We start from the raw sequence: 53,279 nt of genomic DNA, 5'->3' as shown, positions 1-53,279 counted from the left end.
CGGCCTCGCCGAAGCGGCGATGGCGGTTGACCCACTTGGAGGCGCACTGGCGCGAGATGCCCATCTCGGCCGCGACGTGGGCGATCGGACGGGTGCGGCAACGTTGGACGAGGCGGTGGCGGCCTTCGACGGACAGCGGGGCGTTACGGTGGAGCACGGACGGGTCTTTCTGTTCGGCGGATGCGTTGGTCGCACTTCCATCCTGCCGCCGAAAGACCCGTCCCCTCGTCTCAGCCCCTGCCGGCTGTCACCAACGTCATGACCCGCAACAACTAGTCCCGGCCGCCGAACTGCCAGCGGTGTACCTCGACTTCGGAGTATTCGCCGGTGAGGACTGTGCGTGCTGCTTGTGCGTCCGGTGCTCGCACGAGGGCAGCGGTGCCCAGCCAGGTGTCGCCGTCGTCGGCGAGGAGTGGGCCGTAGGCGATCAGGTCGTGCGGTGGCGGGGTGAGGTCCGCGGGTTCGCCGTGGCCGAGGCCCAGGACGAGGTACCGGGTTCCTTCGTCGGGGCCGCCGGGGAACTCCCACATGGTCCGGTCGAGGGTGTTGCGCCAGCGGCGAAGCATGACGTCCCGGTAGACGCCTGCTTGGTAGTAGGTCTCGTTGAGGGCGAATGCCTGTGCGGCTGCCGGTGTGGGTAGGTCGAGGATGTGAATGCTGCCGGTGGGAGTTTTGCCGTCTTCGGTAAGAGTCGGGCCTCGGGCGATCATCTCGGTGGCGTAGGTGTCCATGTAGGACCAGTGTTGTTCCATCAGGGTGTCGCGTAGGTCTTCGGAGTCCGAGCGGTCGCGGTGGTAGCAGAAGAATTCCATGGGGGACAGTCTTCCGGATGCCGTCGGTCGCGGGGTGATGTCGGTGGTGCGCGGCGGCCGGTCGCGTTGGTGGTTGCCAGGGGGCGGGGGGAGAAGTTGATCATCGGTCCGCTACCGTTGTCCGGCGCTACAGGGAGGGTGGGTCGGAGTGGTGGACGACGTCGACTACTACGAGTTGCTCGGGGTGCGGCGGGATGCCTCGGCGGCCGAGGTCAAGTCGGCCTTTCGGGCGTTGGCCAAGGTCATGCATCCGGACGCGGGCGGGACCGCGGGGACGTTTCGGCTGCTCAAGGCGGCCTACGAGACGCTTGCCGACAGTGCGCGGCGGGCCGAGTACGACCGGGGTGTCGCGACCGCCGCGCCCGCGCCCGGACCGGCGGCTCGGGCGCCACGGCCGCGGCGGCGGATGTATCGGGACGAGCCCGTGTTCGTGCCGCCCGCGTGTGATGTGCCGCCTGCCTCGTTGCCGTGGTGGCACCTGACCAAGCATCAGCCGCGCATCGGGTATGTCCGGACGCCTGGGCACGCGCCTGCCGTCGGGATGGGTGTTGCCGCGGTGGTGCTCACGGTTCCGTTACTGGTGCCGGACTCGCTTCCGCCCGTTCTCCTGGTGACCTGGCTGGCCTTGATCGTCGCCGCATTGGCCGTCGCGGTGCGTTTGGCAAGGCGGTATATGTCGGCGGCGCGGGCGCAGCGGGCGGCGCAAGCGGAGTTCGGCGAGCGGACGGTATTCGGGGTCGCCGACACCGAGCCGGTGGGGGAGCGACTGACCGCGGGCCTTCTCGTCGACTATCTAGGCCGCCTTCCCGGCGCCCGTGTTTTCCACGGATTGTCCCGCCCCGGCTCGGTATTCGCCGACATCGACCACGCTGTCCTGTGTGGACGTAGGCTCGTCCTGGTCGAATCCAAACTCTGGCTCCCCGGCCACTACGAAATCGACGACGACGGTTCCCTCTGGCGCAACGGCCACCCGTTCCGTGGCGGCACCACCGACCTGTCCGCCGCCGTCGCCGCCTTCGCCGACCACCTCCCCGACGTCGACGTCCGCGGCGTCCTCCTGCTGTACCCGGCCCGCGCGGGCGAACTCACCACCGACCCCACCCCCGGCCTCGGCGTCTCCGCGATGGTCCCCGCCGACTTCGTCGACACCATCGGCACCTGGCTCGCCGCCGACTGCGCCACCGTCGACCACCACATCCTCCGCGCGGTCCGCGCCCGCGTCGTCCGCGAACCCGCCGCCTAGCCCTTTCGCACGGGACGGGTGATGAGCCGGATATCCGGCCCGACCCGCGAAACGTCGATGAGGTCCAGGCGGAGGATGTCGGACATGGTGTGGATCCCGGCATTCTCCAATCCACTCTTGCCGGAACCGAGAAGCGCGGGCGCGACGTAGTTCACCACCCGATCGACCAAACCGGCGGCGATGAAACTCCCCGCCAGGGTCGGCCCGCCTTCCAGGAACACCCCATTGATGCCACGCGCGAACAGCCCCCGCAGAACGGCATGCAGGTCAAGTCCTCGATCGGCTCTCCCGACACGCAACACATCGACGGTGCCATCGAGGTGCGCGGCGTCGGCGTCCTCCGCCACCACGATCAACGTAGGCGCGGCCCCATTGCAGACTTTCGCGTCGGCAGGAGTCTTCGCGTTGCTGTCGATGACGACCCGCCACGGTTGGCGGCCGGGGTCGGTGACCATTGACAGATCGAGCCGGGGATCGTCATTGCCACGAACGGCGAGATTGGGATTGTCCGCCTGCTGCGTTCCCGATCCGACCACGGTCGCCTGACATCCGGCGCGGAGAAGATGGACCTCGGCGCGGCTCTCCGCACTCGTGATCCACTGACTGCTCCCATCCTCGGCCGCGATCCGCCCATCCAACGTCGCGGCGAACTTGTAGACCACGAACGGCCGCCCCCACCCGCGATTGACCGCCGCCCACTCGCCCCGCCCGACCAACTCCCCAACACTCAACGCCACTGGGTGCCCTTTCCCTGCGCCACGGACTCCAGAAACTCGGCAACCGCCGCGTGCGATCGCCACGGTTCGAGATGGATGGCACTCGCGGCGAGCTCGCTCATCGTCCGCCGAGACCGAGTGCCACGCGCGATGCCGAGCGCGGCCACCCCACTCTCCACCGCCGCGTCCGGCAGACCGGCCAAGGCCGCCACCGAGGTGCGCCGGGCGAGATGGAGCCCCTTCTCCCGGTGGTACTCCTGAGGCCATTCGCCCAGGACGCGGTCGTATTCGTCGAGCGCACGACGGTGCAGGCCGAGCGTGCTCAACACAGCCGCGCGCTGTGCGGTGACATAGGCGGGCACGCAATAGCATGCGAGCGAGTACGGGTCCGCCTCCACTGGTTTCCGCTCACTCAAAGCGAAAGCGGTGTCGACATGCTGGAGCGCCGTGATTTCGTCACCGTCCAACGCGGACGCGTGAGCGGCTTGTTGATGGAGCGCGGCCCGCACGGATGTGCTCCGGACGGAGTGCTCGTGCTGGATGGCCGAGAACGCCAACGCGCTCGCTTGGGCGCGGTCGTCCGTGAGGTGGGCTTGCTGGCTCATCCGCATCACCACGAACGCCACGACATCCGCGTTCCCCGACGCGTGCGCCCACTCCAGTGCTCGCCGTGACCACGACTTGCCCTCGTCGAACCCGCCGAGATCGTCAGCCAACCAGCCGCACAGCTCCGCGAACAGCGCGCCGATCTCGAACAGCCGCCCCCGCGTGACACGATCGGCCCGACCGTACAGGCGCGACACGTTGTCGACCTGCTCGGTGGCGGAACGCACCAGGTTGCCGGGGCCGAGCAGGCTGTCCGCCGCGACGAGGGAGTCCCTCAGGTCGACGAAGGTATCGACGACACGGGGGTCGATCGCGCTGCCCTGTTCCCCGATCGCCAGGAGCACACCCACGCTGATACCGGATTGCAGCACACTGCGCCGGTCGACCTCGCACCCTTCCTCGGGCGATTCTCCGCGCAATAGGTCGCGGAGCCGGGCCGGGGTCGTGTCGAGCAGCTTTGCCAGCCTCGGCCAGAGATAGGGCTGCGGTCGCGACTTACCGGACTCCCAACGGTGAACCGTGCTGCGCTCGACGTGTAGCGCCTCGGCCAACCCCTCCTGCGTAAACCCGGCCATCCGCCGCGCGTCGGCCAACCCTGGTCGTCGTCCCGCCATGTTCTTAGTGTCTCATCTGTCGTCAGCGCTGCAAGAAGGACGTTTGTGCTGGTCAAGGCAACCAATGCGGCATTCTTGCCACAGGTCTGCGTTGAACTCGCATACCCGGCAACACCATCCACGCCCGAGAAGTCGGGCCAACCCCGCCCAGCGGAAGTCGGCGCTGCGAGGCGAGGGCAGGTATAGGGGAGGCGTGTGCGGGTGATCAGGAGTAGCGGGAGAGGAGGATTGAGTCCAAAGAAGACAGATAGTCGCGGCCGTATGGGCCGTTTTCCAGGTTTGAGAGCAAGTGTTTCGGCAGGTCCTGGGCCACCTGCCGCGACCGGGAAGCCGCGCCGAGCGCAATGGTGGCGACAGTGTCCACGTCCCCGGTGTAAGCGATCGAGGCCCGGAGGATGGCAGCCAGTCCGTTCTCCGCCTGTGTCACCAGCGAAGTCAACGCCGCCCGCACACTCATCCACCCCTTGGCGCCCACCGGTTCCCGCCACGGCAGGCCCCAATCACCTTCCAGCAGGCCCGAGATCCAGCGGGCAGTATCCGCAACGGGACCCAACTCATAGTGGCAGTAGTGCACGGCCAATGCGGCAGCCTGCGCCGCAAGCACACCATCACGCGTGTCGTGGGTGATCCGGGCCTGTATCTCCGCATGGTCGAGCACGTCGGCAACGCTCGGCAGGAGACCGACAGGGCAGACACGCATTGCCGCGCCGCTCTTGTCGCTATCAGGACGGAGGCGGGCGAGAAGGTCGGCTCCACTGTCGACTGTGGACAGCAAAGCGTGGAAGCGGCTGGCGTACCCGGGCCGGGGGTCGCGGTGGAAGACCTCGACGAACTTGTCGGACAGGGTGGTTCGGGTCCAGGGGGCGTCCGTGGCCAGTAGTTCCGCGAGGGCCAGGGTCATCTGGGTGTCGTCGGTGTAGTGGCCGGGGGGTAGGTCGTGTCGGGGGTGTCGGGTGTAGCCGCCGAGAGTGTTGTGGGTGGCCACGAAAGCGGGGTCGGCGTATTCGAAGCCTGCGCCGTATGCGTCGCCGATTGCCAGTTCCAGGAGCATGGGGTGTCTCAGAGGAGTGTGTAGTTGAGTTCGTCGCACACCCGGGCCAGCGGCAGGTCCAGGCCGGGATAGTCCAGGGGTAACAGGACGTCCGGCGTGTGTGGCAGGGCGCCGCTGGCCGGTGGGTCCCACAGGCATACCGCGGGTTCGCCGCTGTCCATCGAGGAGCGGTACCAGACACCGTCCAGGTCGGGGTACGCGGTTCGGATGGTGCGGGCCCAGGCCTGGGTGGTGGATTTGGCGCCGTTGTTGATTTCCTGGGACGCGCCTGCGCGGGTGGGCCAGAGGCCGCAGAGGTCCAGTAGGCGGAGGGTGCGGCGGGGGCGGAAGACGACCAGGTGGGGTTTTCTGGTGATGCGGTCGACCATCGACGTCTGCTGGAAGACCTCGGCCACGCAGGTGCGCACGCTCAGGCCGAAGTAGAGGACGCCGTGGCCCGGCGCGGTGGCCGGGCCCGCCTCCGGGCCCAGCGGCTGCGGGTCGAAGCGGGCGTGCGGGAGTGGGCCCGTGTAGCGGAACGAGTTCCACCGCTGGCGGTGTGCGCCCGCGGCCGCGAAGATGCGGACCAGGTGGGTGCCGCTGTGCAGGGCGACGATGTCCTCGTCGACGCGCAGCAGCGGTTTCAGTTCTGCGGGTTCGGGCGGCTGGGGGAGCCGGGACATCTCAGGCGGGTGTGCCCAGCGCCGAGGCCAGGGCGGCCACACGGGTGGGGGAGCCGCCCGCGAGCAGCCACTGGCGGGGGGTGGCGGGCTGGTCGTCGATGCGCAGGTCCGGCTGCGGGGTGGTCATGAACGCGGCCACCACCAGTGGGGGCTGGTCGTCCGGCACCGCGGCCAGCACGATCTCCAGGCCGGGCAGCACACCGGACGGCGCGAACTGCCAGGCGGGCAGCCGCCAGCCGCCGCGGTCCTTCCAGCCTGCCAGCCGACCCGCGGCGAGGCGGTGCCGGATGCGGCTGGAGTCCACCCCGACGGCCTCCGCGGCGGCGGCCACGGTGAGCGCGGAGTCGCGCAGCACGGCCTGGGCGGCCACGGCGCGCGCCCGCGAGTCGACCTCGTCCGGGCGGCGCGGGGTCAGGTCCAGGCCCACGTCGGTGAGCGCCTCGCGCTGGTCGGGGGAGAAGTAGTCGGCCGGGTCCGGGTTGGCCGGGGACAACCGGCGTGCCGCTTCCTCGACGAGCTCCAGGAACTCGACCGGGTTGACCCGCAGGCCCGCTTTGGCGAGCACGTGTTCGAGCGCCACTGTCATGCGCCCAGAGTATCTCGGATGTGCGGGTTCGTGCGCCTTTGTGGGAAAACTCACCTAGATCGACACGCACCGCACACACTCAAACACCGACAGTGGTTCCACTGTAGTGCAACGTCCGGGCGGCGCCGGTACGTCCATCCGGGTATGAGCGGTGAGAGACGCGGATTCCCGCACGCCCGGGTGGCGACTGCGGTGCTGGTGGCCGGGGCCTGCGCGATCGGGGGCGCTTACTGGGCAGGTACCCAGGAACCGGTCCGGTCGGACAACCGACTCGGCGCCGCCCCCGCGACGCCGGGGGGCGGCGTGCGACTGGTCGCCTACCAAACGTGCGATGAAGTGCTGGGTGACCTCCGTCGGGCGGCCCTCGAACGGGTGGGGCCGTTCGGCCTGGACGGGATGACGACGATGATCAGGGACGCGGTCCCGACCGCCGGATCGCTGCCCGCCGAGGCCGGGCGGGCGGCGGACGACCAGGCGCCCGCCCACTCGACCACCAACAACCACGAGGCCGCGGCGGACGAACCCGACCTGGTCAAGAACGACGGCAAGCGGATCGTCACCGCGACCGACGGCGTCCTGCGCGTCCTCGACGTCGCCACCCGCCGCTACACCGCCACCCTCGCCCTGCCCGGCGGCCGCCCGACCGCGCTGCTGCTCGACGGCGACCACGTCCTGGTCACCGCCGCGGGCACCGACCCCACCGGCTACGAGTCCCGGCCCTTCCAGCCGCGCACCGTCATCCACCAGGTCGACCTGAACGGCGGCGCGCGGATCACCGGCACCCTGGAGGTGGACGGCGACTACCTCGACGGCCGCCAGGTCGGTTCGGTCGTGCGACTGGTCGTCCGCTCCTGGCCCCGGATGGACTTCGTCTATCCGGACATGAAGCTGGACGTCGAGGGCGCGACCAAGCTGAACCGCACGCGGGTGGAGCAGGCGCCGATCGAGGATTGGTTACCGCGCTACCACCTCAAGCAGCAGGACGGTCAGCAGAAGTCGGGCACGCTGGTCGACTGCGCCGGGATCAGCCGTCCCACCGACCACACCGGCTCCTCGTTGCTGACCGTGCTCACCGTCGACCTGCGCGCGGCACTCGGCCAAGGCGACGCGATCTCCATCGCCGCGGACGGCGACACCGTGTACGGCACGGGCACCAGCCTCTACGTCGCGGACGACAAGTCGAGCCGCTACCTCACGCCGATGCCGGTAATCCCGCCGACCGAAGAGCCCGGGATGTCGCAACCGGGTTCGGCGCCCACCAAACCGCCCGCCCCGCCGGTCATCAAGTCGCCACCGATCACCGACTCGTCCCCGATATCGGTCACCCAGGTCCCTGTGCCGACGGCCACCAAACGCGTGCCCCTCAGCACACCCGTCCCGCCGCCGCCCCCCGTGCCGCCGGGAGACGACGGGACGGCGACCCCGTCGGACGCGGAGCGGCCGAACCTCGTGCCGTTGCCGGACGCGCCGAGCTTCGCGCCCACGCTCGTACCGGAGTCGCCGATCACCTCGACCGCGCCCATCCCCACCCCCGCGCCACAGCCGTTCGTCCAGCGGACGGACATCCATCAGTTCGACATCGGCGGTCCAGGCAAGCCGACCTACCTCGCGTCCGGATCGGTCGACGGCACGCTGGTCAACCAGTACGCCCTGTCCGAACGCAACGGAAACCTCCGGGTCGCCACCACGATCGACAACCCGACGGCGGGCCGATCGGACAGCTCCGTGCACGTCCTCACCCGCCGGGGCTCGACGCTCGCGCAGATCGGCCGGGTGGACGGACTCGGTCCCGGTGAACGGATCCAGTCCGTCCGCTACGTCGACGACACCGCCTACGTCGTCACCTTCCGCCGGACCGACCCGCTCTACACCGTCGATCTCGCCGACCCGGCGCACCCGCGCGTCGTGGGCGCGTTGAAGATCACCGGCTTCTCCGCCTACCTGCACCCGGTCGCGCCCGGACGTCTGCTCGGTGTCGGCCAGGAGGCCACGAAGTCGGGCCGGACCACCGGGACGCAGGTGTCGTTGTTCGACATCACCAAGCCGGAGGCGCAGCGGCTCGCCCAGATCCAGGTGCCGGGCGCGAGTTCCGCGGTCGAGTACGACGCACACGCATTCCTGTACTGGCCGGAGCGCGCGCTGGTCGTCGTCCCGTACAACGACTTCGACGGCAGCGGCGCGATGCTCCTGCACGTGACCCCGGACAACCTCACCACGATCGGCCGCGTGCAACCGCCCATGCAGACGGCGGTGCAACGCACGCTCGTCGCCGGGGACGCGTTGTGGTGTGTGACCGAGCGCGGGGTGGTGGTGTCGGGTCTGGATGGTGCTCAGCCGAACTGGCTGCCATTCGCCTGAACGGCGCGGAAACGGGACCACAGCGGTGGGACCGGACAGGTGCCGGTGGGCATCGGCGGGGGCGTGCCGTGCAGGGCGGCACGCACCGCCGCGTCGTCGCTGACGTACTCCGGGCGCAGGTGGTCGGTGTCGTAGTAGCGGTGGAAGACCGGGGTCGCCGAGCCCGACATCGGCGGCACGATCCAGCTCCAGTCCGCCGGGCACCGCCTGCCCGCCCGCTCCTCGCGGTCGAGGTGCCGCAGGAACCGCGCGGACTCGGTGTGGTGGTCGGTGATCGTGACCCCGGCCGCCTCGTACGAGTGCAGCACGGCCACGTTCAGCTCCAGCAGCGCCCGGTCCCGCCACAGCGTGGTCTCCCGGCCGGTGTCCAGGCCGAGCAGGCGCGCCACCACCGGCAGCAGGTCGTACCGGTCGGTGTCGGCGAGGTTGCGGGCGCCGATCTCCGTGCCCAGATACCAGCCGTTGAACGGGGCGGCCGGATAGTCGACGCCGCCGACGCGCAGCCGCATCGAGCTGATCGCGGGGACCGCGTGCCAGCGCAGGCCAAGCTCGGCGAACCACGGGTGCTCGGGGTGGCGCAGCGGCACCTCCAGCACCGCGTCGGCGGGCACCGGGAACAACCGCGCCGGTTCGTCGACCGTGGAGACGACCAGGGGTAACACGTCGAAGGCCGACCGGCGGGCGGGCGGTCGCCAGCCCAGTTCGGTGACGGCGGCGGTGAAGTCGGTGTACCGGGGGTCGCCCAGCGGGCGGCCGCCCGGCCCGTCCGGGTAGCCCGCGTACCGGATGAGCTGCTCGTTCCAGATCCGCGGGGCGGGCCTGCCGGGCGCGTCCGGGGCGAACACCGTGATCATGGGCAGCACCTTGCCGCCGTTGGTGGCCAGGCGCAGGTGCCGCACGCACTGCGCGGCGACGCCCTCCGCCGTGTGCACCGCGCGCATGTCCCGCACCCGCAGACCGCGCCAGTACAGCCTGCCAACGCAGCGCGCGTTGTTGCGCCAGGCGACGCGCGCGCCGAACGCCAGCTCGGCGGTGGTGTGCTGGTAGGTGCCGGTGAGCTCGATCTCCGCGCGCACCCAGGCGATCCGCGGCGCCGCCGGGCCCGCTTCCGGGTTCTCCGCGTGGAACAACGCCAGGAACTCCGCCGCCTCCTCCGGGTCGGCGTACCCGGGCGCGGCGGCGGGTGGTTGGGTGGGAGCGCTGCCGGTGGCGGCGCGGGGCGGGTGGGGGTCAAGATGCGGGGGGAGTGTCCATATCTCGCCGGTCACCCGCGAGAACCTACCCCGGGGAGTGCGGTACGACCACGCACTCTCACTCGATCGGGGCATGCACGAATGCGGTAAGGGAACGGGATGGTGAATCGCGCGCGGACCGGTGGGGCCGGGGCCCGGCAATGGTGTTCATCCACTCGCGTCGGGTGCGGATCGCGTCCGGTAACGGGTACCGACCGCGATTCGGGGTGGCCCGGTCAGCTGTCGGGCCGGGGGTGGCGCGAGTCACGCGGGCGTTTATGCGTGAACGGACAGTGCGTTTTCTCGGTGCGTTCTTCGATCGAACGCCACCCGATTAGGTGAGGGATGTGACGGTAAGTGGAAGGCGTCGTGAACTACTCATCGGTTCGACCGCCCGGTCAGAGCTTGAACACCACACCGGTCGCCGCCTCCAGCTGACAGCGGTTGCCGTACGTGTGGCGGAACTGGACGAACCGGTAGCCCCAGATGCCGTGCGCGGTGGCGGTGACCGGCGCGTACTCCATAGTGCACAGCTGCCCGGGATTGCCCGGGAGTCTGGAGAAGTCGCCGTTCACCTGCGACAGCGCGGCGCAGGTGCCGCCCGCGTCCGGGTGCGTGCCGCCGTCCGGGGCGCATTCCAGCAGCGCTGCGTCCAGGTTCCCCTGGCGGTCGGAGACGCTGAGCACGAACAGCGCGTGCACCGGCGCGATCCCGGGCGGCGGTTCGGCCGCCGCGGTGGCCGAGGGCAGCAGCGCCGCGAGGACCGCGCAGGCGGCCGCGGCGGCGAGGGACTTCGTGGACATGGCGCATCACTCCTTCTCGGCGGTGTGCTTTCCCGCCGAATCGGTGTAGTACGAAAACGGGGCCGGGCCGTCGGTGGACGGGCGGCGAATCCGAGCGTAGGTCTTCCGGAATTGTCTCGCGGTCCGGGGCCTCTGGCGCGCGCCCCGGCACCGATGCTATTCATGTCGCCGCACTCGTCGGCAAGATCGACAAGGCGTACTTCCTTAAGTTGGCATCGGGTGAAAGGTCCTCCTGTGGGCGGAATTACACGTGCGGCGAAGGCGTCGCGGGACCGTTTGTCCGACCGGGTCGCGATCGGGATGCTGATCAGGGCCTTCCCCCCGGAGGAGGTCGACGCCGCCATCGACGCCGCGGGCGCGCGCGAACAGCGCTCCCGCGCCCTGCCCGCGCGCACGATGGTCTACTTCACCCTCGCCTTATGGTTGTTCGGCGGCGCGGGCTACGACGCGGTGCTGGCCCGGCTCACCGCGGGCATGCGCTGGGCCGGGGTGGCCACCGGCACCCGGTCCGCGCCGAGCACCGGATCGATCACTAAGGCGCGCAAGCGGCTGGGGCCGGAGGTGATGCGCAGGCTGTTCCAGCGCCGCGCCGCCGCCGACCGGGCGGAGACCGCGCGCTGGCGCGGACTGCGCGTCTGCACGCTCGACGGCGGCGTGGTCGACATCCCGGACACCGCCGCCAACCTGGCCGCGTTCACCCGCTCCCAAGTGCGGGTTTCGGTGCTGGCGGGGCACGACACCGGCTCCCTGCTCGACGTCGCGGTGGACGCCGCGCGGGTCAGACCCGGCGAGGACCCCGGCCCGGCCGATCTGGCCGACCTCGGCGCGCAGGTGCTCGACACGCTCAGTCCCGGCACCCTCGTGGTGTCGCACCGCGCGGGCGGCCAGCGGCTCTGGCAGGCCGCCGCCGCCCGCGGTGCCGATCTGCTCTGGCGGGTGCGCGCGCCGGTCGCGCTGCCCCGGTTGCACGCGCTGCCCGACGGCACCTTCCTGTCCCGGCTGCTGCCCGAGGGCAACCCGGTGGCCGAGTCGCTCGCGGTGCGCGTGCTGCACGCCGCCGACGCCGTCCTGGTGACCACCCTGCTCGACCCCGACCAGGCGCCTGCCGCCGAGCTGGCGGCGCTGCACCGCACCCGGTGGCGGTTCGAGTCGTTGTTCGAGTCTCTCGAAGCCGGACCGGTTGCCCTCCGTTCGCAGGACCCGCATGGCGTCGCACAGGAGCTGTGGGCGATGCTCTGTGTGTACCAAGCGGTGCATCCGTGGCGCCGTAAGGAAGCACCCGGTCGCGCACTGCCCGGCCTTGGCGCGCCGGGCGGGGTGCAACACCGCCGGGCGCTGCGCGGCTGATCTTCCCGTCCGGGGTGGACATTCACCCGAATCGGGCGGCCCGCCCGGGAAATCGTGACGCTCGGCGCTCCATGCTGCGTTCCGTCCCCGGAGAGGGTAGGACCATGGGGTGAACGATCGTCCGCCACCCGATACCCCGGACCCGCGACGCTGGCGCGCCCTCGCGGTCACCCAGGCGGCGGGCTTCATGAGCCTGCTCGACGTCAGCATCGTCAACGTCGCGCTGCCGTCCATCCGCGCCGACCTCGCCGCCGCCCCGGCGGGCATCCAGTGGGTCGTCTCCGGCTACGCCCTCACCTTCGGTCTCTCGCTGGTCGCGGGCGGTCGTCTCGGCGACGCGCTGGGCAGGCGGCGGATGTTCCTGATCGCCCTCACCGGCTTCATCCTCACCAGCGCCCTGGCGGGCGCCGCGCCGTCCCTGCTGTGGCTGGTGGTCGCGCGGCTGTTGCAGGGCCTCACCGGCGGCCTGCTCACCCCGCAGAACTCCGGCCTGATCCAGGACCTCTTCCGCGGCGCCGAACGCGGCCGCGCCTTCGGCATCTTCGGCGCGACCGTCGGCGTCTCCACGGCGGTCGGGCCCATCGTGGGCGGCCTGATCCTGGCCACCTTCGGCGACCCGGAGGGCTGGCGGTGGGTGTTCTACGTGAACCTGCCGATCGGGGTCATCGCCCTCGGCCTCGCCGCGCGGTTGCTGCCCCGGGTGGAACGGCACGCACGGCCGGACATCGACGTGGTCGGGGCGTTGTTGTTGGGCGCGGCGGTGCTGGCCGTGCTGCTTCCCTTGGTGCAGGCCGAGAGCGGGGGTCTGCGGGAGCTGTGGTGGTTGTTCGGTGTGGCCGTCGTGTTCGGATGGTCGTTTGTCCGGTGGGAGCGCCGGACGGTGCGGCGTGGGCGTATGCCGTTGCTGGACACGCGGTTGTTCACGGAGACACCGGGCTATCTGGCCGGTGCCGGGGTAGGGCTCGCGTACTTCTGCGGGTTCACCGGGATCTGGTTGGTGTTCGCGCTGTTCTTCCAGAACGGGTTGGGGTACACGCCGTTGGAGTCCGGGCTCGCGGTGACGCCGTTCGCGATCGGGGGAGCGGTGTCGTCGGCGGTCGCGGGACGGCTGGTCTCCCGGTGGGGACGGCTGATCACCGTGGTGGGACTCGGCCTCGTTGGCGTGGGGATCGCGGCTGTCGCGGTGGTCGTCCTGTCGGTGTCCGGCACGGATATCGGGTGGTGGATCGCGGTGCCGATGCTGATCGCCGGTGTCGGCGGCGGAGCGGTGATCTCACCGAACACCACGATGACCCTGGCGTGTGTCCCGAACCGGATGGCGGGGGTGGCGGGCGGTGTGTTGCAGACAGGGCAACGCATCGGCACGGCCGTCGGGACCGCCACGCTGGCCGCCGTGTTCCAGGCGGTGGTCGGTGGTGGCGGCGGCTATGTGCCCGCCCTCGCCGCGGCGTTGGGGACCGCGGTGGCCTTGGTGCTGGTGGCCTTGGGGTTGGCGGTCTGGGACTGGCGATCGGACCGGGTGCCGTCGCGGGTTCCCTGAAGTATGCGTGCCTGACGGGATAACCGGCACCCACCAACAGGAAACCGACCCTTCGCGCCCGGAAAGGACACCGGACCGCACGCGGTTGTGTCGGCGGGACGGGTTGGGGAAGATCTCGGGGTGAGTGGAACCCAGGTGCCGGTGTTGGTGCTGTTGCATGGTCTGGCAGGCGACTCGACCGTCTGGGACGGGCTGGATCCCGGCAGCTGCTGGGACGGGCCGTGCGTGGCACCCGACCTGCCCGGCCACGGGCGAGCCGATCCCCTGCGCCGCTACACCTTCGGTGCGCTCGCCGCCGGGATCGCCGGTGCTCTCGAACCCGGCCGCCCCGCGGTCGTCCTGGGACACTCGCTGGGCGGGGTCGTCGCGCTCGCTTTGGCGTCCGGGTGGTTCGGGGTCGACGTCCTCGCCGTCGGTGCCCTGGGGGTGAAGGTGAGCTGGACGCCGGAGGAACTGGCCAAGGCCGGGGCGCTCGCCGCGAAGCCCGCCAAGGTGTTCGGCAGTCGCGAAGAGGCGCGCGGGTGGGCGGGGAAGCTGGCGGGGCTACCGGCAGGCGCGGTCACCGAGCGGGATGGTGGGTGGCGGGCGGCGGTGGATCCGCGCGCGTTCGGGGTGGGTCGCCCGGATGTGGCGGGGATGATCGGTGCCGCGCGGTGTCCGGTGATCCTGGCGGCGGGGGAGGACGACCCCATGTCCGGGATCGGGCAGCTCCGCGCGCTCGTCCCGGACCCGGTGGCGCTCGCGGGCGGGCACAACGTCCATGTCGAGGCGCCGGAAGCCGTGCGGCCGCTGGTCAGGCGGTTGGCGGAGGTGTGGAACCCCGCCCGGCACCGGGGTTGACGCGGTGCCGGGCGGGGGCTTTCAGTTCACCCCGAGCAGGTCCACGACGAAGATCAGGGTCTCGCCCGGCTTGATCGCGCCGCCCGCGCCGCGGTCGCCGTAGCCCAGGTGCGGCGGGATGACGAGGCGACGGCGGCCGCCGACGCGCATGCCTGCGACACCGCGGTCCCAGCCCGCGATCACCCGGCCGCCGCCCAGCGGGAAGGTGAAGGCCTCATCGCGGTTCCAGGAGGCGTCGAACTCCTCGCCGGTGGAGTGGGCGACGCCGACGTAGTGCACCGACACCAGCTGGCCGGGGGTGGCCTCGGGGCCGTCGCCGAGCGCCAGGTCCTTGATCTCCAGGTCGGCGGGCGGGGCGCCCTCGATCGGGTCGACCTCGGGCTTCTGCAGCGCCATGCGTAACTCCTCGTTCCTTCGACGGATCTGTCCCGGCCATCCTCTCCCGGCGCCCGATCGGCGGCGCGGCGGCCCTCAACCGGGGGTGTGCAGCAGGGCGCTGCGCACGACCTCCTCGGCCACCTGGGCGATCTTCAGGTTGTGGTCGCGGGCCAGCCTGCGCAGCTCCCGGAACCCGTCCGCGACGCGCACCCCGCGCCGTTCGGCCAGCACGCCCTTGGCCTGCTCGATCACGACCCGGCTGTCCAGCGCCGCCTGCAGCTGGTCGGCCAGGGCCTGCCGATGGCGCACCGTCCGTTCCGCGCTCAGGCCGACGGCGGCCATGTCGGCCAGGGCGCGGGCGGCGGCGATCTCCTCGCCGGTGAACGGGCGCTCGTCGGCCCGGTACAGGCAGACCGCGCCGACGGCCGTGCCGCGCAGGCGCATCGGGATGGCGTGGACGTGGCGGAAGCCCGCGGCGGTGGCGGTCGGGGCGAAGCCCGGCCAGCGGGTGACCGGGCCGGACTCGTCGGCCGCCGTGACGTACGCGCGCACGGCCGGGCCCTGGGCGGCCTGCTGGTCGCGGAGCGCGGTGGGCGCGGGCAGGCCGGGCGCGTGCAGGACGCCGTCGCCGTCGGCGAGCAGGACCCCGACCGCGTCGGCGTCGGCGAAGGCGGCGCAGTGCCCGGCCAGCGCGCGCAGGTAGTCGCCCGGGTCGAAACCGGGGGCGAGCGTGTCCGAAAGCCCGATCAACACATCCGCCAGTCCCGCTCGCGTCGGCATGTGCCGCCACCTCGTTCCGGAAAAGTTTCGTATTCGTCCCCGAATGGCCCTGCTCGACCACTGCCGGAACGTTCTCCCACAGTGATACCGTTCCGTCTTGGCCGCGCCGTCCCAGTGGAATCAACGTTTCGTCAACGAGGCCGGAGTTTGGACGCCGAGAGAGAAACCGTCAGCACGGACCGCCCGGTGGTGGTCCTCGTCGAGGACGAACCGGATCTCGCCGCGATGTCGCGCGACTACCTCACCCGCGACGGCTTCCGCGTCCTGCCCGCCGCCGACGTGCGCGCCGCGCTGCGCCTGCTCGGCGCCGAGGAGGTCGACCTCGTGGTACTCGACCTCGGCCTGCCCGACGGCAACGGCCTTGACCTCTTACGCGAGCTGCGCGGCAAGGACAACCCGCTGCCGGTGATCGTGGTGACCGGGCGCGGCGAGGAGGCCGACCGGGTCGTCGGGCTGGAGCTGGGCGCCGACGACTACGTGGTCAAGCCCTACTCCCAGCGCGAGCTGGCGGCCCGCGTACGCGCGGTGTTACGTCGCGCCCGGCCCGCGCCCGCGCCGGTCACGGCCATCCGGGTGGGCGGGCTGGAGATCGACACCAACGCCCGCGAGGTGCGCCGGGCGGGCACCCCGATCGCGCTCACCCCGCGCGAGTACGGGCTGATCGAGTTCCTGGCCGCCGCCCCCGGCCAGACCTTCTCCCGAGAGCAGCTGCTCGACCACGTGTGGGGCTCGTCCTCGCGCTGGCAGGCGGCCACCACAGTGGACGAACACGTGTACCGCATCCGGCGCAAGCTGGTGGCCGCGGGCGTGACCGAGCCGCGGATCACCACCGTGCGCGGGTTCGGATACCGATTGGACTCGTGATGGACTTCCGCCTGCTGTTCGAGTCCACCCCGTCGCCCTATCTGGTGCTCGCCCCGGACCTCACCATTGTCGAGGTCAATGCCGCCTATCTGGCCGCGACCGGGCGAGAACGTGAAGAACTTCTCGGAAAACATCTGTTCACCGCGTTTCCGGACAATCCCGAGAACACGGACGCGGACGGGGAGCGGAATCTGCGCGGCTCGCTGGACACCGTGCTGGCCACCCGACGCCCGGACACCATGCCGATGCAGCGCTACGACATCCCGCTCGGCCCGGAGGGCCGGTTCGAGGAGCGGTACTGGAGCCCGGTCAACACGCCGGTGCTGGACGCCGACGGCGGGATCGCCTACCTGCTGCACCGGGTGGAGGACGTGACGGAGCTGGTCACCGCCGCGCCGGACGAGCGGCTGCGGGTGCGGGCGGAGCGGATGGAGGTCGACCTGTTCGTCCGCTCCCGCGAGCTGAAGGCGGCCAACGACCGGCTGGCCGAGGCGGGGGCCGCGCTGCGTGCCGAGCACGAGGCGAAGGACCGGTTCTTCGCGGCGGTCTCGCACGAGCTGCGCACCCCGCTGGGCGCGTTGCGCGCGGCGGCGGAGCTGCTGGGGCTGGACTTCGACGCCGGGCACCCGGCGTTGGGGGTGCTGGACCGGCAGATCGACGCGCTGACCCGGATCACCGGCGACCTGCTGGACGCGGGCCGGGTGATGAACGGACGGCTGTTCGTGGACCGCTTCCCGGTGGACCTGCGCGATGTCGTGCGGGATGGGGTGACGGCCATCCCGTTGGGGGAGCGGCGGGTCTCGCTGTCGGTGCCCGAGGCGCCGGTGCGGCTGCTCGGCGACCGGGTGCGGCTCGACCAGGCGATGGCGAACCTGCTGGTCAACGCCGGTAAGTACAGCCCACCGGAGGCCGAGGTGGCGGTGTCGCTTGAGGTCAGGGACGAGGTCGCGGAGCTGGCGGTGCGGGACACCGGGATCGGGTTCGACCCGGCCGTCGCCGAGTCGCTGTTCGAGGCGTTCACCCGGGCGGCGGACACCCGGGCGAGCGGGCTGGGACTGGGGTTGCTGGTGGTGCGCGGTGTGATCACGCTGCACGGCGGCACGGTGACCGCGCACAGCGATGGGCCGGGCACCGGTGCCTGCTTCCGGGTGACGCTCCCGCTGCAGTATTGAGTCCGTCCACAGTGTCGGGAAATCCGGTCGGTAACACCGAGCGAGGTGTGGCGATACCTGGAGTGCGGCCCTGTCACCCCCCGACGGCAGGGCCGCTTCTTCGTCTCCGGGGTCCGGCACGAGCGGTGCGGTGCGCCCGCTCACCCGCCCGCCATCGGAAAGCTCTCCCGCGTTCACTCGGTAGTGGGTTACTTCATGGCAGTGTCTTCACTCGATAGTGAAGCCGAGGTCACGTTGTGTCGACTTTGGTCTCGATCGGGGAAAGGACGCCGCCGTGCAAGCCCGCCACCGCTGGACCCTGTTAGCCGTCCTCGCCTGTCTGGCCACCGTCGTGGTCGCGCTGCAGGGCAGGCCCACCGCCGCGGCCGCCACGCCGCTCACCGTCGCCCAGGCTGTCGCCACCCAGAACGGCTCCACCGCCACGGTCCGCGGCTATGTCGTCGGCCAGCCCACCGCCACGACCACCGTGGTGCGCGCGAACTACCCCAACGACTACGCCCTCGCGCTGGCCGACTCCGCCGCCGAGACCAACACCTCCCGCATGGTCTACGTGCAGATCACGACGTCGTTCCGGGCGGGCTACGGCCTCAGGTCCAACCCGTCGCTTCTCGGCGCCCAGTTGGACGTGACCGGTTCGCTCACGGCGTACTTCGCCCACCCGGGCCTGACATCCACCACCGCGTTCGCGCGCACGGGCACGCCCCCCACCAGCACGACGACCACAACGACCACGACCACGACCACGCAGCCCGGTGGCGGCAACGACGACTACTACCGTGCCGCGCTCGGGAAGACCGGTCCGATGCTGAAGACCGCGCTCAACCAGATCATCCGCACCAACTCGAAGCTCAGCTACGACCAGGTGTGGGACGCGCTGAAGGCCACCGACGAGGACCCGGCGAACCCGAACAACGTCATCCTCGTCTACAGCGGCCGCTCGCAGAGCAAGTCGTCCAACGGCGGCGGCGTCAACGACTGGAACCGCGAACACGTCTGGGCCAAGTCGCACGGCGACTTCGGCACCGCCACCGGTCCCGGCACCGATCTGCACCACCTGCGCCCCGAGGACGTCTCGGTGAACTCCGACCGCGGCAACAAGGACTTCGACGAGGGCGGCTCCCCGGTCGCCGAGGCACCGGGCAACTACACCGACGCCGACTCGTGGGAGCCCCGGGACGCGGTCAAGGGCGACGTGGCCCGGATGATCTTCTACATGGACGTCCGCTACGAGGGCGGTGACGGCTACGTCGACCTGGATGTCAACGACAGCGTCAACAACGGGACCCGGCCCAACATCGGCAGGCTGTCCACGCTGCTGCGCTGGAACGCCGAGGACCCGCCGGACGCGTTCGAGCGGCACCGCAACGACGTGATCTTCGACCGGTACCAGCACAACCGCAACCCGTTCGTCGACCACCCGGAGTGGGCCGCGTCGATCTGGGGCTGAGCAAGCGATCGGGGGCCGGGTCCGCGCCCGGCCCCCTCGGTCAACGCAGCTTCGTGTGCAGGTCGTCGAGGCTGTCCAGCAGCCAGAACTGCCTACCCCGGTTGGTCTCGTAGGTGAACGCGCGCAGCGACTCGCTCGCGGCCAGGTGCGCGCCGAAGTCGCCGACCACGGCCAGCGGCACCTGGTAGTTGACGAACTTCGCGATGAACGCGCCCAACACCCGGGTGCGCAGCTCGAAGAACTCCGGCGCCATCCGCCCCGCGGGCAATGCCACGACGGTCGCCCGCGCACCCCAGGCCGCCCCGATCACGTCCAGCGCGTCCTGCTCGGTGGACAGCGCGGGCCCGTCGACGGGGTAGTAGAGCACGGTCTGCCCGGCCACCTCCGCCACCAGGTCCTCGGCAGCCGGGAACTGTCCCGGCGCGATCGTGTGTTGGTCGGTCATCGGCCCTCCTCGGCCTCGGTGAGCACGCGCACGAGCCCGAGCAGCTCGGTCGTGGCGGCCAGGCCACCGAGCAACATGACTGTCAGGCTCGCGCGTTCTTCGTCGTAGGAGAGCTGCACGCGCAGCGGCACCGGGTCGTCCGCACCTGACTGCGCGGCCGCGGTGAGGGCGGTGGCCAGCCGGTCCAGATCACCCCGACCGATGCCCTCGATCCGTACCGTGGCCGCGACGTCGGTGTGGCGGACCCGTGGTGCGGGAACGCCGGTCAACGCTTCCAGATCGGCTCGGGCGATCCGGTACTGCTTCCCTATCCGGACCGCCTTGAGCCTGCCGTCCCGCACGTAGCCGCGCACGGTGCGGACGTGCAGGCCCAGCTCGTCGGCGACCTGTTCGACGGACAGCATCTCCATGTGTCACCAAACTACCGTATCGTTCCCTATGTGGCTAGCGGTTAGGGAAGTATAGGGCTACTGGGTGAGCTTCTCGATGCACTTGGTGATCCGGCGCTGGCGGGTCGCCTCGGCCTTGGCCTCCTCGATGGCGCGGACGTGCTCCTTGCGGTGGGTGTACGAGAGCTTGTCGAAGGCCGCGCGTGCGCCCGGGGTGGCGTCCAGGGCCGCTGCCAGGTCGGCGGGGATCTCCACCTCGCGTGGGGCGGTGTCGAGTTCGATGTCGACTTCTACTTCGTCGCCCGCTTGGACGCCTGCGGCGGTCCGGTGTTCGGCGGACAGGGGGACCATGAAGGCGCCGTTGTAGGGGGCGACCGTGGTGCGGTAGGTGTGGTTGTTGATGGTGATGGTCACCGGGGCGCGTTTCATTGCGGTGAGAGCGGTGATGATGTCCGGGGGGACGCGGAGGCCGGTGGCGGTCTTGCCGCCCAGTTCTATGGTGGTGTGGAACTTCATGGGCGCAGTATGCCGCGCTGGTGGGCTGGGAGCTTGTGATGCGTGGGATCGGGTTCGAGCTGGGGTCAGGCTCGGATGGAAAGGCGGGATTCGATTTCGGCGCGTTGGGTTGGGTCGTTCGAGGTTGCGCCCAGCCAGGTTCGTGCGTGCGACACCGCCTTTGTGGAGTGTGCTCCTGGTACGTCCAGTAGTGGGATCAGGACGAACCAGGCCTTGGGGTACTTCTCATTGACGTCCAGCCACTGCAACGCATGTGTCACGGCCTCGGGTGTCAGGGAGCCCAGGTCCGGCCGGGCCAGCAGGCGGCCGATGACGAAGCGGGTTTTGGTGGCGGTGCCCATGTCGGCGATCCAGGTGCAGGCGTAGGACATGGCCCGGGTTGCCCAGGCGCCCAGGTCTTTGCGGGTCAGCAGTTTGCTCAGGACAGCCGACGCGCCTGCGTGGGCGGGGTTTGCGCGGACCCAGGCCAGGGCGCGCACGATCACCGGTTCCGTGCAGCAGCCGAGGTCGGGGCGGTCGACTACGAGGTTGAGTATCTGGGCTGATCCGGCAGCCCCGTCATGGTCGTCCAGCCAACGCACCGCTGCCGCGTGCGCGCGCTTGTCCAGGTCCGGTAGTTCCAGCAGGCACTTCAGAACCGCGAGATGCGGTTCTCGGACGATGTCCTCTTCTTCGGCCAGCCAGTCCATTGTTCGGTCCACGGCGGTTGCCTTGTGTGGGCCGAGGTCGGGGTGGGTCAGTACTGCGCGCAAGATGGCCGCGCGGCCGGGCAAGTGGTGTTCTGCCAACCAAGCCAATGCGTGCTCCACGGCGTTCACGCGCGGTAGTACCGCCTCGATCAACGGACCCGCGTGTGGGTCGAGACCGTGGTGGTGTAGCCAGGTCATCGCATGGCCGGTGACAGTGGGATCGTTGTCGGCGAGGTCTTCGTGGCGCAGAAGGTGGCGTAGCAGGACTTCTGCGTGTTGTGCGTCGGCGTGGTTGTCCAGCCATGCCAGTATGAAGTCGAGATCGGGGACGTCGATCGCCAGGGCTGTTCGGAGTTCCGCTGTGGCAACGTGATCGCGGTGGGAGACCAGCCAGCGCAGGCTGTGTGCGGTGACGGTGGTCAGGTGGGGGCCGAGATCGGGGTGGCGCAGCAGTAGTGTCGCGATTGGACCGGTGAGTGGGTGTTTACGGTTGGCCGTCAGCCACACCACGCCGTGTTCCAACACACCCCCCGCGTCAGGCCGTGCCAACAGCGACGCCAGCAGTGGGCCTGCCGTGTGTGTGGAGTGATGTACGCCCAACCACGTGCGCGCGGCGTGCAGGACGACCGGGCCGCCCGCACCTAGGTCGGAGCGGTCGACGAGGCGGCCGAGTACTGCGCCTGCTACCGGTTCCTCGGCGTGTTCTCGTAGCCATGCGACCGCGAGTAGCAATGCATCCGTGGTGTGTGGGGTGAGATCGCGGCCGTCGAACAGGGCGTTGAGGAGGAAGCCGCCTGCGAAGCGGTCGAGATTGTCCACCAACCATCGCAGTGACAGGCGTATTACGCGGTCGGAGCTGTCCGGGGTGAGGGTGCGTTCGCCGAGCAGGGGCTCCAGGACGTACTGGGCGTTCGGTTCCACACCGTGTTCGCCCAGCCAGGTCAGTGCGTACGGGACCGCGCTGTCGGTGCGGCCGAGTAGGACGCTCAGGACCATGGCGCTCTCCGGGCCGGGGTGGTGGTCCAGCCAACCCAGCGCGAGTCCGATGATCTCTCGGGCGGCGCGGCCCAGGTCGTGGCGTTCGTCCAGGAGCGCGTTCAGCACATACCGTGCGTCGTCGCGGGCCCGGTGGACCACCAGCCAGCGGCGGGCGTATTCGACGACGACCGTGGTGCGGGAGCCTGGGCCGCGTCGGGTCAGGAGGCCGGTGAGGACGTACTGGGCGTCGACCCGGCGCCAGTGTCTGCGGACCCAGTCGACGGCGGTGGTGACGACGGTGTCGGCGTCGGTGCCCAGTTCGGCCTTGGCCAGCAGGGCGCTGAGCACGAAACCGGCGCCCGCGCGGGCGCCGTGGTCACGCAGCCAGCCGATGGCGCCCTCGGAGAGGTGGGCGGCGCGCTCGGCGGGGGCGACGTGCAGGCCCTTGAAATACAGGTGGCGGGCCTGGGGGGTGCGGCCGTGGCGGGTCAGCCAGGGGCCGATGAGATCGGCCCAGCAGGTCAGGGCGGCGTCGGCCCATGGCTCGCCGTCCAGCAGGGTGCCCAGGGTGAAGCCGCCGGACTCGGGATCGTCCAGGAGGGTGCGGCCGACGGTGGTCGCGTTGTCCCGCAACCATTCCGCGCAGAACGCGGTGAGGTCGTCGGCGCGGCCCTTGGCGGCGAGCTCGCGGACCAGGCGGGCCAGGTTGAGCGCGTAGCGGCCGGTGGTGCGGGCGTCGGTGACGGCCGGGGTCAGCAGGGACTCGGCAACGGACCGGCGGACGCGGTCGCCGGGGGCGGTCAGCATCGCCTGCTCCAGCAGCTGGTCGACGACGATGTCGTGCACCACGGCCAGGTTCGGGCCGTCCTCCTCGATCCAGCTCATGCCCAGCAGCGTGTCCACGTACTGGCGGGCGTCCTCGATGGTCGCCGACCCGCCCAGCACCGCCTCGGCCACCCGGTCCAGCTCGGCCCTGGGGCGCGGGCACGCCGCCACCACCGCGGCCGAGACCAGCAGGCCGGTGTCCGGCTCGACGCGTTCGAACGCGCGCTTCGGCCGGGGCAGCACCAGGCCGTCCTCCCGCAACCGGCTCAGCAGCCAGCCCGCCAGGCCGCGTCGGGGGTCCGCGGGTCGGACGCCGGTGCGTGCCCAGGCCTCCACCTCGCGGGCGATCAGCATGGCGATCACCGGGCGCCTGCCGCAGGCGCGTTCCACCCAGTCCCGGCCGTACAGGTGGGTCGCGGAGGGGGCCTCCAGGTCCAGGATGGCGCCGCGCACCGCGTCCTGGTGCGCGGTGTCCGCGCGCAGTGCCACCACGTCGAACGAGGTGTGCACCGGGTCGGCCTCGTCGAGCAGCATCCAGCCCGCGCGCGCGGTCGCCAGCACGGCCACGGTCACGCCCGCTGCGCGCGCCTCGGTGAACAGCCAGGTGGGCAGGTCGGCGCGGTCCAGGCCGCGGTACTCGCTGAGGTAGTCGACCAGCACCAGGGCCGGGGCTGGCTCGGCGACCACCGCCGACACGATCGGCTCCACCGAGTCGGCGCCGGGCAGCACGTGCAGCACCCGCCAGCCCGCCGCCCGCGCCAGCTCGGCGACCTCCAGACAGGTGCGGGTCTTGCCGGACCCCGCGGGCCCGACCAGCACCACGCCCCGGTCGTCGAGGCCGTCGCGCAGCCGGGCGAACAGCCGCGCCGGGTCGGACGGGTGGTCGGGGCCCGGCGGCACGAACGGCAGCCGGTCGTCGGTGAGGTTGCGCAGCGCGGACAGCCGGGCCAGCCGCTCCTCGTGGGACAGCACCGCGCGGGAGCCCCGGGGCTCGGCCACGAGGTGGATGTCCCCGTAGTTGTCCCGGAACTGCGCGACCGTCCCCGAGTTGCCCCGCAGCGAGTTGCTGGTGGGACCCTCGGACGCCCGATCCGTCACGGTAGGAAATCGGCCGTGTGCGCGCCGTCGTTACCCCTGGCGTGCTCGCGGAACACTGGCACCATCTCCCCACTCTGGCGCACCGGCCCGATCACCGCATCCCGCCCCGGGAATCGTGGGCGCGATATCGGGCGGGCGATGTCGAGGAACCGACCGCGGCTCCGACCTCTCCTCGCCCGGGTACCACCATGGTGCCCGAACAGAGGAGGACCGGCCGTGAAGTACATGCTGTTGATGACCGCCCAGGTCACGGGTATCCAGCCGATGACCGAGTGGACCCCGGCGGAGATCCGTGCGCACGTGGAGTTCCAGTTGGCGCTGAACGCGGAACTGACCGCCACCGGCGAGCTCGTCGACGCCCAGGGCCTCGCCGGGCCGGAGACGGCGGTGGTGGTCACCGCCGACGGGACCGGCGCACCGGTGGTCACCGACGGGCCGTTCCCCGAGTACAAGGAGTTCCTCGCGGGCTTCCGGATCGTCGAGGTGGACAGCCGGGAGCGGGCCATCGAGATCGCCGCGCGCAACTCCGCCGCCCCCGGGCCGGATGGGCGGCCGATCAGGCAGTCGATCGAGGTCCGCGAGGTGGTGGACGCACCGCGGTTCGACCGCTGACCGGCCCTGGCCCGGCTCACCGGGCGGCGGCGATGCCGTCGATCAGTACCCCTAGGCCGACGGTGAACGCGGCGCGCGCGTCCCGCTCCAGATAGGGCTCGCCCTCCGACGGCGTGTGGTCCGCCTCCAGGCGGGTGAGCAGCGGGAAGCGGGTCCCGAAGTCGCCCGCCAGCTCCATCAGGTGCGGGGCGCGCGCGGCCCACCACTCGTCGTCGGACTGTCCGGTGTCCTGGGCGGCGGCGCGCGCGTCGGCCATCGCGCGCGCGTTGCCCTGCACGAAGAAGATCACCGCGCTGGTCACCCCGCGCAGGGTCGGCGACGGCAGGTCCAGGGGCTGGAGCACGCGCAGCAGCCGTTCGGTCATGGCGGTCTCGTGCGGGCCGAGAATGGGGCGCGCGGGCGAGATCGACAATACCCAGGGGTGCCGCAGGTAGAACTCCCACAACTCCTCGGCCCACGCGGTCAACGCGCCGCGCCAGTCCGCCGGGTCGGCGTCCGCGGTGAGCTCCGCGTGCACGTGGTCGTACATCAGGTCGAGCAGTTCGTGCTTGTCCGCGACATACGTGTACAGCGCCATCGCGGTCCGCCCCAGGCGTTTCCCGACCGTGCGCATCGACATCCCGGCCGTGCCCGCGGCGTCCGCGACGCTCACCGCGGTGGCGATGATCTCGTCCACGGTGAGCGTCGGCCGGGGTCCTGGCCGGGACTCCGGCGGGTCGTCGCCGCGCCACAACAACGACAGCGTCCGGCGCGGGTCGCCCTGGGCGGCGTAGACCACATCCACTCCTTATGGCGTAAAGTGTCGGTGTCGGTCGTCATCCTGAACCGTGAGGACAGCCCACTGATGCAGCGCGCCACCGTGCACCCCGCGGACAGCCACGACACCATCCAGGTCCGGGGTGCCCGGGAGAACAACCTGGCCGACGTCTCCCTCGACATCCCGAAACGCAGGCTCACCGTGTTCACCGGGGTGTCCGGTTCCGGCAAGTCCTCGCTGGTGTTCGGCACCATCGCGGCCGAGTCCCAGCGCATGATCAACGAAACCTACACCGCCTTCGTCCAGTCCTTCATGCCCAGCCAGAGCAGACCGGATGTGGACGCCCTGCACAACCTGAGCGCGGCGATCATCGTCGACCAGGAGCGGATGGGCGCCAACTCCCGGTCCACCGTGGGCACCGCGACCGACGCGTTCACCATGCTGCGCATCCTGTTCAGCCGACTGGGCAGCCCGCACGTGGGCGGCGCGGGCGCGTTCAGCTTCAACCTGCCCGAGGGCATGTGCACCGGGTGTGAGGGCCTGGGCCGGGTGTCCACCCTCGACATCGACCGGCTGGTCGACCGCGGGCTCTCGCTCAACGAGGGCGCCATCACCGTGCCCAACTTCACCGTCGACACCTGGTACTGGCAGGGCTACGCGCGCAGCGGCCTGCTGGACCCGGACAAGAAGGTCAAGGACTACACCGAACAGGAGCTGGACGACTTCCTCTACAAGCCCGCCACCAAGGTCCGGGTCGGCAACAACAACATGACCTACGAGGGCCTGGTCGTGAAGGTGCAGCGGCAGATCCTGTCCAAGGACCGGGAATCCATGCAGGCGGGCACCCGCGCGTTCGTCGACCGGGTGGCCACCTTCGGCACCTGCTCGGCCTGCCGGGGCACCCGGCTCAACCCGGCCGCGCTGTCCGCGCGGATCGACGGGCGCGACATCGCCGAGTGCGCGGCCCTGCAGATCAGCGACCTGGCCGAGTTCGTCGGCAAGATCGAGGACCCGGAGGTGGGGCCGCTGCTGGCGGTGCTGCGCGGCACCCTCGACTCGCTGGTGGACATCGGCCTCGGCTACCTGAGCCTGGACCGGGAGACCTCGACGCTGTCCGGCGGCGAGTCGCAGCGGGTGAAGCTGGTGCGGCATCTGGGATCCAGCCTCACCGACGTCACCTACGTCTTCGACGAGCCGACCACCGGACTGCACCCGCACGACATCGCCAGGATGAACGACCTGCTGCGGCTGTTGCGGGACAAGGGGAACACGGTCCTGGTCGTCGAGCACAAACCGGAGGTCATCCGGATCGCCGACCACGTCGTCGACCTCGGCCCCGGCGCGGGCACCGACGGCGGCAGGCTCTGCTACTCCGGCGACTTCCCCGGCCTGGCCGCCTCCGACACGCTGACCGGCCGCCACCTCGGCTACCGCGCCCGGCTGCGCCCGGAACCGCGCCAGGCCACCGGGTGGGTGGCGATCCGCGGCGCGAACACGCACAACCTGCGCGATGTCGATGTGGACGTTCCGCTGGGCGTGCTGACCGTGGTCACCGGCGTCGCCGGGTCGGGCAAGAGCTCGCTGATCCACGGCTCGCTGTCCACACGGGACGATGTGGTGGTGGTCGACCAGTCCGCGATCCGCGGCTCCCGACGCAGCAACCCGGCCACCTACACCGGACTGCTCGACCCGATCCGCGCCGCGTTCGCCAAGGCCAACGACGTCAAACCGGCCCTGTTCAGCGCCAACTCCGCGGGCGCCTGCCCGACCTGCAAGGGCATCGGCCTCGTCTACACCGACCTGGCCATGATGGCCGGTGTCGCCTCGGTCTGCGAGGACTGCGAGGGTAGGCGGTTCACCCCGGAGGTGTTGGCGCACAAGCTGAACGGTCGCAACATCAGCGAGGTGCTTGGCATGTCGGTCACCGAGGCGCACGGGTTCCTCGCCGTGCCAGCGGCCCGCCGGATCCTGGACCGGCTGGTGGACGTCGGCCTCGGCTACCTGACCCTGGGACAGCCGCTGGCCACCCTGTCCGGCGGCGAGCGGCAGCGGCTCAAGCTGGCCATCCGGATGGCCGAGCGCGGCTCAACCTACCTGCTCGACGAGCCGACCACCGGCCTGCACCTGGCCGACGTCGAACAGCTGCTCGGCCTGCTCGACCGGCTGGTGGACGCGGGCAACACGGTCGTGGTGATCGAGCACCACCAGGCGGTCATGGCGCACGCCGACTGGCTGATCGACCTCGGCCCCGGCGCGGGCCACGACGGCGGCCGGGTCGTGTTCACCGGCACGCCCACCGACCTGGTCGAGCACGGCGACACGCTCACCGCCCGCCACCTGCGGGAGTACGTGCGCGACCAGACGGACTACCCGGTGTCCTGACCTGGACCCGCTGCGTAACATCGGTCACACGGTGGCGCGGCGCGGGACGGGAGCGGGCTCGTGGACGGGATCGGCATATCCGTGGCCTTGGCGGAGGGGCGACTGTCGGTCACCCCGACCAACGCGGTCGGCAGGCTGGCGCTCGGCGGCGGCCCGCTGACCGTGGCCGTCCGCGACATCGCCGCGGTGACAGTGCACGACGCGGGCCCGCTCCGCAACGGCCGTCTCGATCTCCGCCTGCGCGACGGCCGTCGCTACCAACTCGCGTTCACCCGTGCGCACCAAGCGGAGTTCACCCGCCTGCGCGGCATCCTCGTCGCGCAGCGGGCACCGGAAGTGCCCCGACCGCGCGCGGCGGACGTCCCGCCCCCGTTGCGCGGGCGCGGCCACTTCGCCCAGGCGGTGCTGGAGGAGCTGACGGCCGTGCGCGCGTTGGCGCCCGGCAGGCCGAGCACGGGGGAGCGGGTGGCCACGGCGGAGCTGCGCGCGGTCGGGGACACGGCGGTACGGGTGCTGATCGAGGGCCGGGATGTCGGCGGGCTGCCGCTCGACGCGGCCGACGCGTACCGGGTGCCACTGTCCCGGATCGGCGGGGCGGGCTCGTGCCGGGCGCGGATCTGGTGGACCCGGGACCGGCCGGAGTTCGCCGCCGCGGTCGCGCTCGACCTCGCCGAGCCGGAGTTCGCGCTGCCGGTCAACGATGTGGACGAGGACCTGCCGCACTTACCGCCGGGCCGCCCCTTTCAGCTGACCCACGAGCGCGAACACCTCGATGTGTTGGTACCGCTGGTGGAACGCGCGTACACGCCCGGCCGCTGCCTGGCGGTCGCGAGCCTGCACATGGTGGAACGACCCGGCCCGCGCTCGACGGCGATGGTGGTCGAACTACGCGTCGACGGCGCGCCCATCGGCGAGCTGGGCAAGCAGACTTCGGCGCGGCTGCGGGCGTTGGTGGGTCCGTTGGAGGAGGCAGGCGTGCCGTGCCACGCGGACGTCCGCCTGGTGGGCAACGCGTTCGCGGTCGAGGGGCGGGTGCTGATCACGCCACCGGAGGAGCTGCCCGAGGAGTTCGTCCGCCGGATCCAGGCCGTTCTCCGGGCCTGATCACCCGTCCAGCCCGCCTGCCACCTGCCAGGCCTTCTCAGCCGCCGCCCGCTCGTCCTCGCTCCGCTCCCGCCCGACCCACGCGTCACCGTCGAGTGCCGCCGCTGCCCCGTCCGCCACGTCGCCCGCGCCCGCGAGGACCGGGTGTGCGCGCACGACCTCGCCCAGGTAGGCCAACACCAGGTCATCGGCGTCGTAGCCGCGCTCGTCCAGCACGTCGTAGGCCCGTTCCTCCCGGACCAGCAGGACCGGGGTCCGCTTGCCGTCCATAATGGACTGTGTGGTGAGGGTCCAGGAGTCCGGGCTGGCGGGGAAGGGGAACCCGGGTGTCAACTCGCCCACCAGGCGCCAGGTCCCTTCCGGGTGCTCCTCGATCGGCAACCACGCGTGCGGCTGCGCCAACCGGCAGTCCTCGTCCACGCCTTCTTCCCACGGCCACCGCCCTTCGGCATCCGGCCAGACCAGTTGCAGCACGGGCGGGGGAGTGCCGAGGTAGAAGTGGGTCGACGCGGCGAAGAGGGAGTTGCCCCAGGACGGGTCCACCTGGCGGAGCCTGGTGGGGACACCGTCGATGACGCCGGTGAAGTCCTGGTCGAGCTCGGGCCAGCCGTTGTCCCGGGACAGCTCGACGACGTGGTTGAGCCAGTGCTGCATGTCCTCCACGTCGAGACCGAACATGGAGACCTCTGGGCGGTCGAGAGTGTGGCCGAGGCCCACGGTGTAGGCGAACTCGTCTTGACCGCCGTCGACGCCCAGCACGCACCAGCCGTGGCCGACGACAGCTTCGTTGATCGAGACAAACGCCTCGTCCTGGGTACCGGCGCAAACCTGGCAGGTGCAGCTCACGCGGGGCACTGTACTCAGGGCTGGACGTGATTCCCGAGCAGGCTGGTGAGTCCGTGAGCGTGTGACATCCACAGTTACCAGTTCCCGGTGCGGGCCGCCCTGTTCCCGGCAGCGTCCGAAAACCGCGTGCAGACCGAAAGGCGACAGCCCCCGACGAACCGGACCCACCACAGTAGACTCGCCCGATGGACACGCGCGAGGGTACGGACTGGGCAGGCCTGGAGCACGCCTACGGCGGCGCCGAGGACACGCCCGCCCTGCTCGACCGCCTGCGCGAGGACGACTGGTCCGACGCGGTCGGCGAACTCCACGCCTCGATCCTGCACCAGGGCAGCGTCTATCCCGCCACCGTAGCCGCCGTCCCGATCCTCGTCGACATCGCCCAAGACCCCACCGCGCCAGGCCGGACCGGCGCCCTCTGGCTGCTGACAGCCTACGCCGAGTCGATCGCCCAAGGCGCCGGTCGCGATCCGCAATACCTCCCCGATGACACAGACCTGACCACCTTCGACCACGACACACGCACAGCCCTCGCCGAGGCCACCAGCGCGCTACTCCCGCTGATGGATGACCCGAATCCCGAGACACGCCAAGCGGTCTACGGTTTCGTCGCCAACCTCACCGACGACCCGGGTGACATCCTGCGGGCCCGTTTCGAGGCCGAAGTGGACACCCAGGCATCGGTCGCCCTCATGGAACCGTTGCTGCGACACGGGCAACTCGCCCCGGCAGACCTCGACGTACTCATCGAACGAGGCAACGATCAGGTCACCTTCGCCGCACTCTGGTCGGCCGTCGCGACTGGAGTGGAAGCCCCGGCCGACCAGCTCGTCCGGCTCTGGCCCGATCACGCCGAGACCTACCCCGGCAACGGATCCTCGATCGAGACCCTGCTCCGGCACGCGGGCGCACGAGCGGTCCCGGTGTTGCGGCAACTCCGGACTTTGACCATCAGTGAGACGGCACGCGCATGGACCGTCGCCGCTGAGGTCTCCCGTTCGGCGGTCGGGTCTGCGGTGGAAGGATTGCTCACGCTCGCCCCGCACACGCCGGAGGAGAACCGGGCCGTAGTGGCCGCGCTGGCTTTGGTCCTACCCGGCGCTCCCGAGCACGCCAGTCGAATCTGCGATGCCGTGGCCCGATGGGGATCCGCCGCCTCCGCTGCCGCGATCCTCTTCGCTGCCCGTGACCCCCGATGGGCAGGCTTCGCGACAACCGCTGTCTCGGAGCCGGAGGAGCCGCGCGTCGCGTTCGGGACAACCCGGATGCCGCTGTCCTACGCCATGGTCGGCTTCCCGGCACGCCGCCGCCCGGCCGAATGGGCGACAGACGACCTGATCACCGTCGCCACCGCCGCAATCACCAGGTGGCGCGCGAGCGGCTGGGTGGAGGCCATGGAAACGCTGCCGCCCAACGAATCCATCGCACTTGCTGCGTTACCCGCCTGGAAGACAGCCCCGAAGGCCGTGGCGACCCTCGTCGCGCGATCGTCGCTCACGCCGACATTACGCGCGGCTCTCCGCGAGCTGGATCCGGAAGAACCCTGGCACACCGTCATCGAGGCGATCACCACCGACTCGGACGCCGCGTTCACCCAGGCCTGGACCACCCTCGGCCCCGACACCGACCTCCTCGACATCTGGCGGCGCTTCCCCACCCCCGGCCTGCCTGCCGCCTGCCTGGACCTGCTCGACGGCACCGCGCACACGTCCTTCCCCGCCCGCCAGTGCCAACTCACCGCCGCTCGCGTCATCGCCGACACCCGCGCCTGGCCCACCGTCCGCGCGATCGTCGACGAAGCAGGCGCACCGCTACCGGACGCGATCACCGTCGCGTTCGAGGTGGGGTCGCGGGCCGAGTTGGTGGACCTGTTGTGGGACATCGCCCGCGAGGGCCGCCGAACCTGGTCCGGCCCAGACCACTGGGCGGCCGCCGTGGCCCTCCAAGCCCTGGCCGACCTGGCGGAGATCACCCCGGACGACCTCGTCACCCGCGCGCTGGCCACCTTCGAGGCAGCGATCACGCACCACCACACCACCCGGATCGCCCCGGTGGTCGCCGAGCTTCTCCGTACCGCACTCACCGCCGAACCCGCCCTGCGCGACCGCATCGCCACAACCCTGGGCCCCCTGCTCGACGACGACCACCGATTCCCGACGTCGGGCAACCCGATCGAGGAGGACACACTCGCCTGCCAGGCCCTGCGCGCGGTCCTTGAACCGGCAACCTGAACCTCGCGCCTGCCCGCTCGCACAGGTCCGCGCCGGGGTGACATGGGCGCGGTGCGATCACGCGAATGTCCAAATGGTGCTGTTGGAGCGTATTCCTCGCACCGGGACCGATTCCGGAATCATGCTCACCTTCGTCGAGTCCGTCATGCCCAGAGATGCAGTGGCCGCGTTGTGTGGTCTCGGTGAAGAGGCCGGTCGTGCCATCGCCGTACGACCTGAGGAACGGACCTGCTGTGAACAAGGCGGTGTGGACCGTTCCGTCGGGCGGGGCCGTTGGCGGCCCCGCCCGAGCGGGTCACCAGCCGCGGGTGTGCCATTCGGCCAGGTGGGGGCGTTCGGCGCCGAGGGTGGAGTCGTCGCCGTGGCCGGGGTAGAAGTGGGTGGCGTCGGGGAGAACGTCGAAGATGCGGGATTTCACATCGTTGAGCAGGGATGTGAAGTTTTCCGGGGATGCCGTTTTTCCCACTCCGCCGGGGAACAGCGAGTCCCCGGTGAACAGGTGGCCGTCGCCGGTCGGGTCACGGTAGAGCAGGGCGATGGAGCCGGGGGTGTGGCCGCGCAGGTGGATCACCTCCAGGGTGATCTCTCCCACAGTGATCGTGTCGCCGTGGTCCACGAAACGGTCCGGGGGCACCGGCAGCGGGTCCGCGTCCAGGGCGTGCGCGATCGTGTTGACGCCGAAGGCTCCCGCGGTGGCGCCCAGGCCCTGCCAGTGGTCCGGGTGCTGGTGGGTGGTCACGATCGTGCGCAGCGTCGGCCGGTCGGGGCCGTGGCCGATCAGGTCGGACAGCCGCTGCGGGTCGTTCGCGGCGTCCACCAGCAATGCCTCCCTGGTCGCCCGGCAGGTGAGCAGGTAGGCGTTGTTGTCCATCGGGCCGACGGACAGCTTGGTGATCGTCAGCGCGGGCAGCGTGCGGCGGGCGGCCGGGCCGCCTGGCTCGACGTGGCCGGTGTAGTCGTCGACAAAGTCCACGGGGGCAACGGTAATCTCTGCGGTCACGCCCGCGCGGGGCGACCTCCTCAGGCGGAACTCAGGTTCGGGACTTATCCTGTTATCTGAGCGTGACCTGAGAAAGTGCCCCCTGTCGCCGACACCTGTGAGCTCGTGCAGACACTAGAGACAGCGAACCAGAAGCGGTCCCCGCGGAAGATCAGCTGGGACGTGCTGCGCGTCGTCGCCGTGTACTCGGTGGTGATCCAGCACATCACCCACCAGGCCCCGATCAACCACCCGGAACTCGGACCGTATCCCTTCCTGCTCCCGTTGCAGTACGGCGCGAGCACGTTGATGGTGATCTCCGCCTACTTCGTGTGCGTGACCGTCCGAAGGGGTGGGACGCGCCGCTGGCTGTGGAACCGGCTGGCCCGGCTGCTGCCCCCCTACGTGGTGGCCCTGGTCCTCGCCTACGCCGCCACCTGCGCGGTCGCCACCGCGTTCGGCTGGTACTTCCCGACGCCAACCGACCTGGTCGGGAACCTGCTGCTCATCCAGGCATGGTCGCCGGAGTTCCACTGGATCGACGCCGCGTACTGGACGATGCCGGTGCAGATCATGGCGTTCGTGGCCGCCGCCATGCTGTGGCCGCGCCGGTGGCTGCGCGGCCGCAGACTGACCGCTCTACTGTGGACATTAGTGGTCGCGCCCGTGGTGATCCGCTACCTGTGGCGGCAGGAGGACGCGGCGCTGTGGATCAGGTGCGCGTTCGACGGTCTCGCCCTGCACCGCGTGGCGCTGTTCGGCGCGGGCGCCGCCATCTGGCTGTGGTCGCAGCGGCGGATGTCCCTGCCGCACCTGTCCGCGTACCTGTTCGCCGCGCTGGTCGCGCAGGACGCGCACACCTACTTCACCGACGGACCGTCCACAGTCGCGTTCGGGGTCGTGCTGGTCGGGGTGGTCGCGGCGGCGGGCGGGCCGGACTGGGACATCCCGGTCATCCGCGCCATGGCCGGTCCGATCCGGTGGCTGGCGGGCATCTCGTTCGGCGTCTACCTGGTGCACCAGGAGCTCGGCTTCATCCTCGCCCGCTTCCTGCTCGACGCGGGCGTGAACGCCTGGGGCAGGCTGATCGCCTCGGTGGCGCTCGCGGTCGGGCTGGGCTGGGCGATCACCCGGTTCGTGGAGCGGCCCGTGCACGCCTGGCTGGTCGCCAACGGTCCTCGCATCTGGCACGGCACCCGCGACTTCGCCGCCGCGCTGGGCAAGGCGGTCTGGGAGCTGCCGACGGTCCCCGCTCAGCCCCAGGCCGACAGCTCCGGCGCGACCCCGGTCAGCTCGGCCCCGTCGGACCGGCCGGTCAGCCAGGCCAGGACCGCAACGCCAGGACCGGACAGCTCCGCCGAGCTGGACGGCGTCGCGATGGCCAGCTCCCAGGTGCGCTGACGGCCGTCCGGCAGGTCGGCCACCAGCCGCATCGGCTCCCCGGCCGCGCGCGCCCGCAGCGGCCGCACGGCGATGTCGAGCAGCCGGTCCAGGTGCGCGGCAGGCACGTCCGCCAGGGTCACGCCCGCGTCCAGGTCGGTCAGGTGGTGCCAGGCCTCGAACAGGGCGAGCGACGGCACCTCCAGCGCGACCAGGGGTCGCCCGTGCGGGTGAATCACGGTGGCCGCCCAGTCGGTCTCGGTCATCCGACCCGCTGCGATGTGAAATCGGTCACAGGCGGCGTAGAGATCCTCGCGGATCACCTGCGCGGGCCGCGTGGCGCCGTCCTCGATGTCCGCGTCGCGGTCCGCCCTGCTGGTGTACGCCGGGTGCTCCACCCCGGTCCGCGCCCAGGTCATGAGGTTGACCAGGGCGTCGGCGTTGCGCGCGATATGCGTCGCCACGTGCGCTCTTGACCAGCCAGGCAGCAGGCTCGGCTCGCGGAACGCCGGGTCGGGCAGCTCGGCGACCACGCGGTGCAGCACCGACCAGGCCTCCCGCAGCGCCGCCAGGCACTCGGCCGCCCTGGCCGCGCCGTCGGAACGCCGCTGGTTGGGCAGGTCCGGGCGCCCCGAGGGCGCCTCGACCTGGCCGCCGACCGCGTTCGCGGACGTGTCCGACACGCTCATCCCGCCCCCCGCACTGGTGTCGCTGGTGTGATCGGAGCAACGCGCTCCCGCCTCCAGCGTAGGACGCCTCGGTGACCGACCGGTACCGCCAGGCTGGGTGCACCGCGTCTCGGCGTCGGTCAGAATTGTCGGTGCCCCCATCTAGCATGCCCGTGCCACCGCCGTGGCCGCTCCGACCGCGCTCGAACCCGACCGCCCCGGACCCTCCGGCACGCCCGCGCGCCCCGCCAGCGTGCCGACCGGACCCGCCGGGTACCCGCGCACCGGTGCGGCGCCGCCGAGCGCGACGTGCGCGACCCGACCGGGGTCGCCGCCGGTCCCGCGCGAGACGGGCGGTGCGCCGACAGACCGACCAGCAGTACACCGCCGAACCAGGACGTGTGGCCGGGTGCCCCGCGTCCAGCACGATCCGAAGGGACCTCAGTGGCCGACCGCCTCGTCGTTCGCGGCGCCCGGGAGCACAACCTGCGTGGCGTGGACATCGACCTGCCCCGCGACAGCCTGGTGGTCTTCACCGGCCTGTCCGGCTCGGGCAAGTCCAGCCTCGCCTTCGACACGATCTTCGCCGAGGGGCAACGCCGCTACGTCGAGTCGCTGTCGGCCTACGCCCGGCAGTTCCTCGGCCAGATGGACAAGCCGGACGTCGACTTCATCGAGGGCCTGTCGCCCGCGGTGTCCATCGACCAGAAGTCCACCAGCCGCAACCCGCGCTCGACCGTCGGCACCATCACCGAGGTCTACGACTACCTGCGCCTGCTCTACGCGCGCGCGGGCAAGCCGCACTGCCCCACCTGCGGCGAGGCGATCAGCAAGCAGACCCCGCAGCAGATCGTCGACCAGGTGCTGGCGATGGAGTCCGGCGTCCGCTTCCAGGTGCTCGCCCCGGTCATCCGCGGCCGCAAGGGCGAGTACATCGACCTGTTCGCCAACCTGCAGACCCAGGGCTACTCGCGCGCCCTGGTCGACGGCGTCGTGCACTCGCTGGCCGACCCGCCGAAGCTGAAGAAGCAGGAGAAGCACCACATCGCGGTGATCATCGACCGGCTGTCGGTGAAGGCGAGCTCCAAGCAGCGGCTCACCGACTCGGTGGAGACCGCGCTGCGGCTGGCCGACGGCCTGGTCGAGCTGGAGTTCGTCGACCTGCCGGACAACGACCCGCACCGGGTGCGCGGCTTCTCCGAGCACCTGGCCTGCCCGAACGGCCACCCGCTCGGCGTGGAGGACCTGGAGCCGCGCTCGTTCTCGTTCAACTCGCCCTACGGCGCGTGCCCGGAGTGCACCGGCATCGGCGTGAAGAAGGAGGTCGACCCGGAGCTGGTCGTCCCGGACGACGAGCTGTCCCTGGCCGACGGGGCGATCGCGCCCTGGGCGGGCGGGCAGACCGCCGAGTACTTCACCCGGCTGCTCACCTCGCTGGCCGAGACCATCGGGTTCCGGATGGACATGCCGTGGCGGCGGCTGTCGGCCAAGGCGCAGAAGGCGGTGCTGCACGGCGTCAGCGACCAGGTGCACGTCCGCTACAAGAACCGCTACGGCCGCGAGCGCTCGTACTACGCCGCCTACGAGGGCGTGATCCCGTTCCTGGAGCGGCGTCAGGAGCAGACCGACTCCGAGTACATGCGGGAGAAGTACGAGGGGTACATGCGCGAGGTGCCGTGCCCCTCGTGCCGGGGCACGCGGCTCAAGCCGGAGATCCTCGCCGTCACGCTGGCGCACGGCACCGAGGGCGACAAGTCGATCGCCGAGGTGTCGAACATGTCCATCGGCGAGTGCTCGGCGTTCCTGGACGGGCTCAAGCTGGGCAAGCGCGAGACCATGATCGCGGGCGCGGTGCTCAAGGAGATCCAGGCCCGGCTGCGGTTCCTGCTGGACGTCGGTCTGGACTACCTGTCGCTGGACCGGGCGTCCGGCACCCTGTCCGGCGGCGAGGCGCAGCGCATCCGGCTGGCCACCCAGATCGGCTCCGGGCTGGTCGGCGTGCTGTACGTGCTGGACGAGCCGTCGATCGGACTGCACCAGCGGGACAACCACCGGCTCATCGAGACACTGACCCGGCTGCGCGACCTGGGCAACACGCTCATCGTGGTCGAGCACGACGAGGACACCATCCGCTCCTCGGACTGGGTGGTCGACATCGGACCGGGCGCGGGCGAGCACGGCGGCAAGGTCGTGCACAGCGGCACGTTCAAGGAGCTGCTGAAGAACAAGGAGTCGCTGACCGGCGCCTACCTGTCCGGCCGCAGCGAGATCCCGATGCCGGACATGCGCCGCCCGATCGACAAGAAGCGGCAGTTGACGGTCGTGGGCGCGCGCGAGCACAACCTGCGCGGCATCGACGTGTCGTTCCCGCTCGGCGCCCTGGTGTCGGTCACGGGCGTGTCCGGTTCCGGCAAGTCCACGCTGGTCAACGACATCCTGGCGACCGTGCTGGCGAACAAGCTCAACGGCGCCCGGCAGGTGCCCGGCAGGCACACCCGGGTCAAGGGCCTGGAGCACGTGGACAAGCTGGTCCAGGTCGACCAGTCGCCGATCGGCCGCACCCCGCGCTCCAACGCGGCCACCTACACCGGCGTGTTCGACCACATGCGCAAGCTGTTCGCCGCCACCACCGAGGCCAAGGTGCGCGGCTACCAGCCGGGCCGGTTCTCCTTCAACGTCAAGGGCGGCCGCTGCGAGGCGTGCGCGGGCGACGGCACCATCAAGATCGAGATGAACTTCCTGCCCGACGTGTACGTGCCGTGCGAGGTCTGCAAGGGCGCCCGGTACAACCGGGAGACCCTGGAGGTGCACTACAAGGGCAAGACCATCGCCGAGATCCTGGACATGCCGATCGAGGAGGCGGCCGACTTCTTCGAGCCGATCAAGGCCATCCACCGGCACCTGAAGACCCTGGTGGACGTCGGCCTCGGCTACGTGCGGCTCGGCCAGCCGGCGCCCACCCTGTCCGGCGGCGAGGCGCAGCGGGTGAAGCTGGCCAGCGAGCTGCAGAAGCGCTCCACCGGCCGCACCGTCTACATCCTCGACGAGCCCACCACCGGCCTGCACTTCGAGGACATCCGCAAGCTGCTCGGGGTGATCAACGGCCTGGTCGACAAGGGCAACACGGTGATCGTCATCGAGCACAACCTGGACGTGATCAAGGGCTCGGACTGGATCGTCGACATGGGACCCGAGGGCGGCTCCGGCGGCGGCCTGGTCATCGCCCAGGGCACCCCGGAGGACGTGGTCAAGGCCGAGGGCAGCTACACCGGCGAGTTCCTGGCCCACGTCATGTGAGACGTGCCACCGGTGGCGGGCCGCCGCGGGCACTCCCGCAGGTCGGCCCACCCCCGGTGATCACCCCGGGGTACCGCCGATGCGCACACGGTGACCAGCGCTAACGAGTTGTGGACAGGGCGTATCCCGGTCGCCGATGCTGACTCCTACCTCGTAGGCGCGGGCGGCGCGCATCGGCACGAGGAGGAAACGGCCATGTTCGAACCCACAGACCTCGCGGCCCGCGTGGCCCGCACCCGCCCCACCGCGGCGGCCGCGGCCCTGCTCGCCCCGGGCACGGACGACCGCTTCCGCGCCTGGGACATCCGCAAGGGCATCACCGCCCCGGCCGACTTCCGCCCCCACCCCCGCCGCCCCGCCGCGGCCCGCCAGACAGGACCGGTGCGTGCGGGCTGACCCGGACCTGAACCCGGCCACGAACCCGAACTCGGCCGAAGTGGACACTGCCGCGCGCGATGAGCTGCTCGGCGGCTCGGGCGAGGTGGTTCCCGCGGTGGAGACGACCCCCTCGACCGCTGTCGAACATCCTGACGCGACTGCCGACGACGAACCGGCCGCAGAGATCCCGGGGGCGGCGGCGGGTCCGGCTTCGACGATGGCTGTCGGCCCCGAGGAATTGGCGGCGATCCTCGCGGAAGCGGATTCCGAGTCGGACGGGTCCGAGAGTCCGGTCGACGAACCGGCCATGTCCGCGACGCCGGACCTCGATGGAGAGAAACCGGCCGTTGCCGACAGCGCCGCCCCGGACGCGATCGAGCCCGCGGGGGCTGTTTCGGAGAGCGCCGAGGCGCTCGTCGTCGCCGCTGATCCGGACACCACCGCGGCGGTCAGCCCCGAGGAACTGGCCGCGATCATGGCGGGAACGGATTCCGGGGACTCGGAAACGGGCGTTGCGCGGGTGAGCGTCCCTGAGGAGACCCCCGTGACCAGGGCGGTCATGCCTGAAGGGTCGGTCGTGACCGGGAGTGACTCGGCCGTCGAGGCGCCGGTGGACGCTGGTGACGGCGCGGCGGTCGAGCCCGAGGATCCGGACGCACCTGCCGCGTCGGCGGGCATCACCGCCGACGAGCCCGCGAGCGAGTCGGTTCGGGTTTCCGCGGAGGCGTCGGCGAGCGCCGAGGACGGTGAGGTGACCCGGGCGGTCGCCTCCGAGGTCGTGGGGACGGCTGCCGTGCCCGGGCAGGCCGTGGATCCGGAGGCCACGACGGCGGTCGGACCTGAGGAGCTCGCCGCGATCGTCGCGGGAACGAACTCCGTGCCTGGCGATTCGGACGCGCGCGCCGCGTCAGTGAGTACCGCTGACGACGAGCCCGCGACCAGTGCTGTCCCACCCGCAGGCGAACGGCATGTTCCCGAGCGGGTCGCCGACCCCGAGGCCACCACGGCGGTCAGGCCCGAGGAACTTGCCGAGATCATCGCGGGTACGGATTCCGGGGCCACGCGCGCCGGGTCTGCGGGTGTGGCTGACGACGCGCCTGCGACCGAGGCGGTCGTGCCTGGACCGGTCGCGGGGCAGGTTCCTGTCGAGGCAGGTGCGGAGGACGGCGAGGCGACCGGAGCGGTCGCCCCCGGAGCCGGTGCAACGGCCCCTGAGCGGGTCGCGGACCCCGAGGCCACCACGGCGGTCGGGCCCGAGGAACTCGCCGCGATCATCGCGAGGGTCGACACACCCGGAGGCGGCGCGGGTGCCACCAAGGCCCCGGACGACCCGGACGCGACCACCGCCGTGCCGCCCGAGGTACTGGGCGTCCCGCCGAAACGGCCCGGCGGCAAGTTCGACAGCGAGACCACCCGGTTCGTCCCCAGGGCCGCGATCCAGGCCGCCGCCACGAGCGCGAACCCGGTCGACAGCCCGACCAGGGCGATCCGGCCCCGGACCGTCCACTCCGGACCCCCGAGCAACCGCGCGGCGATCGTGGATCCCGCCGCGTCGACCATGTTCACCAGGCCCAAGGCCACCCGCCCACCCTGGCGCGGTGACGCGGCGGGGCTGCGGGACCGGCTCCGCCAGGAGTTCGGCGCCGACATCCACCTCTTCGGATCACCCGCCGCCAACACCGCCAAGTTCTCCGTGAGCATCGGCGAGAACCCCGCCTTCGACCGTTGGGCGCGCTCGTCGCGAGTCCGCGCGCTCACCATCGTCATCGCCGACGACCGGCTGCTGGTCGGCCCCCTGTCCGTGCCCGGCAAGCCCGGCTGCGCTGCCTGCGCCCGGGGCAGGCGCGTCGCCGCCGGTGCCGGGATGGCCGGGCCGCCGCGGCCCGATGACGAGACCACCGCCGTGGTGCGCACGGCGGACGAGGCCGCCCTGGCCCAGCTGGTCGACCTCCTCCGCGCCGACCCCCGCGAACTCGTCGGCCACCTCGCCGAGCTGGGTGGGCCGAAACCCGTCTGGCACCGCGTGATCCCGTTGCCGTTCTGCGAGGTCTGCGGCGGCGCCGACGGCATCGCCACAGTCGGGCTCCCCGACACCGACGAGGACGACCCGGCGGAGCTGCTGGAGGCGCTCGCGGGCTGGGTCGACCCGTTGACCGGCGTGATCCCGTGGATCACCCTCCGCCAACCGCTCGGCGACAACGGTCCGCACGTGGCCACCGCCGCGCCGCCGCACCTGCTCGACCGCGGCGGCGTGCCCAGGCCGTTGCCGATCGGCTGGGGCAAGGGGATGACCCGGTCCGCCGCGATCGTCTCCGCCGTCGCCGAGGCCGTGGAGCGCTACTCGGCGTCGCTGCCCGACGCGGGCAGGCTGGTCTGGGCGCGGCCCGCCGACCTGAGTGGCGAGATCCTCGACCCGCGCGAGTTCCCGCTGTACGAACCGGCCCAGTACACCCGGCCCGGCTTCGGGTACGTGCCGTTCGACCGGCGCATCGACCATCCATGGGTGCGTGGCACCTGGCTGGGCACCGACACCCCCGTGTGGGTGCCCGCCGTGTTCGCCTACCTGTCCATGACCCTGCTGCCCGAGCACTTCATCTGCCAGGGCTCCTCCAACGGCCTCGCCGCCGGTCCGGACGCGGACGCCGCCGTCGTCCGCGCCACCCTGGAGCTGGTCGAGCGGGACGCGATGATGACCGCGTGGCGCACCAGTGCGCGCGGCCGGTACGTGGAGCTGGACGAGACGCTGGACGCGGAGACCGCCGACATCGTGGACGCGTTGCGCGGGCGCGGCCCGGCAGTCGAGGTGTACCTGCTGCCGACCTCCCGCTACGGCACCACCGCGGTCGCGCTCGCGCTCGGCGACGGCAGGCGCTGGCCCGGGGTCGCGCTCGGCCTGGGCGCCGACCGGTCGCCGCGCGCGGCCATCCGCACCGCCGTGCTGGAGCTCGCGCAGACCGCCCCGCACCTGGCCGGGCTGCTGCGGGACCGGCAGCTGGTCGTGCCCGCGCGCCCGGAGGCCGTGCGGGAGATGGTCGACCACGCCGCCTTCTACTTCCCGACCAACCGCATCGCCGCCTTCGACCGGCTGCGCTGCGGCGGCACGACCCGGCTGGCCGACCTGCCCGAACCCGCCTTCGACACCTCGGTCGCCGATCTCGCCGGACAGCTCGGCCGGGCGGGCGCCAGGGTCGCGGTGGTGGACGTGACCAGCCCGGATGTGGCCACCAGCCCGTTCCGGGTGGTGCGCGCGGTGAGCCCGGACCTGCAGCCGATCAGCTACGGCCATGGCAACGACCGCGCCCCGGTCGCCCGGCTCCGACACTCGGGTGCCCAGCTGCGGGACGTGGTCCACCCGATCTGGTGAGTCCGGCGTTCATCCGGGGGACAGGTGGCGTGCACCGGCGCTGGGCATGATCCCCGCCCATGCGTGCCACACGGATCACCGCAGCCACCCTCGGTTCCCTGGCCCTCCTCACCGCCCTGACCCTCCCGGCCGCCGCCGCGCCACTGCCCGCGATCACCGCCGTCCTGGAGACCCCGCCGAACCACGACGACACCGCGGGCGGCAAGGCGGACGCCGACGACCCGGCCATCTGGGTCGACCACGCGCACCCCGACCGCAGCCGGGTCGTGGGAACGCTGAAGAACGGCGGCCTCGCCGTCTTCGACCTGCGCGGCAACCAGGTCCAGCACCTGCCGACCCCGCCCGCGCCCACCCCGGACGCCGAGCCGGGCCGGTTCAACAACGTCGACATCGTCCAGGGCGCCCGGATCGGCCGCCGGACCCTGGACCTCGCCGTGGTGTCCGACCGCGGCCGCGACCGGATCCGCGTCTACGCGATCGACCGGCGCGGCGCGCTCACCGACGTGACCACCGCCAACCCGCCGCGCGCGTTCAGCGCCACCGAGGCCGAGGTGGACGACCAGCGCACCGCCTACGGCCTCGCCGTCGCCCCGGACCCGGCTGGCGGCGCGCCGTGGGTCGTCGTCAGCAGGCGCCACGACACCCGCCTGGGCGTCTTCCGCCTGGCCGACGACGGCACCGGCCGCGTCACCTACCGCCGCACCGACACCGTCGACCTGCCGAGCACCTTCCGCGTCCCCGGCGGCACGTGGTCGCCGTGCGCGGAGCCGGGGGAGGGCCCGCAGGTCGAGGGCATGGTGTTCGACCCGGCCGACGGCACCCTCTACGCCGCCCAGGAAGACGTCGGCGTCTGGCGGATCCCGCTCCGCGCAGGCCGGTTCGGCACCCCGACCCCGGTCGACCGCGTCCGCGAGTTCGGCCGCCCCGCGACCTACGACCCGGCCACCGAGGAATGCGCCTTCACCGGCCCGCCCTCGCCTACCGCGGGCACCCACCTGTCCGCCGACGCCGAGGGCCTGACCATCGCCGCGGGCCACCACGGCGAACGCCTACTGTTGGCCTCCAGCCAGGGTGATAGCACCTTCGCCGCCTATGACCTGTCCCGCCGCGCCCGCTACACCGGAGGTTTCGCGGTCGTCGATTCCTCCACAGTGGACGGTGTGCAGCACAGCGATGGCGCGGCCGTGGTGACTGTCCCGCTGGGCCCGGACTTCCCGCACGGCTTGCTGGTCCTGCACGACGGCGAGAACACCCCGAACGACGGCCGTGAGAGCACCAACTTCAAGTTCGTCCCCTGGGAGCGCGCCGCCGCCGCGATCGACTAGACCGACTGGGAATCACGGTCCACCCCGAACCGTCGGGGTGGGCCGTGAGTGTCCACATGCGAACGCTCATACCGAGACGGGCATCTCGGCGCGAGCAGGTTCCGGACGGCGCCCGCCGATGAGCATTCCCGCCGCCACCAGTGCCGCCGCGCCGACCAGCAGCACCGCCATCCACCACGTGAGCCGGTCGTCGTCCCCCATCAGGAACCCGGGATCGAACGTCAGGATCCCGCGTTCCCCCAACGGCGCCGCCGCCACCCCGATCAGGCCCGCCAACACCACCCCGACCCCCGGCGCGCCACCGGCCCGCTCGGCCACGACCGCGCCCGCCAGTGTGACCAGCCCCGCCCCCACGACCAGCATCGCCACCCCGCTCGCCGTCGACCGATCAGGGCTGACCAGCAACGGCACCAACACGCCCGCCAACGCCGTCACGGCCACGAACAGCCAGGCCCGATGCCGCCACAACGCCGCCACCGCGAACACGGCCACGGTCACGAGCAGCACGACCGGCCCCGACGCGTCCGGGGCCACGTCCGGCCGCGCGGGCGCCGTGCCCACCCGCATCAGCATGACGCCCACGGTCGCCACGACGATCAACGCGGTGGTCTCCAACGCCGCCCGCCACGCGGTGCACGCGGCCAGCACGACCAGCACCGCCATTGCGGACAACGCGACCACTCCGGCCTGTCGGTCGATCTCGATCCCGTGTTCGTCCTGGGCGCCAACAGGCGGGTTCACCACGGTGAACACATCCACCGCCGCACAGGCGAGAACCGCCAACACGCCACTGACCAACACCGATGGCCGCCCGGCAGGCACGTGCTGGTCCCGCCACGTCACCAGGATCGCGCCCACCGCCCCGGCCAACGCGACGCCTGCGGCCACGAACGGAACGACCTCCCACGTCGAGGGTTCGATGAACGACAGCGCCAATGGCGCCCCCACGGTGCACATGCCCACCGCGACCCCGGTCAGCGCGATTCCCTGCATCGACCGGTCGAGCGCGACGAGGCGTGCCGCGCCGCCCAGCACCCCGATCAACAGCACGGTCGCCGAGGTGGCAGACAGCAACGACTCCGTCTGGAGCACACCCAGCAGTTCCTCGTCGGAGCGTGCCATCGGCCAGTTGTCGATCCACAGGACCGCCTCGGTCAACGCGCCCGCCGCGCCCGCCGTCAGTAACCACGGCCAGGCGCGGCTGGGGAAGCGCCAGACCAGGAACAGACCGAGCGCGCCCGCCGCCGGGACGAGCCACACCACGTCCCAGCCGGTGTTGGTGGCCCACAAGGCGAAAGGGTGGCGGAAGAGCAGGGCGCCGGTGGCGGCGAGCGCGGTGAGGAACGCCCAGCGAGTGGTCATGGGGGCACGGTACGTGGTCGGGCGTACGGTGCACGGGGGCGTCGCCGACTCGTGATCAAGTGTTCGTCCCGGACGCGCCGAACCGCCCGTACCGGGGGCATCGGTGACGGGCGGCTCGCGTGGTTCAACGAGTGGACCGGGGCCCAGGCTACGACTCCCGTGCGTCTTCCGGTGCGTTCGCCCGTGCGGACGAACGGGACTCCACTTCCACGCGTGGTCGCGGTAGTCCGGATGCCGGATGTTCACCCTGGTCGACGTCTGGCGCCGCCGACCGGCCGTCATCGGTGACGGTGAGTGACGACTCGTCGAACGGGAGCCGTCCGGCGAGGACGGCGTCCGCCCGGTCACGGTCGATCTCGCGGGTCCAGGTGCCGACAAGCACGGTGGCGACCGCGTTGCCCGCGAAGTTGGTCAGGGCGCGCGCCTCGGACATAAACCGGTCGATGCCCACGATCAGCCCGACCCCGTCCACCAGTCCCGGCCGGTGCGCCTGCAACCCGCCCGCGAGCGTGGCCAATCCCGCGCCACTGACACCCGCCGCGCCTTTGGACGCGATCACCATGAACAGCAGCAGCGACACCTGCTCGCCCACCGACAGCGGCGCGCCGGTCGCGTTGGCCACGAACAGCGTGGCCATGGTCAGGTAGATCGCGGTCCCGTCCAGGTTGAACGAGTACCCGGTCGGCACCATGATCCCGACGACCGGCCTGCTCACGCCCAGGTGTTCCATCTTCGCGATCAGTCGCGGCAGCGCCACCTCCGACGACGACGCGGACAGGATCAACAGGAACTCCCGGCCCAGGTAGCGCAACAACGCGAACAGGTTGATCCGCGCGACCGCCCACAGCAACGGCCCCAACACCGCGACCACGAACACCACGCAGGTCGCGTAGAACCCGAGCATGATCACCGCGAGGCTCTTCAGCGCGGCGAACCCGGTCGCGCCGACCACCGCCGCGATCGCGCCGAACGCGCCGACCGGGGCCACCCACATGATCATCGCCAGGATCCGGAACACCAGCTTCTGCAGGTGACCGACACCGCGCAGCACCGGTTCACCCGCCGGGCCCAGCAGCCGCACGGCGAACCCGACCAGCAACGCGACCAGCAGCGTCTGCAACACCTGGCCGGAGGTGAGCGCGGAGAACAGGCTGGTCGGGATGATCCCGAGCAGGAAGTCGTTGGTGTTGTCGGCGCCCTTCACCTGGGCCGCGCCGGTGTGCCGGAGCGCGTCGGTCAGGTGCAGGCCGTCGCCGGGGTGCAGCAGGTTGCCGACCACCAGGCCGATCGCCAGCGCGACCGTGGACATGACCAGGAAGTAGCCCAGCGCCAGCCCGCCCACCCGGCCGATCCGGCCCGCGCGGGCCACCGAGCCGACGCCAAGCACGATGGTGCAGAAGATCACCGGGCTGATCATCATCTTCACCAGGGCCACGAAACCGGTGCCAAGCGGCGCCAGCGCCTTGCCGGTGGCCGGGGCCAGCAGGCCGACGAGCACGCCGAGCAGCACGGCGCCGAGCACGGCCAGGTACAGCAGATGTGTGCGATCTCGACGCACGGGGACCTCCCTCGGGGCGGTGGGTCGCCCTACGATCAGGCCGCGGTATGGCGCCGGTCACCATTGCGTTCATTGAGTTCGGGGGTGTCGGATGCGCGGATGGAGCCTCGCGCGGCGGCTGTTGGTACCGCAGCTGCTGATCGTGACCGTGCTGGTGGTCGGTGGCGCCGCGCTGGCCTGGTCGGATGTCGCCGAACGGGCACGCGAGTCCGGCGCGGCCAAGGCGACGACATTGGCTCGGGCGGTGGCCGACGCGCCCTCGGTGGTCGGGGCGGTGTCCGGGCCGGATCCGACCGCGACATTGCAGCCCTACACGAACCTCTTGATCGCCGACACCGGCATCGACTTCGTGACGATCATGTCCACGGCCGGGATCCGGTACACACACCCGAACCCGGCCATGATCGGCGGCCGGTTCCTGGGAAACACCGCCGACGCCCTGGCAGGCCGTTCCCTCGTCGAGACCTACACCGGCACCCTCGGGCCGTCGGTGCGCGCCGTTGTCCCGGTCTTCGGCCAGGACCACCGAGTGATCGCCCTGGTCAGCGCCGGTGTCCGACTGACGGCGATCAGTGCCGAGGTGGGTGCCCGGGTGGTGGCACTGCTCGGCATCGCCCTGGTCGCCCTCGTCGTCGGCCTGGTCGGCTCGGTCCTGATCGCGGGCAGGCTCCGCCGACGAACCGGCGGCCTGGCCCCGGACCAGCTGACCCGGGTGATCGAACATCACGAGGCGATCCTGCACGCGGTCCGCGAGGGGTTGATCCTGCTGGACCGGGACTCCCGGGTGACGCTGTGCAACGACGGCGTGCGCTCGTTGCTGGACCTGCCTCCCGACCCGGAGGGACACCGCATCGACAAGGTGGGACTCCCGCCGGAACTTGTGGAACGAGTACTGGCAGGCGAGGACATGCGCGACGAACTGCACCTCACCGCGACCCGCGTACTCGTGGTCAACTCCTCGGCCGTGCGGTTCGACGGAAGGGTGCTCGGGACGGTGATCACGTTGCGGGACAGGACGGATCTCCAGGAACTGACCGGGGAACTCGACACCATGCGCGGCTTCGCCGAATCGCTGCGCTCCCAGGCCCACGAGGCGGCGAACCGGCTGCACACCGTGGTCTCGCTGGTGGAACTGGGACGGAACCGGGAAGCGGTCGAGTTCGCAACGGAGGAACTGGAACTGGCACAACGACTGACCGACCAGGTGGTCGCGGCGGTGTCCGAGCCCGTGCTGGCGGCCCTGTTGCTGGGCAAGGCGTCCGACGCGGCCGAACGCGGGGTGGAGCTGATCGTCGAACCGGACACGGATGTCCCGGCGGAACTCCCGATCTGCGCCCGTGACCTCGTGACCATCCTCGGCAACCTGATCGACAACGCGGTGGACGCAGCGGTCGAAGGCGGCCGCCGACCGGAGGTCCGGGTGGCGGCGCGGGTGGATGGTCGCGAACTCGTGTTGCGAATCTCGGACACCGGCCCGGGATTGGTTGCGGGACAGGCGGCATTCGCGCGGGGCTGGTCGACGAAGGAGGACGGTCGCGGATTGGGACTGGCGTTGGTGGGACAGGCGGTACGGCGGGCCGGGGGCGTCATCGAAGTGGGACAGGGCCCGGGAGCGGTGTTCACGGTGCGGGTACCGGTGTGATCGAGGTACTGGTGGTGGAGGACAACCCGGTCGCGGCCGACGCACATCGGCTGCATGTGGAACGGGTGGCCGGGTTCCGTGTTGCGGGAGTTGCACACACGGGACGGGACGCGTTGCGATTCCTGGGCTCGTCCACGATCGACCTTGTGCTGCTGGACCTGGTCCTGCCGGACGGCCACGGGTTATCGGTGGTCAACGCGATGCGTGCGGCCGGGAACACGGCCGACGTGATCGCGGTGACGTCGGCCCGGGACCTGGCTGTCGTGCGGGCGGCAGTGTCGGTGGGGGTTGTGCAGTACCTGTTGAAGCCGTTCACGTTCGCGGCGCTGCGGGACCGGTTGGTGGGGTATGCGCGGTTCCGGGAGCAGGCTGATGGAGAGGCACTGGACCAGGCGGCGGTGGACGCCGCCCTCGGGTTGTTGCGCCCGGGGGAGCAGGCGCTGCCCAAGGGAATGAGCCAGGAGACACTGGCCCTGATCGCGTCCGCCTTACGCACCGCCCCGGACGGCCTGTCAGCGACTGCTGCAGCCGAGTCGGTGGGCACGTCCCGCGTGACGGCGCGGCGATACCTGGAACACCTGGCCGACCACACCCAGGCAACCCGCCATCCACGCTATGGAGCAGTGGGACGACCGGAGGTCTGGTACCGCTGGTCCGCGGACTGAACCTTCGCACCAACGTAGTCGGCCAAGGCGATCGAGTCGGGGTTGCGGGGATGGTTGTCGGCGATGTCATGCGCGGCCAACCATGGAATTGGGCAAGGGTGACGCTACTCGACAAGCGCGTTAAGCAGGGCCGAGAACGACCAAGTGAGCGAGTCCAATGCGCGCTCACCCTTGCCCGCTGTCGCCTGTGATGGTTGGCCGATGACGCCGGTCTTGGTGTATCCGGCCATGCCCAGCAGGTGCAGGTGGGATCGGTCGGACGCGTCATGGTCGGCGCTTGTGTGGGTGTCGCGGACAAGTTTGGGGTGGGTGTGCAGCAGGATCGAGGTCTCCCACTCGCCTGCGTGCATGTCCTCGTGCGCGTTGCTCATCATGCCCGCAGCGGTACGGGCCGCCGCGATGTCCGGCGCCCCGGGAAACAGGGCGACCGCGGGGCCGGTGACGTTGGCTTCCTGGGCGATGTTCGACAACACATAGTTGCCGCCGTGCCCGTTGATCAGCACCAGTTTCGTGATACCCGACCGCACCAGCGACGCGCGCACGTCCGCCACGACCGCGATCACCGTCTGGGCGCTGATGCTCACGGTTCCGGCGAACCCCTCGTGCTCGTGCGAGCATGACAAAGTGATTGGCGGCAAGAGAAACAGGTCGTATCGCTGAGCGATTCTCTCCGCGATCACCTGGGCGACAATCGTGTCCGTAGCGAGTGGCAAATAGTCACCGTGTTGTTCGAAACTGCCCACCGGGAGAACGGCGACCCGCGCACCGCGTTTCGCCTCGTCGGTGGACGTCGCCACGGTGATCATCGCGCACCCTCGTTCGCCGGGGTCAAGACCCAGCGATTTTACCAGTCGAGCCGCCTGCATAGCCTCGTCATCGGCCCCGACCGACTCCAACACGCCAGGTATCCGCGCCAGTTGCACCCGGATTCGATGCGACCGGGTTTCCATGGCAATCGTCGTCGAACTCCGAGCCACCTGTACCGCCAGGGCAACGGCACAATCACTTATTGTGATCGTTGGTGACTCTCGGGCCATGGCCTGTCGATGTGCCAGCCGGTGAAACGGGACGACCTTCTGTCTGGAAATATGGAGATTGCGAAGTCAACATAGGGGCTGCCCAGACTTCGGTTGACACCGGAGCTGACTGTCTTTCAGGCCGCTGATGTGGCCGTGTAGATGGTCTCAAACTCGACCGGGGTGAGCTTGCCCAGGGCGCGTTGGCGGCGTTTGCGGTGGTACTTCGTCTCGGTCCAGGACATGATCGCCAACCGGAGCTCCTCCCGGGTGCGCCACCGCCGGGTATCGAGAACGTTCTTTTGCAGCAATGAAAAGAACGATTCCATCGCGGCGTTGTCGCCACAGGCGCCGACTCGTCCCATCGACCCGGTCAGCCCATGGCCGCGTAGCAGGCGCTGGTAGGCCGTCGACCGGAATTGGGCGCCGCGGTCGGAGTGGACCACGGTGCCGGCCGGGTCGCGCAGGGCGATGGCGTTGCGCAGCGCGCTGAGAGCGAGTGAGGCTCGCATGTGCGAGGCGATGGAGTAGCCGACGATCTTGTTGGAGTAGCAGTCCTTGATCGCACACAGGTAGAGCTTGCCCTCACCGGTGGGATGCTCGGTGATATCGGTCAGCCACGTGGTGTTCGGTGCGGTGGCGGTGAAATCCCGGCGCACGAGGTCGTCGTGCACCGGCGGTCCGGCCTTGCGGGAACGGCCTTTCCTCCTGGCGTGCGACGAGAAGATCTGTTGCATGGAGCAGATCCGCCACACGCGGTTCTCCGAGGCGCTGAAGCCCTGGTGGGCGAGTTCGTCGGCGATGAACCGGTAGCCGTCGGCCGGGTCGTCGGCATGGATCTCCAGCGCCGCGTTGATCAGATGGGCGTCGTCGAAGTCACGCTGCGAGACCGGGGCTGCGCACCATTGGTAGTAGGCCTGCCGGGAGATGCCCAGCACCCTGCACGTCACCGCGACCGGCACCATGATCGAGGCGCTGGCCGCGGCCAGTTCACGGACGAGCGGGAAGGCTATTTTCCCGGCAGGTTGCCCTGCGCCAAATAGGCCGCGGCCTTGCGCAGGACCTCCCCCGTTCCTCACCTACAAGGTCACGGAACCCCGCTTCCTGGAGGCGACCTACCACATCTGGAACGCGTTCAACGTTCCAGGCAGGACGTACCCGAGGTGGGACGGCAAGACGGTGCCCGGGAACTTCGACGCGCCGCAGCGGCAAGCGTTGAACCGGACCACGCTCGACTGGCTGAACGAGCGGAACCGGGAGCGGGCCAAGGCCGAGTGCCGCAAGATCGACCCGATCTACTCCATCAAGGGCCGGGACTGCGACGAGTTCCCGTTCGCCTCGACCTGGCAGGGGGCCGCGGTGCAGCCGGACCCGGACCGGAAGCGGATTTCGGCTTGCCCGATCGACGCCGAGCAGAACCGGGCCGCGGGGCGGGAGTTGCAGACCTGGTACGGGGTCGACCGGATTCTCGACTCGTTCGACCCGTTCTACATCCGGATCGATGGGACTCCGCCGCCGGACAAGCAGACCGGGTGTTTCACGTATCCCTGATCTCGGACCGCGTGGGGCTCGGGTGGTGCGAGCCCCACGCGGGTTAGGGTGAGTCATGGTTCCTTTGTGCCTGTCGGTGGTCAGTGGTGTCCCGGCTGGTGTGGCGGTGGACCGGTACGGTGGTTTTCCGCTGGACGGCGTCGAGATGTCGTTTGACGAGGCGGGGGCAGCGCAGGAGGCGGCCTATCCGCGTGATCTCGGCTATGTGTTGTTCGCCGAGGTGGGGGCTTGGTCGGTGTTGTTGGAGAACAACGGGTTTGTGGGGGCGCGGCCTGAGACGTTGCGGCGGTTGTCCGGTGGTGGTGAGGCGCTGACCGTGTATTGGAATGTGAACGCGGTGAGTCGGGTGAGTCACTGGCGCGACGGGGTTGAGCTGATGACGTTCGAGTTCGGGGAGTTCCCGGACGCGCGTGGAGCCGACCTGGGCAGCTTGGACCGGTACTGGGCGGGCCTGGACTTCGTGGACGACGGTCGGGTGTCCGCGTTGACGATGGTCGGCAGAGTCATCGGCGCCGAGGTCACGGCCGAATGGTTGGACCGGCGGCGGCAGGCGGCGTTGCTGGTGTCGCATGAGCTGTTCCGGCTTGGTGATCCGGACTCGTTGTTGGCCGCGTACCCGGGTGTCCGGCCGGACGCCGAGTTCGTCCGGCGCGCGGTTCGGGCGGCGTGCTCGGACACCGGGGTGCTGCGGCAGGAGCTCGTGGCGCGATCGCTTGCCCTGCAACGGGATGACGCGGTCCGGTATGTGTTGTCGTTGCACGCGAGGGAGTTGGCGCGGGTCGCGACGATGGCCAGTGGGCAGGCCGAGGCGATGGGGATGGCGCGTGCGGTCGCGGCGGCGGCGGCGCGGCTGGGCGGGGAGAACGCGGCAGCGGTTGTGCACGCGGTCGGCGCGGTGGGTGGGGACTACCGGCGGTTGATGGAATTGATGTGACGCTGGGCAAAGGTGCCCGCAGCGGAATCGGCGAACGGACCAGACTCAGATCAAGCCACGGCGGAGGGCGACGGTGCGGGGCCCAGAATCCGGCTCGATGACTCTGACCTAGGGCTGGTTCAGCGCGGGACCGCGCGCCGTGGCCCCAGACCGCCAGGCACACGGGATGCCTGTCGACGAGCGGAGGCGTGGCCCCGTGCTCGGGGGGTGTGGCGTAGACGCAGCACCCCGCCCCGGGCAGGTATATCCTCGGAGCGCACCGGTACCAGGCAGGCAAAGTGTCGGCGGCCTAGGCGATCACGGCGACCAGGCGCCCGCCGACGTGGACAAGTTCGGCGTCGGTCGCGTCGCGGAGCATGGTCGCGCGCCCGACCCGAGCGCCTACTAGCCCGAGGGGGGCAGCGCCGCCACAGGCCGCCGACCTCGTTCGCCCCGCGCGGGTCACCGGTCGCGAGAAAGATGGCCTGGGCCGCGCCACCAGTAAGAGGCCGCCTCGGCGAACCGCGCGAGGTGCCACAAGTCCGGGTAGGCCGAGGCCTCGCGGAAGGCCTTCTGCAACGACTGCAGCCCGTCGCGGATCGGGGCGGAGTGAACAGCAAGGGTGACAGCCCCTATCGGTGTGGGATTCGGAACTTCGAGCTATTTTGGATGACGAATGAGTGTTGACCCTGAAGAGAATCGACGAGTATTCCGAGTCACCTTTGACCTGCCAGAGGAAAGTCCGACCTGGCCTCCGGTTCGCTACGAGCGTCTCTGGGCAGAAAAGACTGACACCAAGCTACATCTGTCGTTGCGAAATACGCCATTCTATTGCATTGGTGTGGCGTTCGGGGATATCATCGCTGTGCGTCTTGACCATGAACGTCGGGAAGTCGTCTTCGACAAGTTCGTCTCCGAATCGGGGCATTCTGCCGTGCAGATCCTTGTCACGTCCCCGAGTTCCCGGAGCGCCCTGGACCAGATGCTTTTGAGCTTCGGTGCGGCCTGGGAAACGATGAGCGACGCGACCTACTATGCGGTCGATGTCAAGCCTGATACCGACTATGCGGCGCTCAGGTCAGAGTTGATAGCAGCCAAGGATCGCGGAGATATCGAATTTCAGGAATCAGCGATTTCGAAGCCTCACCAGGCTCAACTCCTATCGTTTCCCTAGCGCGAACCGCTCGAAATGTAAGCATGCAGCCGTAGTTGGATCGGCCTCTATAGTCTGCCGGCAATTCAAGGCGGGATCATGTGA

General features: G+C 70.7%; 42 protein-coding genes and 4 pseudogenes. 23 read left to right on the top strand and 23 right to left on the bottom strand.

Annotated features, from left to right (window positions below; translation table 11 throughout):
* Together C503_RS45205 and C503_RS0132940 are read right to left on the bottom strand one after the other, a co-directional pair.
* Positions 1–157 (bottom strand): helix-turn-helix domain-containing protein (locus C503_RS45205; RefSeq protein ID WP_245572645.1); only part of this gene is annotated, 157 nt, incomplete at its 3' end.
* 115 nt (positions 158–272) lie between these two features.
* Positions 273–812, bottom strand: coding sequence for a YciI family protein (locus tag C503_RS0132940; protein WP_018686493.1), 540 nt, complete (start codon positions 810–812; stop codon positions 273–275).
* Positions 813–960: 148 nt separating this feature from the next.
* Between C503_RS0132940 and C503_RS0132935 the strand changes: the two genes are divergently transcribed.
* Complete coding sequence (locus C503_RS0132935; RefSeq protein ID WP_018686492.1) at positions 961–2,055, top strand: DnaJ domain-containing protein; 1,095 nt, start codon at positions 961–963, stop codon at positions 2,053–2,055.
* Here the strand turns inward: C503_RS0132935 and C503_RS0132930 are convergent.
* From C503_RS0132930 to C503_RS0132910, 5 genes are all read right to left on the bottom strand, one after another.
* On the bottom strand, positions 2,052–2,717 hold the full coding sequence (locus C503_RS0132930; protein WP_211222501.1) for a RibD family protein: 666 nt from the start codon (positions 2,715–2,717) through the stop codon (positions 2,052–2,054). The two genes, C503_RS0132935 and C503_RS0132930, sit on opposite strands and share 4 nt — an antisense overlap.
* Before the next feature lie 65 nt (positions 2,718–2,782).
* Positions 2,783–3,970 carry a helix-turn-helix transcriptional regulator gene (locus C503_RS47470; RefSeq protein WP_018686490.1) on the bottom strand — a complete coding sequence of 396 codons (1,188 nt, stop codon included), beginning with the start codon at positions 3,968–3,970 and terminating at the stop codon, positions 2,783–2,785.
* 226 nt (positions 3,971–4,196) lie between these two features.
* On the bottom strand, positions 4,197–5,042 hold the full coding sequence (locus C503_RS0132920; protein WP_018686489.1) for an ADP-ribosylglycohydrolase family protein: 846 nt from the start codon (positions 5,040–5,042) through the stop codon (positions 4,197–4,199).
* Positions 5,043–5,050: 8 nt separating this feature from the next.
* Positions 5,051–5,704, bottom strand: a complete 654-nt coding sequence (locus C503_RS0132915; RefSeq protein ID WP_018686488.1) for an RES family NAD+ phosphorylase — start codon at positions 5,702–5,704, stop codon at positions 5,051–5,053.
* Between the two features lies 1 nt (position 5,705).
* Positions 5,706–6,290, bottom strand: a complete 585-nt coding sequence (locus C503_RS0132910; protein WP_018686487.1) for a hypothetical protein — start codon at positions 6,288–6,290, stop codon at positions 5,706–5,708.
* Between the two features lie 144 nt (positions 6,291–6,434).
* On the opposite strand from C503_RS0132910, the gene C503_RS43815 reads away from it, so the two are divergent.
* Positions 6,435–8,648, top strand: coding sequence for a beta-propeller domain-containing protein (locus C503_RS43815; protein ID WP_169514647.1), 2,214 nt, complete (start codon positions 6,435–6,437; stop codon positions 8,646–8,648).
* Here the strand turns inward: C503_RS43815 and C503_RS0132900 are convergent.
* Both C503_RS0132900 and C503_RS0132895 read right to left on the bottom strand, forming a co-directional pair.
* On the bottom strand, positions 8,621–9,916 hold the full coding sequence (locus C503_RS0132900; protein ID WP_018686485.1) for a nitric oxide synthase oxygenase: 1,296 nt from the start codon (positions 9,914–9,916) through the stop codon (positions 8,621–8,623). The two genes, C503_RS43815 and C503_RS0132900, sit on opposite strands and share 28 nt — an antisense overlap.
* A 362-nt stretch (positions 9,917–10,278) precedes the next feature.
* Entirely contained in the window at positions 10,279–10,683 is a 405-nt protein-coding gene (locus C503_RS0132895) for an SSI family serine proteinase inhibitor (RefSeq protein ID WP_018686484.1), read from the bottom strand.
* Positions 10,684–10,917: 234 nt separating this feature from the next.
* On the opposite strand from C503_RS0132895, the gene C503_RS0132890 reads away from it, so the two are divergent.
* The 3 genes from C503_RS0132890 (at position 10,918) to C503_RS0132880 (ending at position 14,410) form a co-directional block, all read left to right on the top strand.
* Positions 10,918–12,030 (top strand): transposase domain-containing protein, encoded by a 1,113-nt coding sequence (locus C503_RS0132890; RefSeq protein WP_169514646.1) that lies wholly within the window; start codon positions 10,918–10,920, stop codon positions 12,028–12,030.
* Positions 12,031–12,139: 109 nt separating this feature from the next.
* Entirely contained in the window at positions 12,140–13,570 is a 1,431-nt protein-coding gene (locus C503_RS0132885; RefSeq protein ID WP_018686482.1) for an MFS transporter, read from the top strand.
* Positions 13,571–13,690: 120 nt separating this feature from the next.
* Positions 13,691–14,410, top strand: a complete 720-nt coding sequence (locus tag C503_RS0132880) for an alpha/beta fold hydrolase (RefSeq protein WP_033401305.1) — start codon at positions 13,691–13,693, stop codon at positions 14,408–14,410.
* A gap of 21 nt (positions 14,411–14,431) precedes the next feature.
* On the opposite strand, the gene C503_RS0132875 is transcribed toward C503_RS0132880, so the two are convergent.
* Entirely contained in the window at positions 14,432–14,806 is a 375-nt protein-coding gene (locus tag C503_RS0132875; protein ID WP_018686480.1) for an FKBP-type peptidyl-prolyl cis-trans isomerase, read from the bottom strand.
* Between the two features lie 75 nt (positions 14,807–14,881).
* On the bottom strand, positions 14,882–15,568 hold the full coding sequence (locus C503_RS41740; protein ID WP_018686479.1) for an ANTAR domain-containing protein: 687 nt from the start codon (positions 15,566–15,568) through the stop codon (positions 14,882–14,884).
* Positions 15,569–15,715: 147 nt separating this feature from the next.
* Here C503_RS41740 and C503_RS0132860 point away from each other — a divergent pair, with 147 nt between their 5' ends.
* The 4 genes and pseudogenes from C503_RS0132860 to C503_RS48785 form a co-directional block, all read left to right on the top strand.
* A complete protein-coding gene (locus tag C503_RS0132860) occupies positions 15,716–16,432 on the top strand; it encodes a response regulator transcription factor (protein ID WP_018686478.1) in 717 nt (238 codons plus the stop codon).
* Complete coding sequence (locus C503_RS41735; RefSeq protein ID WP_018686477.1) at positions 16,432–17,604, top strand: sensor histidine kinase; 1,173 nt, start codon at positions 16,432–16,434, stop codon at positions 17,602–17,604. The genes C503_RS0132860 and C503_RS41735 overlap by 1 nt, the downstream gene beginning before the upstream one ends.
* Before the next feature lie 217 nt (positions 17,605–17,821).
* Positions 17,822–18,277: pseudogene (locus tag C503_RS48790) on the top strand (DUF6359 domain-containing protein); the annotation flags it as partial.
* A gap of 90 nt (positions 18,278–18,367) precedes the next feature.
* A pseudogene (locus C503_RS48785) lies at positions 18,368–19,051 on the top strand (endonuclease I family protein); the annotation flags it as partial.
* A 40-nt stretch (positions 19,052–19,091) separates the two neighbouring features.
* Here C503_RS48785 and C503_RS0132845 read toward each other — a convergent pair.
* The 4 genes from C503_RS0132845 to C503_RS0132830 all read right to left on the bottom strand — a co-directional run bounded on the left by C503_RS0132845 (position 19,092) and on the right by C503_RS0132830 (position 23,991).
* A complete protein-coding gene (locus C503_RS0132845) occupies positions 19,092–19,496 on the bottom strand; it encodes a DUF4180 domain-containing protein (RefSeq protein WP_018686475.1) in 405 nt (134 codons plus the stop codon).
* The gene (locus C503_RS0132840) at positions 19,493–19,906 is read right to left on the bottom strand and encodes a helix-turn-helix domain-containing protein (protein WP_018686474.1); all 414 of its coding nucleotides are present in this window, start codon (positions 19,904–19,906) and stop codon (positions 19,493–19,495) included. The genes C503_RS0132845 and C503_RS0132840 overlap by 4 nt, the downstream gene beginning before the upstream one ends.
* Before the next feature lie 57 nt (positions 19,907–19,963).
* Positions 19,964–20,401, bottom strand: a complete 438-nt coding sequence (locus tag C503_RS0132835; RefSeq protein ID WP_018686473.1) for a YdeI/OmpD-associated family protein — start codon at positions 20,399–20,401, stop codon at positions 19,964–19,966.
* A 65-nt stretch (positions 20,402–20,466) separates the two neighbouring features.
* The gene (locus C503_RS0132830) at positions 20,467–23,991 is read right to left on the bottom strand and encodes a hypothetical protein (RefSeq protein ID WP_018686472.1); all 3,525 of its coding nucleotides are present in this window, start codon (positions 23,989–23,991) and stop codon (positions 20,467–20,469) included.
* A gap of 225 nt (positions 23,992–24,216) precedes the next feature.
* On the opposite strand from C503_RS0132830, the gene C503_RS0132820 reads away from it, so the two are divergent.
* On the top strand, positions 24,217–24,603 hold the full coding sequence (locus C503_RS0132820) for a YciI family protein (RefSeq protein WP_051114999.1): 387 nt from the start codon (positions 24,217–24,219) through the stop codon (positions 24,601–24,603).
* Between the two features lie 16 nt (positions 24,604–24,619).
* On the opposite strand, the gene C503_RS0132815 is transcribed toward C503_RS0132820, so the two are convergent.
* Positions 24,620–25,387 carry a TetR/AcrR family transcriptional regulator gene (locus C503_RS0132815; protein WP_018686469.1) on the bottom strand — a complete coding sequence of 256 codons (768 nt, stop codon included), beginning with the start codon at positions 25,385–25,387 and terminating at the stop codon, positions 24,620–24,622.
* Between the two features lie 60 nt (positions 25,388–25,447).
* Between C503_RS0132815 and C503_RS0132810 the strand changes: the two genes are divergently transcribed.
* Both C503_RS0132810 and C503_RS0132805 read left to right on the top strand, forming a co-directional pair.
* Complete coding sequence (locus C503_RS0132810) at positions 25,448–27,742, top strand: ATP-binding cassette domain-containing protein (RefSeq protein ID WP_026316938.1); 2,295 nt, start codon at positions 25,448–25,450, stop codon at positions 27,740–27,742.
* Positions 27,743–27,802: 60 nt separating this feature from the next.
* The gene (locus C503_RS0132805) at positions 27,803–28,846 is read left to right on the top strand and encodes a hypothetical protein (RefSeq protein WP_018686467.1); all 1,044 of its coding nucleotides are present in this window, start codon (positions 27,803–27,805) and stop codon (positions 28,844–28,846) included.
* Here C503_RS0132805 and C503_RS47060 read toward each other — a convergent pair whose 3' ends face one another.
* The gene (locus C503_RS47060) at positions 28,847–29,692 is read right to left on the bottom strand and encodes a DUF4262 domain-containing protein (RefSeq protein WP_018686466.1); all 846 of its coding nucleotides are present in this window, start codon (positions 29,690–29,692) and stop codon (positions 28,847–28,849) included.
* 185 nt (positions 29,693–29,877) lie between these two features.
* Here C503_RS47060 and C503_RS0132795 point away from each other — a divergent pair, with 185 nt between their 5' ends.
* Complete coding sequence (locus tag C503_RS0132795; protein WP_018686465.1) at positions 29,878–31,923, top strand: hypothetical protein; 2,046 nt, start codon at positions 29,878–29,880, stop codon at positions 31,921–31,923.
* Between the two features lie 295 nt (positions 31,924–32,218).
* Here C503_RS0132795 and C503_RS0132790 read toward each other — a convergent pair whose 3' ends face one another.
* Positions 32,219–32,896 (bottom strand): MBL fold metallo-hydrolase, encoded by a 678-nt coding sequence (locus C503_RS0132790; protein ID WP_018686464.1) that lies wholly within the window; start codon positions 32,894–32,896, stop codon positions 32,219–32,221.
* A gap of 102 nt (positions 32,897–32,998) precedes the next feature.
* Between C503_RS0132790 and C503_RS48265 the strand changes: the two genes are divergently transcribed.
* Positions 32,999–34,303, top strand: coding sequence for an acyltransferase family protein (locus C503_RS48265; RefSeq protein WP_018686463.1), 1,305 nt, complete (start codon positions 32,999–33,001; stop codon positions 34,301–34,303).
* Here C503_RS48265 and C503_RS44140 read toward each other — a convergent pair.
* Positions 34,270–34,971: pseudogene (locus C503_RS44140) on the bottom strand (maleylpyruvate isomerase N-terminal domain-containing protein); the annotation flags it as partial. The gene C503_RS48265 and the pseudogene C503_RS44140 overlap by 34 nt on opposite strands.
* 423 nt (positions 34,972–35,394) lie before the next feature.
* On the opposite strand from C503_RS44140, the gene uvrA reads away from it, so the two are divergent.
* The 4 genes from uvrA (at position 35,395) to C503_RS0132760 (ending at position 43,314) form a co-directional block, all read left to right on the top strand.
* Positions 35,395–38,247 carry an excinuclease ABC subunit UvrA gene (gene uvrA, locus C503_RS0132775; RefSeq protein WP_018686461.1) on the top strand — a complete coding sequence of 951 codons (2,853 nt, stop codon included), beginning with the start codon at positions 35,395–35,397 and terminating at the stop codon, positions 38,245–38,247.
* 195 nt (positions 38,248–38,442) lie between these two features.
* Positions 38,443–38,643: a hypothetical protein gene (locus tag C503_RS0132770; RefSeq protein ID WP_018686460.1), complete on the top strand. Its 201-nt coding sequence runs from the start codon at positions 38,443–38,445 to the stop codon at positions 38,641–38,643.
* Positions 38,633–41,989: a YcaO-like family protein gene (locus C503_RS0132765; RefSeq protein WP_018686459.1), complete on the top strand. Its 3,357-nt coding sequence runs from the start codon at positions 38,633–38,635 to the stop codon at positions 41,987–41,989. Before C503_RS0132770 ends, C503_RS0132765 begins: the two co-directional genes overlap by 11 nt.
* A 59-nt stretch (positions 41,990–42,048) precedes the next feature.
* Positions 42,049–43,314 (top strand): phytase, encoded by a 1,266-nt coding sequence (locus C503_RS0132760; RefSeq protein WP_018686458.1) that lies wholly within the window; start codon positions 42,049–42,051, stop codon positions 43,312–43,314.
* 66 nt (positions 43,315–43,380) lie between these two features.
* On the opposite strand, the gene C503_RS0132755 is transcribed toward C503_RS0132760, so the two are convergent.
* Both C503_RS0132755 and C503_RS41720 read right to left on the bottom strand, forming a co-directional pair.
* Entirely contained in the window at positions 43,381–44,676 is a 1,296-nt protein-coding gene (locus C503_RS0132755; RefSeq protein WP_018686457.1) for a hypothetical protein, read from the bottom strand.
* A gap of 148 nt (positions 44,677–44,824) precedes the next feature.
* Complete coding sequence (locus C503_RS41720; protein WP_018686456.1) at positions 44,825–46,234, bottom strand: C4-dicarboxylate transporter DctA; 1,410 nt, start codon at positions 46,232–46,234, stop codon at positions 44,825–44,827.
* 91 nt (positions 46,235–46,325) lie between these two features.
* Here C503_RS41720 and C503_RS0132745 point away from each other — a divergent pair, with 91 nt between their 5' ends.
* Positions 46,326–47,876, top strand: a complete 1,551-nt coding sequence (locus C503_RS0132745; RefSeq protein WP_018686455.1) for an ATP-binding protein — start codon at positions 46,326–46,328, stop codon at positions 47,874–47,876.
* Positions 47,873–48,541, top strand: a complete 669-nt coding sequence (locus tag C503_RS0132740; protein WP_018686454.1) for a response regulator — start codon at positions 47,873–47,875, stop codon at positions 48,539–48,541. The genes C503_RS0132745 and C503_RS0132740 overlap by 4 nt, the downstream gene beginning before the upstream one ends.
* A 104-nt stretch (positions 48,542–48,645) precedes the next feature.
* Here C503_RS0132740 and C503_RS0132735 read toward each other — a convergent pair whose 3' ends face one another.
* Together C503_RS0132735 and C503_RS0132730 are read right to left on the bottom strand one after the other, a co-directional pair.
* Complete coding sequence (locus C503_RS0132735; RefSeq protein ID WP_018686453.1) at positions 48,646–49,347, bottom strand: creatininase family protein; 702 nt, start codon at positions 49,345–49,347, stop codon at positions 48,646–48,648.
* Positions 49,348–49,694: 347 nt separating this feature from the next.
* A pseudogene (locus tag C503_RS0132730) lies at positions 49,695–50,623 on the bottom strand (IS3 family transposase); the annotation flags it as partial.
* A gap of 113 nt (positions 50,624–50,736) precedes the next feature.
* Here C503_RS0132730 and C503_RS48255 point away from each other — a divergent pair.
* From C503_RS48255 to C503_RS0132715, 3 genes are all read left to right on the top strand, one after another.
* Positions 50,737–51,108 (top strand): NucA/NucB deoxyribonuclease domain-containing protein, encoded by a 372-nt coding sequence (locus tag C503_RS48255; protein WP_018686451.1) that lies wholly within the window; start codon positions 50,737–50,739, stop codon positions 51,106–51,108.
* Positions 51,109–51,163: 55 nt separating this feature from the next.
* A complete protein-coding gene (locus tag C503_RS0132720; RefSeq protein ID WP_281170552.1) occupies positions 51,164–52,042 on the top strand; it encodes a DUF6461 domain-containing protein in 879 nt (292 codons plus the stop codon).
* Positions 52,043–52,697: 655 nt separating this feature from the next.
* Positions 52,698–53,195 (top strand): DUF4265 domain-containing protein, encoded by a 498-nt coding sequence (locus tag C503_RS0132715; RefSeq protein ID WP_084477443.1) that lies wholly within the window; start codon positions 52,698–52,700, stop codon positions 53,193–53,195.
* Positions 53,196–53,279: the final 84 nt, after the last annotated feature.

The organism is Actinokineospora enzanensis DSM 44649, from assembly GCF_000374445.1.
Lineage (GTDB): Bacteria > Actinomycetota > Actinomycetes > Mycobacteriales > Pseudonocardiaceae > Actinokineospora > Actinokineospora enzanensis.
This window is presented reverse-complemented; position numbering and strand designations above follow the sequence as displayed.

Bases quoted from the DNA above. Each gene is read 5' to 3' on its own strand.
- C503_RS0132940 (WP_018686493.1), bottom strand. From the start codon at position 812: ATGGAATTCTTCTGCTACCACCGCGACCGCTCGGACTCCGAAGACCTA.
- C503_RS0132920 (WP_018686489.1), bottom strand. From the start codon at position 5,042: ATGCTCCTGGAACTGGCAATCGGCGACGCATACGGCGCAGGCTTCGAA.
- C503_RS0132915 (WP_018686488.1), bottom strand. From the start codon at position 5,704: ATGTCCCGGCTCCCCCAGCCGCCCGAACCCGCAGAACTGAAACCGCTG.
- C503_RS0132910 (WP_018686487.1), bottom strand. From the start codon at position 6,290: ATGACAGTGGCGCTCGAACACGTGCTCGCCAAAGCGGGCCTGCGGGTC.
- C503_RS43815 (WP_169514647.1), top strand. From the start codon at position 6,435: ATGAGCGGTGAGAGACGCGGATTCCCGCACGCCCGGGTGGCGACTGCG.
- C503_RS0132895 (WP_018686484.1), bottom strand. From the start codon at position 10,683: ATGTCCACGAAGTCCCTCGCCGCCGCGGCCGCCTGCGCGGTCCTCGCG.
- C503_RS0132875 (WP_018686480.1), bottom strand. From the start codon at position 14,806: ATGGCGCTGCAGAAGCCCGAGGTCGACCCGATCGAGGGCGCCCCGCCC.
- C503_RS41740 (WP_018686479.1), bottom strand. From the start codon at position 15,568: ATGCCGACGCGAGCGGGACTGGCGGATGTGTTGATCGGGCTTTCGGAC.
- C503_RS41735 (WP_018686477.1), top strand. From the start codon at position 16,432: ATGGACTTCCGCCTGCTGTTCGAGTCCACCCCGTCGCCCTATCTGGTG.
- C503_RS0132845 (WP_018686475.1), bottom strand. From the start codon at position 19,496: ATGACCGACCAACACACGATCGCGCCGGGACAGTTCCCGGCTGCCGAG.
- C503_RS0132840 (WP_018686474.1), bottom strand. From the start codon at position 19,906: ATGGAGATGCTGTCCGTCGAACAGGTCGCCGACGAGCTGGGCCTGCAC.
- C503_RS0132835 (WP_018686473.1), bottom strand. From the start codon at position 20,401: ATGAAGTTCCACACCACCATAGAACTGGGCGGCAAGACCGCCACCGGC.
- C503_RS0132820 (WP_051114999.1), top strand. From the start codon at position 24,217: ATGCTGTTGATGACCGCCCAGGTCACGGGTATCCAGCCGATGACCGAG.
- C503_RS0132810 (WP_026316938.1), top strand. From the start codon at position 25,448: ATGCAGCGCGCCACCGTGCACCCCGCGGACAGCCACGACACCATCCAG.
- C503_RS0132795 (WP_018686465.1), top strand. From the start codon at position 29,878: ATGGACACGCGCGAGGGTACGGACTGGGCAGGCCTGGAGCACGCCTAC.
- C503_RS0132770 (WP_018686460.1), top strand. From the start codon at position 38,443: ATGTTCGAACCCACAGACCTCGCGGCCCGCGTGGCCCGCACCCGCCCC.
- C503_RS0132760 (WP_018686458.1), top strand. From the start codon at position 42,049: ATGCGTGCCACACGGATCACCGCAGCCACCCTCGGTTCCCTGGCCCTC.
- C503_RS0132755 (WP_018686457.1), bottom strand. From the start codon at position 44,676: ATGACCACTCGCTGGGCGTTCCTCACCGCGCTCGCCGCCACCGGCGCC.
- C503_RS0132745 (WP_018686455.1), top strand. From the start codon at position 46,326: ATGCGCGGATGGAGCCTCGCGCGGCGGCTGTTGGTACCGCAGCTGCTG.
- C503_RS0132735 (WP_018686453.1), bottom strand. From the start codon at position 49,347: ATGATCACCGTGGCGACGTCCACCGACGAGGCGAAACGCGGTGCGCGG.
- C503_RS0132720 (WP_281170552.1), top strand. From the start codon at position 51,164: ATGGTTCCTTTGTGCCTGTCGGTGGTCAGTGGTGTCCCGGCTGGTGTG.
- C503_RS0132715 (WP_084477443.1), top strand. From the start codon at position 52,698: ATGAGTGTTGACCCTGAAGAGAATCGACGAGTATTCCGAGTCACCTTT.